Consider the following 56,489-nt stretch of genomic DNA (forward strand, 5'->3'; position numbering starts at 1 on the left):
GCCGCGACCCGAGCCCCTCGTGGCGTCTTCGGTAGAACGGGAGCCGGAGACAGGAGTCGAACCTGCGACATCCTCATTACAAGTGAGGCGCTCTACCAACTGAGCTACACCGGCGTGGGCTCGCGACACCGCGCGGACCGGCACCGATGGTACCGGCGGGCTCAGGTGGCGGCGAGCAGCGCTCCCAGTGCGCCGAGCAGCAACGACGGGCCGAGCGCGACGTGGGTGTGCCGGGTCGCCCTGCGCGTGAGCACCAGCACGAGCGAGACGAGCCCGCCGATCACGAAACCCCCTGCCAGTCCTTGGATCAGCACCGGGTAACCCCACCATCCGAGCGGCAGTCCGAGCAGGGCGGCCAGCTTCACGTCGCCTAGGCCGAGGCCGCCGGGCACGGCCAGTGCAAGAAGCAGGAACACCGTTCCGGCGAGCGCCCCGCAGAGCAGTGCGCGTGGCAGCCGGTGGACATCCCAGTCCAGCGCGAGCAGCAGGGCGATCACCGGAATGGCCGGAAGGGTGAGGCGGTCGGGCAGCCGATGCACGTCCAGATCGATCGCGGCCAACGGGAGCGCGACGGCGATCAGCACGACGTACGCCGACACCAGGCCCCAGCGGTGCAGGTCTGCCAAGTGCCACACCGCACCGGCGGCCGCGAGTGCCGCGACAGGCACGAGCCACCTGCGGGCGGGCAGCGGTGCGCTCTCTTCGGGCAACCGATAGCGCCCCGTCGCGAGCGAACGACGCAGCCACTCCCCGTACGCCGCGCCGACGGCGCCAGCGAGGAGGACGGCGGCCGCGATCATCGCGTCAGTCTGGTCGCCCGCGCGCCGGCGCGTGGGCGGTCTGTGGACAAAGGTCGATGCTCACAAGCGACCACGCGGCGCCCTTGTGCCGGGTCACCACCCTTCGCGCCGCGCGCAACGGACCGAGCGGTGCCCTTGTGACGGCCGAGCCCCACGCGTACGCCGCGTTTCGGACCGAGCGGGCCACAACGAGCGCCACACCCTTTGCCGCACTGCACCTTTCGGACCGAGCGGGCCGAAACGTCAGCAGCACAAAACAGAAAACACACCGCAGGACGACGAACCGCCCGCCCCTACAACAGGGACGGGCGGTTCGAGTGGTCGGTCAGACCAGCACGTACGCGTTCAAGAAGGTCTGCAGGCCGCGGACGGTGCGCGTGTTCATGTACGACGCGCCATCGCGGCTGATGCCGATCTTGGTCTGCAGGGCGGCGACCGTCTTGGGGCCGATGTCGCCGTCGGGGGTCGTGCCGACCTTGCGCTGCAGGGCGGTCCGGGTGGAGTAGGACATCGTGCCGGTCTGCGACACGCCGACCCACTGCTGCACCGCTCTGATGGTGAGCGGACCGAAGGAGCCGTCGACGGCGAGTTTGCGGACGCTGCCGCGGGAGGGGGGCGGCTGAGGAGTGGGATTGCCGCTCCCGGGGTTGACCACCACGGCGAGACCGTTGGCGCGGGTGAGCCCGGCGCGCACGCTGCACACCGGCCAGGCGCCGGGGCCCTGGGCGCGCAGCACCGCCTGCGCGATGTAGATCTGCTGGTCGCGGGTGGCCAGGTTGGCGGTGGCGCCGTACTTCGAGCCGCCGAAACCGGTCCAGGTGCTGGCCGAGAACTGGAGCCCGCCGTAGTACCCGTTGCCGGTGTTGATCGCCCAGTTGTTGCTGCTCTCGCAGGTCGCGACGCGGTCCCAGACGTTGTACGGGGACTCCGCGTGGGCGGCGCCGGCGGTGGCCAGGCCGGCGCCGACGGTGGCGGCGGAGGCCATCATGACTCCAGCGGTGCGTCGTCCGGTGGTGGAGGACGGTCTGGCGACAGCGTGTTTCGGTGCGTAACGCAAGAGCGTTCCTTCCTGACGAACGCCTGCGGGGTGAGCTGTCGGGTTCGGGCTGTCAGGTGCCCGGCCGGCGTGCCGGCTTCACCCCTAGGCAGACACGTACGGCGTCCGCCGTTGTTGGGTCCCCCGTCCTCGGCCGGCGTCCTCGGGAGTGAGGGGCCGGTGCGTCCGATGAGGTTCGGCGTCCGGACGCGCGGGTGTGCGGTATGCAGTTGTGACACTTCCCCGTACTTGTGACGTATGAGGTGCGTGTGACTGGTGATCACATCGTGCAGGGGCGGCAAACGTTACCGGAGGTTTGCGACACGCGGGCGGAAATGCTTGCTCTATCCGAAAGATCAGCGTATGCGGGCTCGGCGGCGCCGCAGCGCGTTGCGATCCAGCGGTGCCGCGAGCACATCGCCGAGTACGACCCCCGTACTGATGGCGAGAGCGACTCCCGCGGCGCCGAGCAGGGTCGGGAACGCCGCTGCGCTCTGGGTATTGGAGGCGGCGGAGCCGATCACCGAGCCGACGATGGCGTCATACATGCCCTCGAAGATCCGCAGACCGGGAAGCATCGGCGAGACCGCCGGCAGCACCAGCACCAGGGCGGGCGCGCCGAGCCGTAGGCCGATCACGCGGGCGAGCACCCCGACCGACACCGACGCCACCGCGATGGAGGTGGTCGCCCCGACGGCCCACACCAGGTGCGCCAGACCCGACAGGCCCAGCGCCAGGCTGCCGAGCACCGCGGTCGGCAGGATGAAGCGCGGCCTGCTGCGCATCGTGAGCGCACCGGCGGCGGCACCGACCGCGCCGTAGAGGAACTGCAGGCTGAGCGTCGCGCTCGAGGATCCGAAGTGCAGGGCGCCCGGTGAGGTGAGCTGCAGGTTGAGCGCCGAGTCGAGTTTGAGGGTGAGGGACAGGCCGCCGGCGACGCCGACGATGATGCCGGCGGCGCTGAGGAAGACCGTGAGCAACCGGCCTGCGCCGGTCACCGGATACCCGGTGATGGCGTCCTCGACCGCCGAGGCCATCGCGCGTCCGGGCAGCAGCACGACCAACCCGCCGGACACGGCGTACGCGAAGTCGGCCGTCGACATCTGCAGTCCGAGGTCGCCCTTCGCGGCCAGCAGGTAGCCCAGCCAGGCCAGCATCACGGATACGGCACTCCCGACCGCGTCGATGTAGAACGACGGGATGTTGCGCCTGCGGATCAGACGGCCGAGATAGTCGGTGACGAAGGCGGACAGCACGGCCACGACGATGGCCATGCTGCCGCCGCCGAGCAGCGCGCACACCGATCCCGCCAGCGCCGAATAGCCGACCGCGATCAACCACCGCGGGTAGATCCGGGTGCTGCGCTGGATCCGCTTGAGCCGTCCCAGCGCCTCGTCGATGTCGGTGAAGCCGCCCCGGGTCAGCTCCTGCACCATGACGTGGACGTCGGTCAGCCGGGCGAAGTCGCGCGTGCTCGACCGCACCACACGCAGCATCGTGACGGTCTCCCCCGACGGTCCGGGCGCCTGCACCAGCAGCGACTGGTTGGTGATGTCGACCTCGAGACGTCGCAGGCCCGCCGCCGCGGCGACCGCGACGACGCTGGCCTCTACGTCCCGGGTGCCCGCGCCGCAGCGCAGCAGTAACTCCCCGACCCGCACCGCGAGATCCAGCGCCTTGCGGGTGCCGGCGTCCTTCTCCGGTGCGCTCATCGTCGCGGGGTGCCGGTAGGGCGAGTTGCGCAGCGCGTCCGCGATCGGCATGGGCTCGGTGACCGGCTCGCCGCGTAGGAAACGCATCCGTCGCGCCACCGCGAACCCATGGGCCGGCGACTCGGCGATTGTGGAGTCGGTGTCCTCGGGGATCCGGTAGCTACCGGAATCCGGGTCGGGCAACGGTGCCTCGTGGCCGTACTGCGCCATGGGTCTCACGCACCTCCGGTACGTCGGTCGGGAAGGTTCGATGCTCCCGCACCCGCCACGCACGGGCCCGACGGGGACGTCGGCTCAGCGAGCGGGGCACACGGGAGACGCCCCGCGGGGCGACCCGTCATGCTCTCTCAGCCACCTGGCAGCGAGGGAAGAACGTCGCTCAGGGGGAGCTGTGCGGTGTCGGCATACGGAAAGGTGCTCACCCCCTGGTCCAGGGAGCCCAGACCGTAGAGCACCGCGAGCAATGCGATCGCGACGCACACCCCGATCACGACCCGGGTGACGGGCACGTCCCGGGCCACCGAGCGCACGATGCTGCGCGAACCGCGCCGCATCCCCGCGCTGCCCGGGCCCCACCACAGCACCGCGCAGCCGGCCAGGGTGCCGAGCACCATGGGGATCGGGCGGTCGACGGCGGCGGGCGCATGCCGCGCGAATGCCGTCGCCACGGCAGCAGCGGCGGCGACGCATGCCCCCACGAAGAACGGGATGACCATGGTGAGCAGCGCCGAGAAAGCGCCGACGACGGCGTGCAGCGGCGACGTCGCGACCGCGACCATCGGATCGGACCTGCGGGGCCCGGAGTTGTAGCGGCGCAGCACCATCGAAGTGATCGCCCGATCGTTCCAGCGAGCGGCGAACGACCACAGGAACGTCACGATGAGCGCCAGCACCGGCCAGTGCACCGCGAGCCCCACGTCCGCGGCGGCGAGCGCGGCGAGGGTCCCGGTGCGAGCGGGCCGTCCGATGCGGGGATCCAGGTGGGTGCGCCCGGAGCCGGCGTACGACGGGTCGGGCGATGGGGTGGCGCCCCAACCCGGGTCGACGGCCTGCCGCGGCGCAGGCCGGTAGTCGCGGGTCGGGTCCGGGGTCCGGGCGACCGGCGGCAGCACGGGAGCCGCAGGCCCCGTGGGCTCGGCGCGACGCGCCGCCTGGCTGCCCCACAGCCCGACGTCGCTGCGATCCGCGCGGCCTTCCCTACCCCGCTCGCGCCCCTCGGGCAGCTGGGTGGTGGCCGGGCGGGTCCGCCGCACCGCGATGCCGGTCGTGTGCCCGCCGGTGGAATAGACGTGCAGCTGCTCGAGCACCTCGGCAGCGCTCGGGCGGGCGCTCGGTTCGGGGCTGAGCGCGGCGGCGAGCAGAGGGCGCATCCGTGGGTCGACTCCGCGCAGATCCGCACGGCCCTCCGAGACCCGGTCGAGCACGGCGTGCATGGGTCCGCGACCGAACGGCGCCGTGCCGGACGCGGCGTACGCCAGGGTGGCCGCCCAGCCCCACCAGTCGGTGGCCTCGGTGACATCGCCGCCCTCGACGATCTCCGGCGAGAGGTAGCCGGGGGTGCCCATCACCAGACCGGTGCTGGTCAGCCGGGTCTCGTCGGCGACGTGCGCGATGCCGAAGTCGATGAGCACCGGCTCCTCGCCGTCCATCAGCACGTTGCCGGGCTTGAGGTCGCGATGCACGATGCCGGCGCGGTGGATGTCGCGCAGCGCCTCCGCCACGCCGCTGCCGAGCGCGGCGAGCTGCGCGGCACCCAGCGGCCCGGTCTCCTCCACGACGGCGTCCAGCGGCGGGCCGTTGACGTAGCGGGTCACCAGGTAGGGACGGTCACCGTCGACATCGGCGTCGACCACCCACCCGATCCGCGATGAGCGCACCAGGGAGAGCGTGGTGACCTCGCGGCGCAGGCGCTCGCGGGCGCCGTCGTCGTAGGCGATGTGAGCGCGCAGCACCTTCAGGGCGACGACCTGGTCACGCCGGTCGAGGGCCTTGTAGACCACGCCCATGCCGCCCTCGCCGACCTTGCCGAGCAGCCGGTAGGGACCGATGGTGTCGTACGCCGGTGCGCCCTGTGCCGCGTTCCTCCGGGCCGGCCCCGTGGGCAGCCGGATGGCGTCGGTCGAGGCACCGGTGAAGCCCTGGGAGGCGTCGGTGCGGCGATCGGGGGAGGACATGGTTCAACCGTAAGTGCTCCCACGGTGCGCCGAACGGGAGCCTTCCCGGCGCGGCGTGGCACGCACGGACGGCTCACTCGCCGGTAGGGCCTGCAGAGACCGTCGGCCGGTCGGCCTGGACGTGCGGTCGCTGAGCCTGAGCCCGCGCGATCCGCCCGGTCGCCCAGAAGGACAGCAGCATCGCGGCGACCAGCAGCACTCCGATGAGGAACGTGCGACCGTCGAGCGGCCTGACCTGGCCGCCCCCGGCCTCGCTGCGGGCCGAGCCGGCGAGGAACGGCACCACGACGAGCACCCCCAGCCCGAGCAGGGTCTCCGCCACGGCGACGCGCGGAAAGTGGTCGAACACGGCTCTGCCGACTCGCGTCTCGTCGTGCTCCCGCATCGCACGGGTCACCCGGGGCAGCAGGACCAGCTGGTTGTAGGCGCCCGCGAGCAGCATCAACCCCACCAGCGCCACCTTCGCGAGCAGGAACCGGCCGTACGGCGTGGTGACGAACTGCGCGAACGATCCGACGTGCTCCCACGCCAGCCACAGGCCCGACACGAGGATGCCGCCGGCGCAGCCCATCGCGAGCACGCTGAACCGGGACCAGATCTGCGCCCAGGCCAGCCCGCTGCCCTCGCCTCGGGACCGGATGGCGAGGTGGGCCAGTACGCCCAGGCCGCCGACCCAACACACCCCGCTCAGGATGTGCACCTGGACCAGCGTCGTGTGCAGCCAGTCGTCCACGGTGAGCCCGCCGAACGCGGTCGGGACGCTCGGGGCGAGCTCCCCGACGACGGCGACGAGCAGCGCGACGGCGGCCCACCGCACCGAGCGCAACCGGCCGGCCACGATCGCCAGCGCCGCACCGCCCGCTAAGAGGGCGACCTGGAGTGACCGCAGCATCGAACGGGCGATCCATTCGCCGCTCTCCCTCGGCGTGCTGAGGAAGTCGCCGATCGCACCCGGCTGCAGGCCCCTGCCGAAGCCGAACTCGCCGGCGCGCGCGGTCAGTGCCGCCATCTGCAGGTAGAGCGCGGCGAGCATCAGCAGGCCGATGAGCGGGAACATGCCGAGGGCGCGACGCCGGGCGCCATGGTCGGCAGATGTGGCGCCACCGTCCTCATCGCCGGCGGCCGCGGGAAGTACGACGAGCAGCACGGTCACCAGCCCCCCGATCAGGGCGCAGAGGGCTCCGAAGTACCCGACTTCGGTGAGCACGCGCCATAGCTTCGGCGCGACGTACGGGGTGGCGGCAGCGGCGATCTCAGTCATGGTTAGGAGAGGCTAACCTAAGTACGGCTGTCGGGGTGCCAGGCATGGGCGCACGCACGCCCGACGGTCGGAACGCGATAAACCTAGGGTGGGGCAGCCAGACCGGCCGACCCGACGACAGCAGGAGTGTGCCGCGTGCCCGACCCGAAAACCTTCGACTTCGTCATTGCCGCGAACCGGCTGCCGGTCGACCAGAGCACCGACGACGAGGGCAACGTGACGATCTCGCGCAGCCCCGGCGGCCTGGTGACGGCCATGGAGTCGGTGATGCGAGGGCGCGAAGGCGCCGCGTGGATCGGCTGGGCGGGAGAGACCGGGGAGGCGCCGGAGCCGTTCGAGGACAACGACATGTATCTGGTCCCCATCGGCCTCAGCGACGACGAACACGTCGACTACTACGAGGGATTCAGCAACGACAGCATCTGGCCGCTCTACCACGACGTCATCGTGCCGGCGACCTTCAAGCGACGATGGCGCACCGCGTACGAGCGGGTCAATCAGCGCTTCGCGCAGAAGATCGCCGACCTGGCGGCGCCCGGGGCCACGGTGTGGGTGCACGACTACCAGTTGCAGCTCGCGCCCGCAATGGTCCGCGAGCTGCGCCCCGACGTGCGGATCGGCTGGTTCAACCACATCCCCTTCCCGCCGGTCGAGCTCTTCATGCAGCTGCCCGGCCGCGAGGACCTCCTCTGGGGTCTGCTCGGTGCGGATTTCCTGGGGTTCCAGCGCTCGGCGGACGCCGAGAACTTCCTGCGCGCGTGCCGCCGACTGCTGCACGTGCGGGTGCGGGGCGATGTGGTGCACCACGGCGACGGTCGCACGACGCGCGCCGCGGCGGTGCCGATCTCGATCGACTCCCACGACGTCTACGCCCTCGCGCACTCCGACGCCGTGCGCGAGCGCGCGGCCCAGATCCGCAAGGATCTGGGCAACCCCAGGAAGCTGCTGCTCGGCGTGGACCGGCTGGACTACACCAAGGGCATCCGGCACCGGCTCAAGGCGTACGGCGAGCTGCTCGCGGAGGGGACCCTCGACCCGGCCGACGTCACGCTCGTGCAGGTCGCCACGCCCAGTCGTGAGCGACTGCAGGCCTATCGCACGCTGCGGGGCCAGGTCGAGCAGACGGTCGGTCAGATCAACGGCGAGCACTCCCCGATCGGTTCGCCGGCCGTCACGTACATGCACCGGTCCTTCCCGCGCGAGGAGATGATCGCCCTCTTCGTCGCGGCCGACGTCGCCCTGGTCACGCCGCTGCGCGACGGGATGAACCTGGTCGCCAAGGAGTACGTCACCTGCTGCGCCGACGACGGGGCCCTGGTGCTCAGTGAGTTCACCGGAGCCGCAACCGAGCTCGCGCGCGGTTCGTTCCTGTGCAATCCGCACGACATCCGCAGCCTGAAGAAGACGATCATGGCCGCGATCGAGGCCCCGGAGAAGGAACGCCGGTCCCAGATGAGGCGGCTGCGGAAAGTCGTGCTGGACAACGATGTCCAGAAGTGGGCGGGCCACTTCCTGGCCGCTCTCGAGGCCGCACCCGAGAAGCCGGCGTCGTGAGCGACCTCGACCCGGCCCTGCAGCAGGCACTCATGACGTACGCCGCACACGATCGGATCCTCTACGGCACGGACTTCGACGGGGTGCTGGCCCCGTTGGTGCTCGACCCGTCGATGTCGGCGCCGATCCACGGCTCGGTGCAGGCGCTGCGCGAGGTGGCGGCCTCGGACGGCGCGACGGTCGCCATCGTGTCCGGCCGCGACCTGGCGACCCTGCGGCACCTGTCCGGGATCGCCGAGGACGAGCCCATCGTGCTGATCGGCTCGCACGGAGCCCAGCCGAGCATCCCGTTGGACACCGGCGAGGTGTGGGACGACGCTGCCGCGGACCGGTTGCACACCGTCGTCGACGCGCTCGAGCAGGTGGCGGCGCAGCACCCCGGCACCCGGGTGGAGCGCAAGGCAGCGGGTGCGGCGCTGCACACCCGCGGGATGGACGACGACGTGGCGAACGAGGCGATCGCCGCGGCCGAGGACGCCGCGCGGCAACTCGTCGGCGTGCACGTCATCGCGGGGAAGAACGTGCTGGAGATCGGCGTCCTCGACACCAACAAGGGGGCCGCACTGCGGGCGCTGGCGGACCACGTCGGCTCGCAGGTCACCTGCTACCTCGGCGACGACCGCACCGACGAGCGCGCATTCGAGGTGCTCCACGCGAGCGACGGGCACGTCACCATCAAGGTCGGCGCCGGCGACACCGTCGCAGCGCACCGCATCCACGACTCCGCCGACGTGCTGACCGTCATCCGGCAGGTCGCCTCCGCACGCGATCGCTGATCCGTTCGTACCAGCAGCCTCGACCCAGCCGCGACCACCGCACGAACCGCCAGCAGGTCCTCCGACAAGCAGCATCGCGCCCGCGGCGTAGGTGCGGGCCCGCCTGTCGCGGTCGTCAGCAGTCGATCAGGCGGCTGGCTTCGTGACGGCTACGTGGTCGACGTGCGATGCGGGTATCCGACGGCCGCGCTGCATTCTCGACGACGGTCGCCGGCTCGCGACCCCCGCGCTCGAACTGACGATCACCGACTGCGCCGTCCCACCAGCGGACGCAGAGTTGGTCCTGCAGTGCGTTCGAGACGCGCCCGACCCCGGTTCGTCACGCCGCTCCCCACCGGGAGTTCAGCTGAGGCTCATGGCTCGGGGATTTGATTGGTCACGCAGAACGGGTGACCGGCGGGGTCGATCAACACTCGCCATCGATCCGGGCTCGGTTGAGCAGACGCGCGAGTTGCCCCCAGGGCGACGGCGGCCCGCTCGCCGTCATCAAGATCCGCGACGGCGAGCTCGAGGTGCAGCTGCTTGGGGACCTCCCCGGTGGGCCAGTCCGGTGGGCGATGATCGGCGACACGCTGGACGGTGATGAGCACGGCGGCGCCGCGTAACGCGACGAAGTCGTCGTTCTGCCAGATGATCTGCAACCCGAGCAGATCCCGCCAGAACTCCGCCTCTGGAAGCGGGTCGATCGCGTCGAGGGCCACCGCGGCGAGTCGAACACTTGGACGGTCTGAGGATGACATGACCGCATGACACCACACGACGCCGTCATCGCGGCCATCCATCACCGCGAGACGACCCCCTTCCCGGGACTGATCTGGTCGCGTGCCTCCGAAGCGCTGGCATCGACTTCGCAACTCGACTGGACCACACTTGGCGAGTGCGCCCGCCGAGGAGAGGGAACCTGTGACCGTCGAGCTCAGCCATCCTGCAGGCCTGCTCCGCCAGAGCGACTACGCACCGCTCGCGATCGGCACGGGATCGCGGCTGCTGTTCCTGGCCGGACAGACCGCCACGTCACCTGACGGCATCGTGGAGGCTGACGACCTGGCCGGCCAGGTGTACGGCGCGCTTCGCTACGTCGTTATCGGCGTTCGCGGAGGCGGCGGCGAGGCCAAGGACATCGCGCGACTCACCTGCTACATACCCGACTGGCGGTTGGACAAGTGGGATGCGGTGCTCGACGGCGTCGCGCGGCACAGGAGTCCGAGGGGATAGCCAAGCCCATGCCACCCATCACGATCATCGGTGTGCAGGCGCTGTTCAATCCCAAGCTTCTGATCGAGATCGAGGCCATCGCAGTCGTCGGCTGATTGCAGTGATCGGGCACGTTGACAGATCCCCGGTCAGTACGGCGAGTGTGCTGCGCAACGGCCGATGATGAAGCTACCCGATCGGGATCGCCCTGCGGGCGGTCCCGTCAGTGGGTTGAGCCTGCTTCGTTGAGCACGCGGCGGCCCATTTGTTCTACCTGATCAACTGTCCGGGTCTATGCCTCGGGTAGGTGGTCGCTTCCCGCAGCAGGCGGCGCACAAGAGCAGAGACGGGGACCTGGGCTTGAGCCGCGCGGTGCCGCAACCGGATGTCGAAGTCTTTGTCGATGCGCAGCTTCGACGGGATGTTGAGGGCCGAGTTATGTTCGGCATGACCGGGGCTGCCGCTTCCCTCGGCTGCTCAGTGGTGTTCGGTCGACTTATGTCGGGAGCGACCCTACGAAGCTGCCCAACTGCCACAAAACATTCACGGAAGCAACGCCTCGATGTGTGCGGCAATGAGTTGGGGTTGAGAGATGAAGGGGTGGTGCCCAGTGTCTATCTCTGCGGTCCTGGTGGCTCGGCTCGCGTGGGATCGCTGCAACTCGACCGAGGTGCTGCGGTCGTTGCCGCAGACGATGTAAGTGGAATCGATATTGCGCCACCCGGCGGCGCTCGTGACCGTCAGGAAGGCACCAACCGCCTGAGGGGTCACGCGGCTCCAGGCTTGTTCCTGGATGTCCTGATCAGTGTCCTGTAGAAACCTGGCACCGAAGGAATCAGCGTCATATCCGGTGACGCCGAGCATGCCGCCGCCGACGTCGCTGACCGCCACCGGGTTCGTCTCCTTGCTCATGATGTCGCTCTGTGTCTGTCCGACGTCGGGCAGGTAGGACGACACGTACACCAGGTGTGCCACCGACGGATGGTGGCCCGCCTCGGCGATGACGGTTCCTCCGTAAGAATGCCCGACGACAATCGCGGAATCCACCAGGTCCAGTTCACGTCGTAGCGCCGCCGCGTCCGCGACAAGGCCTCCGGCCGCTTCCTCGGGTGTGGTCTCGCCACACGACGGCAAAGCCAGGGCACGACTGGTCATCCCAGTGCGCTCTCGCAACACATCAGCAGTCGGCTGCCACCACCACCCACCGTCGCGCACCAATGCCCCGTGAACGAAGACCACTTCCATCGACTGCCCCTTGCGTCGTCGTTCCCGGACACCCGACGTTATCCGCAACGTCTGGTACGCGTGAAAGGCACGCCAGCGCAACGTCGTTGATCCAATCGATCATGTCAGGCGCGCCCTCCCGGACACCCGGCGATCTGGCGGTCGCGGTGGGCGGACCGAGCGTCGGGCCCAAGCGGTGGCCCAGCGCGGTGCAGCCGTGGTCGTTTGTATCGACGGCCGATCCCTGACTGGGCATCACCGCCTGCGGCTTCACCTGGGGTGGCCACGGGCGCTACGCGCGGTAAACGACCCGCCGGGCACAGGTGACCCATAGGCTGCGCTCGGGTGTGGCCGACTCGGGGAACCACGCCAACCGTGCGAAAGCAGGCCAATCCATGATTCGTCGTCTCACCGCCGTGGGCGCAGTGCCCGCCATCGCAGCTCTGGGCGTTGCCATCGCGGCGCCCGCGGGTGCCGCGACCACCACCAAAACGGTGCACCACGTTAGCCGCCAAGCCATCCTCACAGACATCGCCCGCATCCATCCGGCGACCTCCACCGCCCCCTACGGGACCTGCAAGCTGGTCGTGCCATCCACGATCCGCTTAGACCGAGCCGGTTACTTCGGATACATCGGTCTTACCGGAGGATGCGCCCTCCACCCAGGAATCTCCGCAGCCTGGTTCGCCGGCGGTGACACTTTTACGGGGTCGAGTTACACCGTGCTGTTCGACCACGACGATGCATTCCTGGGAGGGAACGACACGTTGGGTGTGTTGAGCTGGAAGGGCTGGTTCGCGTTTGACGACCAGGGCCACACGTACACCCAGGACACACCCCGAACAACGATCAAGGTCGGATCTTGGGCTGGTCTGCAGACCTCCAGGTCCGGCAGCAAGGTCACCATCAACACCCGCGCTGTGCGGTACGCCACCAGCCTGGACAAGAACATCCCCTGGGCCGGTGAGACCGGCGTCATCCAGTACCGCCCCAAGGGCGGAACCGCATGGACAAGCCTGAAGTCCTTTTCCACCAACTCCACCGGCGCGACCTCCTACAGCTACACCAGCACCGCGACCCGCGACTACCGGGCCGTCTACACCGAGCAGCCCTACATCTGGGGCGCCACCAGCCCCACCTCACAACGCTGACGCAGAGCCAGATCGACGAAGGGTCGTCCCGATTGGGACGACCCTTCGTGCTATGTGGTCAATCAACGATCGCTCTACGGGCCAATCCCGTGTGCGTCACGCCACGCTGCAGTGTCACTGAGTTCGGATGGGGCGAACTGGTCCAATCTTGGAATGCTATTTTTTCCTGCGAAATAGACCAAATTTGCTGTCGAGAAATAGCATCACCGGAACCAGTACCACAATCACAACAACCGCGACCACTGTATGCATAACCAAATCTTACGTCATCATGCATGGTTGAAGGGTCCGGACCGCTACAGCCGAAATCAGCTACAAGCGCGTGGTCACTGCACGGTGTCAGCAGCAGACGAGCCCATCACTCCTGCCGGAACTGATCGACCCGACCATGCACGGCCGCGGCGACTCGACCCGCTCAGCCATCGCGGTCCGGCGCGCGGACCGTGCCACAACCGGATGCCGTACCGCGCTGCTCCGTCATATCCCACTGTCTGTAGTGGGCTTGTCGACATCGTCAGCGCTATCAGGAGTGTCATCGCGCCAGCACAACGCGGACACCAGATACACAATGGACAGCAGCAGGAAAACTGTGCCGAATATGCCTATCCAGCCCTGCCCACCGGCAAGCACCAGTGCCCATTGCCTAGCCCCCACCAGCCCGTACAGCCCCCCGAATATCCAGGACTCCCTCCGCGTACGAGTGAAGCCCCACCGTCCCCCAGGTGTACCCATCCGCAGATCTTGACACCGTCTCAGGCCACGTAGGACAAGTATTGGCCAAGCGACCGGCGCCCCGTTTGCCGAACCGTCAACGGGACGCCCTGGCGGTGCGCGACCGTGCCAGCCGGTGAGTTGCACCAACCGCCCCGCAAGACCCGTCCGGTGACGCATTTCAATCAGGGCAGGTCAAGCGAGAGGCCCCTTAGAGTTCTTTTGCCGCTTGTCCCCCACCCGGCACAAGCCGCATGAATTGGCCGCCATCTCGTCGAATCGCTACCACGCTGCTGCGGCGGTCAAGAAGTCGCCGGCGACGAGCGGCGGGTGCCACCGACCGCGACATCCGCCGCGCCCTGAAGAATTACCTCGCCCGCCACCTGAAGCACCTCGTGGAATGCCACCAGACCCTTCAACCGCCCACGGATAGTGGCCTCTGACCCCAGTTGACCCACTGCGACCAAGAACGACCGGAAAGGGTCTTCGCTGCGGCAGTGGCCACTATGGTTCGGCCTATGAGGGGTCAGAATATTCGAGGAATCGCAGCCCTGCTGGCGATCGTTGTCCTCCTGGCGGCTGCCGTGTCAGCAATTCGCTACCGCCACGCCTACGGCACCTTCAACGTGGTGGTTCGACCCGTGCACCTCTACATCGGCGGATACCGTTTCGAACCAGTAGACCAGGTTGACCTTCCGCCCCAGGAACTCGTCAGGTTCCGCCCAGGAGCGCCCCACCTGCACTCCGTCGGTACATGGTCTCTGCTCCCGGTTGTCGGCGGGCGATCCAAAGACGTCATCACACCGGACACCGGCAAATGCATCGCCTTGGCTGCCATCGAACTTGGGCATAATCACCGAGCTTTTTACGCGATGGAAGACATCGCCAACAACCCTGCCTGCGGCGCCTAACAGCCACGTCGGAAGACTCCGCACTTGACGACGCTCTATAGGAGCGTCGTTACCCAACAGGCCTCAAACACAGTCCGTCCCGGTGCTATGCCAGTAGGTTCACCGTCATGACCGCCTCAGGCGCCGACACGATGTCGATCGGCCGAAGTGTCGAACATCGTTAGCCAACCGCGCCGTTGGCCGCGGAAGGCCACTTTCGCGGTGGTCAGCGCGGTCCTCGTGGTGTGCGCCGCGGTCGCGCTACTTCTGGTCGCTCTCGACCACCGCTACGGCCCCCTGCAGGGCGGCAGCTTCAGTGGCCCGGTGGCCAACGACCTCGCCTTCATCAACGAGGACTCCTCGTACCGCCTCACCTCCGCCCCGGGAACCACGGGACAGGTGATCGGCTCCCTCTACAACCCCGGGTCGCACGCCGTGACGATCCGTTCCGCCAGCGCCGGGGACATGGCGCCCGTAATCGGCGTCCAGTGGTCGGTGTTCCACACAGTGCCCGACGGGTCGGTCTTTGGAGTCGACACACCCTGGCACTCATTCCCGGCCACGATCCCCGCGCAAGGAACCATCCGCCTGCTCCTCACGCTGCACCGGCCCACCACCTGCCCACCGAACGCCGGCTTCCGCACTGACAGCACCTTCGACAATTCGCTGCTGCTGCGGTGGAAATCCTTACTGCGAACCCATACGACGTTCGTCGACAACGTCACCCTGCCCATCAAGATCTGCTGACCCGCCCAGCACACGGGAACACGCTGCCACCCGCGATCACCCGTTGATGGAATGAGATCCGAGTCGGACAGATGTGCTCGAAAATCCCGATCGGACCTCAGACGACCACTTCCAGGCCCGTTGGCGGTGTCGTTCAGGAGTGCCCCAGAACGATCGTTCTGCGTCAGTCGGCGGGCGTGCCTACCGGGACGGGCTTCTCCGCCGCCAGGCTGTTGCCGGCCGGAATCGTCGAGCAGGTGCTGGGTGCCGGGACGCCGGCGAACCGGGCCTGCACCCACGCCGCCGCCGTGGTGAGCCAGGTGATGCCCACATCGGTGTGACCCAGCGTGCCGAACTCGGTGTACTCCACGGCGTTCCCGGCCGCGCAGTACTTGCGAGCGATGCTGCGCACATCGCCGGTGACCATCACGCCGTCCCCGGTGCCGTACTTCGCAGACGGCTGAGTGCCCTCGCTGACGCCGTACGCGCCCTGCAGGATCTGGAACGGGATGGTCGGCGACGGGGCGAGCCCGGCGTTGACCTTGTTCAGGACGGCGGCCAGTCCCGGGATCGAGTCGGGGTTGGCGTACTGCGGCTTGACCAGCTGCTGGAACGTCAGTCCGGGGTACTTGCCCTCCGCGTCGCCGATGCCCGCGTTCTTCGTCGCGCCGAGCACGGCCTTGCCGTACGTCGACAGGTAGGGCGACAGGTCCATGGCGAACCCGCGCTCCAGCCCGTTAATGGCGAGCAGGGCGACCCCGCTCCACTTGGTCGAGCCGTTGACGTACTTCAGGTTGTGCGCCGGGTCGACGTAGACGCCGCCCTCGGTCGCCCCGACCAGATGGCGGTTGATGTCGGGCGCGTACGACGGCGCCAGTTGCGCGGCCCATTCAGTCGCGATCGACCCGCCGGAGTAGCCCATCATCGCGAAGTCGGTGTTCGGCCCCAGACCGAGCGCGCTCGACTTGCCCACGGCCCGCATCGAATCCAGCGTCATGTAGCCGTTCTCCGGACCGACCGTGTAGTGCGGCACCTGACCCTCGAAGTCCGGGACGTTCACGTCGTGGCCGGCGCTCAACAGGGAGGTGAACGCGAGCTGCTCCTCCGCGAAGGTCTGCGCGCCGGGCGAGGTCGACCCCGCGATGCTGCGCGACGGGCTGTCCGCGACGTTGAGGGAGTCGTAGAAAGAGTTGTAGGTGACGACCTTGTGAGTGACGTCGGGGACGGGCGAGTGGATCACGCTCGTCACGTTGGCGACGGCCTGACCCGTCTGGGTGCGGGTGCGATAGAGGAGCTGGGTGACCTGCACGGGCGTCGCGATCCCCTGCACGTGGTAGGTGATCGTGCGGCTCTTCAGCACGGTGCCCGGCGCGAACGACGCGAGCGTGCGAGCCCCGGTATAGGAGTAGAACGGCCCGGTGCGCTCCCATCCGCCCTTCGACTGCGGCGTCGCCGCGTGTGCCGGGAGGGAGCCCGTCGCGATGGCACCTGCGGTCACGAGCAGCGCGGCAGTGGCGACGCCGTAGCGTCGTAGAGGGGTGGTTCGCATGAGGATCCTCCGCGGAGAAGTCAGCGCCGATCGACGATGTGTCGTGGGTCACTGTCGTGCCATCGAGGCTACCTTCGGGTAACCAGCCCGACGAGGCCATCGTCGGCGAGGCCATGCCCGGCACGCCTGGAAGTGACACGATGCAGGTGTGGGCCTGGACATCACCGCCGCCCGGCCGTGGCCGGCACTGCTGGATCTCCCCTGGGAGACCCCGCTCGAAGACTGGCCCGAGGACCTGCTGGCCGCGCTGCCGCGCGGGATCTCCCGTCACGTCGTACGATTCGTGCGCATCGAGGGCCGGATCATCGCGGTCAAGGAGATCAAGGCCGATATTGCCCGCCGCGAGTACTCGCTGCTGCGCAATCTGCGCCGCCTCGACCAGCCGGCGGTGGAGGCCGTCGGCATCATCGCCGGGCGCGTCGACGTGCACGGCGAACCCCTCGACGCCTGCCTGCTGACCCGACACCTGCAGTTCTCCCTGCCGTACCGCGCGATGCTCAGCCAGGCGCTGCGGTCCAGCACGGTGCAGCGTCTGATCGACGCGCTGGCAGTGCTGCTCGTGCGCCTGCACCTGAACGGCTTCTGGTGGGGCGACGTGTCGCTGTCGAACACCCTCTTCAAGCGCAACGCCGGCGAGTTCGCGGCCTACCTGGTGGACGCCGAGACCGGAGAGTTGCACAACCGACTGAGCGACGGCCAGCGCGCCCACGATCTCGACATCGCCCGGGTCAACATCGCCGGCGAGCTCATGGATCTGCAGGCAGGCGGGCTGCTGTCGGACGAGATCGACGCCATCAGCGTGTCCGAGCGAATCATGACCCGATACGCCGAGCTGTGGGCCGAGCTGACCCGCGTCGAGACCATCGACCGCGGCGAACGCTGGCTGGTGGACGAGCGCATCCGGCGCCTCAACACCCTCGGCTTCGACGTGGGCGAGCTCGACATCGAGACCGATGTCGACGGCACCCGGATCCGCATCCAGCCGAAGGTGGTCGACGCCGGGCACCACTCGCGGCGGTTGCTGCGGTTGACCGGACTGGACGTCGAGGACAACCAGGCCCGGCGGCTCCTGAACGACCTGGACTCCTTCCGTGCTGCGCACGACCGCCAGAACGATGACGAGGAGATGGTGGCGCACGACTGGCTCACCACGATCTACGAGCCGATCACCCGCGCCGCGCCGCGGGATCTGCGCGCCAAGCTGGAGCCGGCCGAGCTCTTCCACGAGGTGCTGGAGCACCGGTGGTACATGTCGGAGAAGCTCGAGCGCGACGTCTCGATCGACGAAGCGGTGCGCGACTACGTGGACTGGGTGCTGCCCGACAAACCGGACGAACGATCCGTGGTCGGCGTCGATACCCAGTCCATCCCCGTACGCGCCAGGGACTGAGATGCTGGTGAGCTCGAAAGGGACTCGTGCGGCACGCGGTCCCGCTACTCTGCTCCGCACTGACCACAACGTCGACGGGGATCACGCATGAGCAACAACGACAATCCGTGGGAACAACCTCCGAGCGGTGAGGGCGAGCCTTCGGGCTACCCCCAGTACGGCGGGCAGCCGAACCAGGGCGGATACGGCCAGCCCCCCGCTCAGGGTGGCGAGTACGGCCAGCAGGGCGGGTACGGCCAGCAGGGCGGGTACGGCCAGCAGGGCGGGTACGGCCAGGCCCCCGCCCAGGGCAGCGAGTACGGCCAGGCCCCCGCGCAGAGCGGCTACGGATCCGCGCCGCAGTACTCCGGTGCGCCCGCGCCGACGCAGGGCAACCTGTCCAGCTGGGGCAAGCGCGCCGGCGGCTATGTCATAGACATTCTCGGTCCGGTGATCGTCATCAACGTGGTCAGCGCGATCGTCGGCGCCGCCAGCAGTGGGCTCGGCACTGCGCTCCGGATCATCCTCGGCTTGGCACTGCTCGGTTTCACCATTTGGAATCGGTGGCTCCAAGGCGGTAGGACCGGTCAGTCGATCGGCCGCAAGCAGGTCGGGACCAAGCTGATCGGCGTGGAGACGGGGCAGCCGATCGGCCCGTTGATGGCCTTCGTACGCGACATCGCGCACCTCGTGGACAGCGTGATCTGCTACATCGGGTGGCTCTTCCCGCTGTGGGACAGCAAGCGGCAGACCCTCGCGGACAAGATCGTCAAGACGGTGGTCATCGACGTCCGCTGAGCGCGCGACGACTCACACAGGCAGCGACGAGCCCGCATCCGCTCCGGAGGGTGCGGGCTAGTCGCTGGGAGGTTCAGTGCTCGTGGGCGGGTGCCAGCGCACCCGACAGGTGGTCGTAGGCCGCGTGGGCGTGCAGCCGCACCCGGGTGGCCAGGGTGTCGTCGTCGGCGTAGAAGCGCGGGTTGTGGTCGGAAGGCACGCCGCACCCGCCGGGGATCGGGGTCAGGTGAACCGGGTGTCCTGCACGCCGAGCATGACGTAGAGGCCCCCGTACGCGTTCACGAACTCCACGACGCCGTGCCCGGCGATGTCGGTGTGGACCTCGTCCAGGTCGAGGGACCGTAGGTGGTCGGCGATCAACCCGGCGGTCTTCACCTCACGGTTGGACAGCTCCGGATGCTGCACGTGGTGGCGCCAGCGCACCACGTCATCGGCGACCTGGTCGACTCCGCGACCCAGCTCGGCGTACACCTCGCCATCGGTCACGGCAGCCTCCACGGGCATCGGATGTGGTCAGGACCTCGTCGCGCGCTTGCGGGCGATCTCGTAGAGCGCGACGGACGCCGCGATGCCCGCGTTGAGCGACTCGGTGCTCGCGCTCATCGGGACCGACACGATCTGGTCGCAGTTCTCTCTGACGAGCCGGGACAACCCCTTGCCCTCCGAGCCCACGACGATGACCAGCGGCTCGGTCGCCAGCTGTACGTCGGGCAGCTCGACCTCGCCGTCCATGTCGAGTCCGAGGACGAAGAACCCCGCCTTGCGGAAGTCTTCGAGGGTGCGGTTGAGGTTGCCGGCAAGAGCGACCGGCACCCGCGCCGCGGCTCCCGCCGACGTCTTCCACGCCGACGCGGTCATGCCGACCGACCGTCGCTCGGGCACGATCACGCCGTGTCCGCCGAAGGCACCGACCGAGCGGAGGATCGCGCCGAGGTTGCGGGGGTCGGTGATCCCGTCCAGCGCCACGACGAGCGGGATCCCGGGTGCCTCGGGATCGAAGAAGTCGTTGGGGTGCGCGTAGTCGTAGGGTGGCACCTGCAGCGCCAGGCCCTGGTGGACGGCGCCGTCGGTGATCCGGTCGAGCTCACCGCGCGGGGTCTCCAGGATCGGGATGGTCCGGTCGGCGGCCAGCTTCAACGCGCTGCGGACCCGGTCGTCGGACTCGATGCGCCCGGCGACGTACATCGCGGTCGCGGGGATCTCGGCCCGGAGCGCGTCCAGCACCGAGTTGCGACCGGCGACAATCTCCGAGCTGGGCTTCTTCGAGCCCGAGCGACCACGCGACGGTCCGCGCGACGAGGAGCCGCCGCCGCTCGACGCGGACTTGCTGTACGCCTTGTGATTGGGCCGCTCGGCCGCCTTCGGAGTCGGGCCCTTGCCTTCCAGTCCGCGTCGTCGCTGACCGCCGCTGCCGACGCTGGCGCCCTTGCGGCTCGCACCCTTGCGGATGGCGCCGCGGCGCTGGGAGTTGCCGGCCATGATGTGCTCTTTTCCTTGAAGTTCGTGGGCGCGATGGGTGTCGCGCGCGGGTCAGGTCTGTTCGGTGGTGGCCTCTGCCAGGGACCAGCGGGCGCCGTCGGCGGTGTCCTCGACGACCACACCGGCGGCCGCGAGCTGATCGCGCACCCGGTCGGCGGCGGCGAAGTCCTTGGCGGCTCGGGCCGCGGCACGTTGCTCGATCAGCGCGTCGACGAGGCTGCCGAGGGCGTGACCGCTGCGATCACCGCCGTCGGAGGCCCATTCGGGCGCATAGGGATTGACCCCGAGTACGTCGGTCATCGCGACGACCTGCAGGGCCAGCTCGCGTGCCTTCGCCGACTCGTGCTCGTCCAGGGCGATGTTGCCCTCGCGCACGGTGTCGAACACGACGGCGAGCGCACCGGAGACGTTCAGGTCGTCGTCCATCGCAGCCGAGAACGCCTGCGGCAGCCCAGCGTCGAACGCGGTCGGCGCACCACCCAGCGCCCGGTCGAGGAACCCCTCGATCCTTGAGACCGCGGCGGCGGCCTCATCGAGAGACCCCTCGTGGTATTCGATCGTCGAGCGGTAGTGCACCGCGCCGAGGTAGTAGCGCAGCACCAGCGGCCGCACCGTCTTGGTGATCTCGGTGACAGCCAGGGTGTTGCCGAGCGACTTGCTCATCTTCTCGCCGCCGAGCGTCACCCAGCCGTTGTGCATCCAGTAGCGCGCGAAATCCATTCCGGCCGCGCGTGACTGGGCCAACTCGTTCTCGTGGTGCGGGAAGCGCAGGTCGATGCCGCCGCCGTGGATGTCGAACGTCTCGCCGAGCCAGCGCCGCGCCATCGCCGAGCACTCCAGGTGCCAGCCGGGCCGCCCGCGACCGAACGGCGTCAGCCAGCTGGCCGACTCCGGCTCGTCACTCTTGCGACCCTTCCAGAGCGCGAAGTCGCGGGGGTCGCGTTTGCCACGCGGGTCGGCGTCGGCGGCGTCCTCCATGTCGTCGATGTTCTGGTGGGTCAGCTCGCCGTACGCGGGCCAGGACCGCACGTCGAAGTAGACGTCGCCGCTGTCGTCGGGCGCGGCATACGCGTGACCCTTCTCGATCAGTGTCTCCATCAGCTCGACCATGTCGGTGACGTGGCCGGTGGCCCGCGGCTCGTACGTCGGTCGGCCCACCCCGAGCAGGTCCAGGGCGTCGCTCGTCTGCCGCTCGTGCTCGTAGGACCACGCGAACCACTGCGCGTCGTTGGCCCGCGCCTTGTCGAGGATCTTGTCGTCGATGTCGGTGACGTTGCGGACCAGGGTCACGTCGTACGCGTGCCCGATGGTCAGCCAGCGGCGCAGGATGTCGAACGCGACGGCGAAGCGGACGTGGCCGATGTGCGGGCTGCCCTGGGTGGTGAGGCCACAGATGTAGAGCCCGACCCGGCCTTCCTGCAACGGCTGGAACTCACGCAGCTGCCGCGTGGCGGTGTCGTAGATGTGCAGGCTCACCCGCCGAGTTTATCGGGACCGCGCGGGCCCGACCGACCATCGCCGGCGCCCGAGTGGGTTGTGGGCGCAACGGTCACTTTCCTGCGACGGCGTACGGCGGGAGCGCGGGTTCGTGGCGCTACGGTCACTTTCCTGCACGCAGCGCCCGCGCCCAGACGCCCGGTCAGGAGCCGGCGTCGATCCACTCCTGCAGGTGCGGCGCCTCGTCCCCGATGGTGGTGGCGTCGCCGTGCCCGGTCAGCACCCGGGTCTGCGGCGGGAGGGTGAGCAACCGGTCCCGGATCGAATCGATGATGACCGGGAAGCTGCTGAACGAGCGTCCCGTGGCTCCCGGACCTCCCTGGAAGAGGGTGTCGCCGGTGAGGACGATCCCCAGGTCCGGGAGGTGGAAGCAGCAGGCGCCCGGCGAGTGACCGGGGGTGTGCAGCACCTCGATCCGCGCACCTGCCACGGTCTGGACGTCGCCGTCGGCGAGGTCGTCGTCGAAACGCTGCTCCGGGTAGGTGAGCTCCCACAGCGGCCAGTCGTCGGGGTGCAGCGCGATGCGCACGTCGGGTTGCACCTGCTTGATCCCCGCTGCGGCATCGATGTGGTCGTTGTGCGCGTGGGTGCACCAGATCCCGGCGATCCGGCGTCCGGCGACGGCTGCCAGGATCGGACCGGACTCGTGACCGGGATCGACGACCAGCACGCTGTCGTCGTCACCGATCAGCCAGACGTTGTTCTCCACGTCCCACGAGCCGCCGTCGAGCTCGAAGGCCCCCGACGTGGTGACCTTCTCCACCCGGACGCCGTCACGCTGTGCCACGACCTCGCTCACAGCACGACCACCGACCGCAGGACGACGTCCTCGCCGCCGCCGTGCATCTTGTCGAACGCCGCCTCGACCTCATCAAGGCCGACCTGCTCGGTGACGAAGGTGTCCAGGTCGAAGCGACCCTGGCGGTAGAGGTCGATCAGCATGGGGAAATCGCGCTCGGGCAGGCAGTCGCCGTACCAGCTGGACTTCAAGGCCCCGCCGCGGCCGAAGAGGTCGATCAGCGGCAGCTCCACCTTCAGGTCGGGCGTCGGTACGCCGACCAGTACGACCGTGCCGGCCAGATCCCTTGCGTAGAAGGCCTGTTCGTAGGTCTCCGGTCTGGCGACGGCGTCGATGACCACGTCGGCGCCGTTGCCTCCGGTCAGCTCGCGCACCCGCCCGACGACGTCCTCGGAGCGGGGGTCGATCGTGTGGGTGGCACCGAAGTGCTTGGCCAGCTCCAGCTTGCGCGGGTCGACGTCGATCGCGATGACGGTCGTCGCACCGGCGATGGACGCGCCCGCGACGGCGGCATCACCCACCCCGCCGCAGCCGATGACGGCAACACTGTCACCGCGTGTGACACCACCAGTGTTGACGGCCGCGCCGAAGCCCGCCATCACACCGCACCCGAGCAGGCCGGCCGCGACGGCGGGCGCTTCCGGGTCGACCTTGGTGCACTGGCCGGCGGCCACCAGGGTCTTCTCCGCGAACGCGCCGATGCCGAGGGCCGGGGTCAATTCGGTGCCGTCCGTGAGCGTCATCTTCTGGGTCGCGTTGTGGGTGGCGAAGCAGTACCAGGGCTTGCCCTTCTTGCAGGCCCGGCACTGCCCGCACACCGCGCGCCAGTTGAGGACCACGAAGTCGCCGGGCGCGACGTCGGTGACGCCTTCGCCGACCGCCTCGACGACACCGGCGGCCTCGTGGCCGAGCAGGAAGGGGAAGTCGTCGTTGATGCCGCCCTCGCGGTAGTGCAGGTCGGTGTGGCACACCCCGCAGGCCTGTACTGCCACGAGCGCCTCGCCCGGCCCCGGATCGGGCACCACGATGTCGACCACTTCCACGGGCTGGTTCTTCGCGCGGGCGATGACGCCCCGGACGGTCTGCGGCATACCGATACTCCCTCGATCGACGTTTCCCCCAACCTAGGCCGTCGCCGTCGGAGAAGCAGGGTCAGGCGGTGCGCCGCCTGCGCAGGAACGGGTCGGTGAGCGCGTCGGTGGTGTACGCGTTGCCGTCGTCGGAGATGTCGGTGCCGGGCGCCACGATCTCGTCAATCCGGTCCAGCACCTCGGCGCTCAGGTGCACGTCAGGAGAGCTCAGCTGACTGTCGAGCTGCTCCATCGTGCGCGGCCCGATGATGGCCGACGTGACGCCCGGGTGCTGCATCACGAACGCCAGGGCCAGTTCGATCAGCGTGATCCCGGTCTGCTCGGCGAGCACCGCAAGATCCTCGACCGCGTCCAGACGGCGCTGGTTCGCCGGGGTCGACAGGTCGAAGCGCTTGGGCATCATCTTGGTCCGGTTCGTCGTGGGCATCTCCTGGCCCTTGCGGAACCGCCCGGACAGCCAACCACCGGACAGCGGACTCCACGCGAGCACACCCATCCGGTACTTCTCGGTCACCGGCAACACCTCGCGCTCGATGCCGCGCGCCAGGATCGAGTACGGCGGCTGCTCGGTCACGAACCGCGAGAGCGCACGGTCGCGTGCGATGACCTGGCCCTCCACGATCCGGTACGCCGGGAACGTCGAGGAGCCGAACGCGCGGATCTTGCCCGCCCGCTGCAGGTCGGTCAGGGCCGCGATGGTCTCGTCGTCGTCGGTGCCGGTGTCCGGACGGTGCACCTGGTAGAGGTCGATCCAGTCGGTCTGCAGCCGGCGCAGGCTGTTCTCGACCTCCCGCACCATCCAACGCCGGGAGTTGCCGCGCTGGTTCGGGTCGCCTCCGGGCGCACCCATCGCGACGTCCATCGGGCTGTGGAACTTGGTCGCAAGAACGACATCCTGACGTCGTCCTCGAAGGGCCTTGCCGACGATGGTCTCGGACTCCCCCTGGGAGTAGACGTCGGCGGTGTCGATGAAGTTGATGCCGGAGTCCAGCGCGTGGTGGATGATCCGCGCCGACTCCTCGTGGTCCTTCTCGCCCCAGGCGCCGAACATCATGGCGCCGAGGCAGAGCGGGGTGACGTGCATGCCGGTGTGGCCGAGGTTGCGAGTGTCCATGTCTCGCAGCGTAGGCCTGCCCCCGAGTGGCATACATATGCGTCGAGTGGCGCACCTCCACGGGGTGCACTCGGCACACAGGTATGCCACTCGGCAGGGTCCGGCGGCGGGTCCGGCCGCGGGGTCAGGCGGTGGGCACGACGAGCGCGGTCGCGATCGCCGCCACGCCCTCGCCTCGCCCGGTGAGGCCGAGGCCGTCGGTCGTGGTCGCCGCCACCGAGACGGCCGCGCCGCCCAGCGCGTCCGAGAGCGCCTGCTGCGCCTCGAGCCGCCGCGGGCCGATCTTGGGCCGGTTGCCGATGACCTGCACTGTCACGTTGCCGATCTGGAAACCGTTGTCCTGCAGCAGCTCCCGCACCACCCCGAGCAGCACCGCGCCCCGCGCACCCGCGAGCTCCGGGCGGGAGGTGCCGAAGTGTTGACCGAGGTCTCCGAGGCCGGCGGCGCCGAGCAGCGCGTCGCACATCGCGTGCGCGACGACGTCGCCGTCGGAGTGTCCTTCGATCCCGCGCTCCCCCGGCCACTCCAGGCCGGCCAGGTAGAGGGGGCGGTCGTCGTCGGCGTACGGGTGGACGTCGACACCGATGCCGGTACGCGGCAATGGACTCATCGGGTGATCCTCTCCCCCGAGCTGGGAACGGCCAGCGCCGCCAGGATCGTGTCGGCGATCCGACCCGGCGAGAGCGCGGCGGTGTCGATCCGCAGGTCGGGCTGCCACGGGTGGTACTCCCGTTCCTGGATCTGCTCCCAGCTGGGCTGCGGCATGCCCTCGATGTCGCCCACCCGGGTGGACGCACGCCGGCGGTGCTCGTCCTGGTCGCTGCAGAACAACTCGACCTCCAGCAGGCGGACGCCACGACCGGCCGCCAGGTCGCGCCACGCGTCGCGGGCATACGGCACGCCGTTGACCATGTCGGCGACCACGGTCATCCCCAGGTCCAGATGATGGGCCGCCAGCTCGTAGGACACCCGGTAGCCCACCTCGCCGACCGGGTGCTGCTCCAGACCGCTGTCGACGACGGCCTGCTCGATGACATCGACTCGCAGATGGGTCAACGCCTTTCGCGCCGCCAGTGCCCGCGCCGTGGTGGTCTTGCCGACCCCGGGAAGTCCGCCGAGCACGATCAGCGTCGCTCCGTCCGGCGGTCGCAGGCGGCTCGCGGCGTTCTGCAGATCTGCCGCGGTGGTGATCTTCTCGGCCAGAGGATCGCCCTCGATGACCAGCACCCGCCCGCCGGAGCGCTCGACCATGGCGGCGTCGTCGGTGGCGGCGGCGGCGGACCCACCGTTGTGGGCGCGCTGCAGCGCGTCCCGGGTGAAACCCTGCGGGGTCTGTACGGCGCGCAGCGCGTCCCGGTCGGGGGTGGCAGTGACCAGACCCGCGTCGTCGACCTGCTTGACGGTGTCGTGCACGGCCAGACCGGGCACGACCGCGTCGTACCCCTCGCGGACCGCGCTCGCGACCCGGTCGAACAGGGCGGTCGGCGCGAGCGCACGCGCCGCGTCGTGCACCAGGACGACGTCGATGCCCGGCCCGAGGGCGCCCAGACCGGCCGCCACCGAGTCGGTGCGTTCGGCGCCGCCGGCCACCACCACGGCATCCGGGACGAGCGCCCGGAACTGCTCCAGATCAGGGGCGGGAGCGACCACGACCAGTTGCCGCAGACCTCGTACGCCGCGGGCTGCACGGGCGGCGTGCACGACGAGGGGTTCACCGGCGAGCGGCACCAACGCCTTCGGCATACCGGCGCCGAGGCGGGTGCCGAGCCCGGCGGCCACGACGACGACGCCCACCTCAGCGGAACTGGGGTGGGCGTCGGTCACGTGCGGTTCGGACGTCAGGAGGCGAGCACCTCATCGAGCGTGGCCTCGGCCTTGTCCTCGTTGGTGTGCTCGGCCAGCGCCAGCTCCGAGACGAGGATCTGGCGCGCCTTGGCCAGCATCCGCTTCTCGCCGGCGGACAGGCCACGGTCCTGGTTGCGGCGCCACAGGTCACGCACGACCTCGGACACCTTGATGACGTCGCCCGAGGCGAGCTTCTCCAGGTTGGCCTTGTAACGACGCGACCAGTTGGTCGGCTCCTCGGTGTGCTCGGCGCGCAGCACCTCGAACACCTTGTCCAGACCTTCCTTGCCGACGACGTCACGGACGCCGACCAGGTCGCAGTTCTCTGCGGGTACCTCGATGGTCAGATCGCCTTGGGCGACCTTCAGCTTGAGGTAGAGCTTCTCCTCACCTTTGATCGTTCGCTTGTTGATCTCTTCGATGAGAGCCGCACCGTGATGCGGATACACGACCGTCTCGCCGACCTTGAAAGCCATCTGTTGTTAGCCCCTTTCGCGACCCCCAGAATACCACGGCCGAACGGGCCCTCAGAAACGTTTCCGCAGGTCAGAGGGCATGCCGACGATCCACAGGCCATAAATCGACCCTTGACAGATCGACGTCTGTCGTGCACGCGCGCGATCATCCTGCGTCCGTCGCGCCACCGGCTGGCGCCCCTGTCCGGCCGAGCCGGTAGTCTCAGCGCCGTGACGCGACGACTTCGAGCCGGCAGGTCCGTACTGGGCGCCCTCGGGCTGGCGACCTCGGTGTCGCTGCTCAGTGGCTGCATGTACCTGTCACCCACGCAGACCGACGTCAGCTACAACGGGAGCAACGGCACGAACGCGACCGTGGGCGACCTGACGCTCTCCGGTGTGCTCATCTCGGCCTCGAGCAAGGGCGCCCCCGGCACCATGCAGGGGATGGTGACCAACAACAGCGACAGCACGATCGCGGTCACCGTCGCCGTGGGCGGCTCCCAGGCGAAGCTGTCCGTGCCCGCCGACACCGCGGTGCGGCTGGATGGTCAGCCCTCCGGCAACTCCACCAGCACCGTCAGCGCCGTCAAGGTCGCCTCGACTCCGGCGGCCCCGGGCGCGAAGACCACCGTCATCTTCGCCACGGCCAGCAGCGGCCAGTCGCCCGTGGTCGTGCCGGTGCTGCTGCCCGGCCAGGCCTACAACTAACCCATCGGCCACGGCCGCCTGGTGCGGCCGCTCAGTCCGTCGTCTCGAACTTGTAGCCCAGTCCTCGCACCGTGAGGATGAAACGCGGGTTCGCCGGGTCCGGCTCCAGCTTCGCCCGCAGACGCTTGATGTGCACGTCCAGCGTCTTGGTGTCGCCGACATAGTCGCTGCCCCACACCCGGTCGATGAGCTGGCCGCGGGTGAGCACCCGGCCGGTATTGCGCAGCAGCATCTCCAGCAACTCGAACTCCTTGAGCGGCAACGCGATCGCCGCGCCGTCGACGCTGACCGTGTGCCGGTCGACATCCATCCGCACCGGGCCGGCCGACAGCGTGGGGGCCATCAGCTCCTCCGGCTCCTGGCGTCGCCGGATGACCGCCTTCACCCGTGCGAGCAGCTCCCGTGAGGAGTAGGGCTTGGTGACGTAGTCGTCGGCGCCGATCTCCAGCCCGACCACTTTGTCGACCTCGCTGTCCTTGGCGGTGAGCATGATCACCGGCACGTTGGAGCGCTGCCGCAGGGCGCGGCATACGTCGATCCCGGACAGCCCCGGCAGCATCAGATCCAAGAGCACGAGGTCGGCCCCGTTGCGGTCGAACTCGGTCAGCGCATCCGGACCCGTCTCGGCCAGCCCGACGTCGTACCCCTCCTTGCGCAGCAGGTAGGACAGCGGATCGGAGATGGACTCCTCGTCCTCGACGACCAGGATGCGAGTCATGAAGTGGCCTTTCCAGGGACGGTGGGTGAGGCGTGTGACGGCAGGCGGTCGATCGACCGACCTCCGGGGTCCGGCGCGTCCTCGAGAGCGGGCGGGACGGGCAGGTGGAGCGTGAACGTCGAGCCCTGGCCCTCCTCGGACCAGACCGACACCTCGCCGCCGTGTCCGGCGACGACGTGCTTGACGATGGCCAGCCCGAGTCCGGTGCCGCCGGTACGCCGCGAGCGCGCGGGGTCCACCCGGTAGAACCGCTCGAAGATGCGCTCCTGGTCCACGGGCGAGATCCCGGCGCCCTGATCGGTGACCGCCACCGAGGCCAGAGCACCTTGGCGACGCACGGTGAGCGCGACGCGGGTGCCCGGGTCGGAGTAGTGGATGGCGTTCTCGAGCAGGTTGCGGATCGCGGTCGTGAGCAGTGCCGGGTCGCCGAAGATGCGCACGTCGGTGCCGGTCGGGCTCGCCTGGATCAGCTCGATCCGCTTGTCCTCGGCGAGCAGCCGCACATGATCGACCGCCTCGTGCGCGCACGCCACGACGTCGACCGGCACGGGCTCGTCGAACGTGTCGGACACCTGCAGCCGGGACAGCTCCACGATCTCCTGCACGAGCCGGGTGAGACGGGCGGTCTCGGCATGCATCCTGCCGGCGAAGCGGCGTACGGCGTCCGGGTCGTCGGATGCGCCCTCGACGGCCTCGGCCAGCAGGGACAGCCCGCCGACCGGCGTCTTCAGCTCGTGGCTGACGTTGACGACGAAGTCGCGCCGGGTCTCCTCGACGCGCCGGGAGTAGGTCAGGTCCTCCACCAGGGCGATGACGTGCTCGGCGCCGAGTCGCGCCACCTGGATGCGCAGGGCCAGGGTGCCGGGACCGACGGGTCCGCGTGCGACGTCGAGCTCGACCTCCCGGGTGTCGCCGTCGCGGCGCACGGCCCGGACCAGGTCGAGGATCTCCGGGTGCGCGAGCTCGCTGCGGCGCACCAGTCCGAGCGCGTCAGCACGCGGCGACGCACGCTCGACCCGATCGGAGGCGTCGACCACGATCGACATGCCCGGCAGCGCCTGGATGACCTCGATGACCTGGGGCGACAGGCTCGTGGGCCTCGTGCTCGTGGCGGTCTGCGTGGTCGCGGCACGCCGTCGCCATCCCGCGGCGGCGACACCGACGAGGAGGCCGACGACCAGAGCGGCAGCCAGACCGAGCACGACGTACACGCGGGTTAGCGTACGCAGCGAACGGAGCGCGGATGACGCGTCGGCTCGCGTCTGCCTGGTGTTCACCTGCGAGCCTGATCCCGTTCACCGACCGATGTCAGCCTCTGGGCGACCCACCCGGCAAGCCGAGGACAATGAGCGCATGCGCGACGCCTTTCACGAAGACCTGGACAAGATCTCCGACGACCTGGTCGAGATGACCCGACTCGTCGGCATCGCGATGACCAGGGCTACCGACGCACTGCTCCAGGCGGATCTGTCGCTGGCCGAGAGTGTCATCGCGGCCGACGACGACATCGATCAGCTGCGCCGGCAGGTCGACGACCACGCCATCGATCTGCTCGCCCGCCAGCAGCCGGTCGCCACGGACCTGCGGATGGTCGTGACGGCCATGCACATGGCCTCCGACATCGAGCGGATGGGCGACCTGGCCCGGCACATCGCCAAGGTGGCGCGGATGCGCTACCCCGAGCACGGCGTGCCCGACGAGCTGCGTGAGGTCATCACCGACATGGAGAGGACCGCCGCGCACCTGGCTGCGAAGACCGGTGAGGCGATCGCCCACAAGGACGCGCTGGCCGCCGTCGAGATCGAGAAGGACGACGACGCGCTGGATCAGCTGCACCGCAAGGTGTTCGCCACGCTGGTCGACCACAGCTGGGCGCACGGCACCGAAGCGGCCGTCGACGCGACGCTGATCAGCCGTTACTACGAGCGGTTCGGCGACCACGCTGTCGCCGTGGCGGCCCGCATCGTCTACCTGGTGACCGGCCGGTACGCCGACCAGCAGAGCTGACACTCACCGCCGCCTGCCCGGCGGCGCACGTTGACGGTGTTCCCGGCGGGTGACGGCGTTCGAACGCCGTCAATGGATGCGAACGCCGCCAGGGTCAGCCCCGGCCCGGCGGTCAGCGACCCTGGTTGGCCACCGCTTCGGCCGCCGCCTTCGCGGTCTCCGGGTCGAGGTACTCCCCGCCGGCCACGGTCGGCTTGAAGTCGTCGTCGAGGTGGTAGACCAACGGCATCCCGGTGGGGATGTTGAGGCCCACGATGTCGTCGTCGCTGACGCCGTCCAGGTGCTTGACCATCGCGCGCAGGCTGTTGCCGTGGGCGGCGACCAGCACGGTCTTGCCCTCCTGCAGGTCCGGCTTCAGGTCCGACTCCCAGTAGGGCAGGAAGCGCGCGATGACGTCCTTGAGGCACTCGGTGCGGGGTGCGTCGGCGCCGAGATCGGCGTACCGGGGGTCGCCGTCCTGGCTGAACTCCGAACCCGGTTCGATCGCCGGCGGCGGCACGTCGTACGAGCGACGCCAGGTCATGAACTGCTCCTCGCCGAACTCCTCCAGCGTGGCCTTCTTGTCCTTGCCCTGCAGCGCTCCGTAGTGCCGCTCATTGAGCCGCCACGAGCGCTTCACCGGGATCCACTGGCGGTCGGCGATGTCGAGCGCCAGGCCGGCGGTCGTGATCGCCCGGCGCAGCAGCGAGGTGTGGACGACGTCCGGCAGCAGGCCGGCGTCCTTGATCAACTCCCCGCCGTGCACAGCTTCGTCGCGACCCTTGTCCGTCAGCGGGACGTCGACCCACCCGGTGAAGAGGTTCTTCGCGTTCCAGTCCGATTCGCCGTGCCGCAGCAACACCAGGGTGTGAGTCATGCCGGTCAGTCTAGGAGGGGGGTCAGTCCTGCAGCAGATGTGCGAAAGCCTCGAGGTTGCGAGTGGACTCACCGCGCTTGATCCGCCAGGCCCACTCGCGCTTCATCGACGACAGGAAGCCGATGACCAGCAGCTCGTTGAAGGGTGCGTCGGCCGCGTCCAGGACCGCGCCGAGCACGTCGTCCAGGTAGTCCGGTCCGACCGCCGCGAGCGGCACCCGGCCGCCGACGTAGACATCGCCGGTGCCGTCGATCGAGTAGGCCACCGCCCCCATCCGCAGGTTGCGCCGCAGCAGGAAGGTGTAGAACCCCTCGGCGTTCTCGTCCGGGTGACGGATGACGAACGCCGTTGTCGTCAGTGCTTTCTCGCCGACCAGCAGCGACGTGACCGTCTTGAGCTTGCGATCGCCCGGGAGGGTGACGACGTACTCGCCGTCGCGGGCGCCGGTCTCCCACTCCAGGTCGGCGTCGGCGAGGAACGAGCGGATGGTCTCGTGGACACCCGCGTGCGCGGGGCTCACGGGATCACGGCCTCGGCGAGCGGAAGCTCCAGCAGCCGGGCCGAGCCCGCGTCGTCGGCGACGTCGGTGCGCGCGTCGCGGCAGGCCCGCTCGTAGACCGCCATCAACTCATCGGTCGTGCGTTCCCAGCCGTAGCGCTGCGCATGCTCGACGGCCTTGTGCGCCAGAGCTTTCCGCTCGTCCGGGGTGCTGTCGAGCACCGCCAGCAACCGCTCGGCCCACACCGCCGGGTCATGTCCTTGCACGAGGACGCCGGCGCTTCCGACCGCGCGCGGCAGGCCGCCGACGTCGGCGGCCACGACCGTCGCGCCGCAGGCCTGCGCCTCCAGGGCCACCAGGCCGAACGATTCGGAGCGGGAGGGGACGGCGACCGCGTCGCTCGCGCGGAACCATCGTGCCAGCTCCTGACGCGGCACGGGCGGCACGAATTGCACGATGTCGGCGATCCCGAGCTCACGGGCCAACGCCTGCAGGGCGCGCGGCTTCTCCAGACCCGATCCGCTCGGCCCACCGATGACCGCCACGATCAGACGCCGCCGCCGTTCGGGATCGCGCCGCACCATCTCGGCGGCAGCCCGCAACAGCACATCCGGTCCCTTGAGCGCCTGGATCCGGCCGACGAAGAGCACCAGCTCCGCGTCCTGCGGCAGCTCGAGGGCCTCGCGGGCGGCCTGCTGATCGCCCGGGGCGAAGGTGACCAGATCGACCCCCGGCGGTACGACGCGCACCCTGGCCGGGTCGGCGTCGTACAGCTCGACGAGCTCGCGCGCCTCGATCTCGGTGTTGGCGACCAGCAGGCTGGCGGCTCGCACGACCTGCTCCTCGCCGATCTCCCGACCGGCCGGCTCGGGCCGATCGCCTTGCGCCAGCGAGCGGTTCTTCACCTTGGCCATCGTGTGCATGGTGTGCACGAGCGGCACATTCCACCGGTCGGCGGCCAGCCAGCCGACCTGACCGGACAGCCAGTAGTGGGAGTGCACCAGGTCGTAGTGACCTTCGGGGCTGATCGCCACGAGCCGCATCACCCCGGCCGCGAACGCGCACAGCTGACCCGGAAGATCGTCCTTGGACAGTCCCTCGTAGGGGCCGGCGTCGATATGACGCACCAGCACGCCGGGTGCGACGGGTACGACCTCGGCCGAGGCGGCGCTCGTCCGCCGGGTGAAGATCTCGACCTCCACACTGCGCTCGCCGAGGCGACGTGCGGTCTCCAGGACGTAGACGTTCATCCCACCGGCGTCCCCGGTGCCGGGCTGCTCCAGCGGCGAGGTGTGCACGCTGATCATCGCCACTCGCCGTACGGCGGAGGGGATCTCGGGCAGAGGTGGCATCGCCGTCCAGTCTGGCACGGCCCGGACAGCGCGTCCCGGTACCCTCGCCCGGTGCGAGAGGTGAAACCGGTGGGTCTGGTGACCCGAGGCACCACCGCACCCAACAGGCTGCGGCGCTGCGACCGGTGGCTCACCGGTCCGCAGGCGTGGCGGCTTCGCACCGTCGATCGGCCCCTCGTGGTCGACCTCGGATACGGCCGCCACCCCGTGACCGCAGTCGAGCTGCACCACCGGCTGCGCGCCGTACGCCGGGACACCGAGGTGGTCGGCGTCGAGATCGAACCCGCCAGGGTCGCCGACGCCCTGCCCCTGCAGCGACCCGGACTGTCCTTCGTACGAGGCGGATTCGAGATACCGGTGAGCGGGCGGGTGCAGGTCGTCCGCGCGTTCAACGTGCTGCGCCAGTACGACGAGGCGCACGTCGCGCAGGCCTGGCCCCGGATGCAGGCGAGGCTCGCCCCGGACGGTCTGGTGGTCGACGGCACCTGCGACGAGATCGGTCGGGTCGCGAGCTGGGTGGCGCTGGACGCGGGCGGCCCGCTCTCGCTGACCGTCTCGCTGCGACTGGCAGATCTGACGACGCCGTCGGTCGTGGCCGAGCGCCTGCCCAAGGCCCTCATCCATCGCAACGTCCCCGGCGAGCGGGTGCACGCGTTCCTCGACGCGCTCGACGAGGCGTGGGAGCGGGCCAGCCCGCTGTCGGCGTACGGCTCGCGCCAGCGTTTCATCTCCGCCGCTCGCGCACTGCACGATGCCGGCTGGCCGTTGCACGACGGACCCGCCCGGTGGCGGATGGGCGAGATCACCGTCGACTGGGACGCGGTCCGCCCCGGCTCCTGACCGGGGCGGAGGCGTTCAGGCGGGTCGACCGGTGGCCGCGACGTACGCCGTGCCGGTGCCCGTGAACGACAGCGCTCCCTCGGCCGCCTCGACGAACACCGCCTGACCCGGGCACAGGGTCAGAGCCTCCCCGTCGCACGTCACCCGCACCGACCCGCCGAGTGCCAGCACGATGCGCGGACCGGTCTCGGCGACCTGGGCCGGCTCTTCTCCCTGATCAACCAGGGACAGCGAGAACTCTTGCGCCGACTGCGGATAGCGCACCACCCGTCCGACCCGCTCGCCGACCTCGGCGACCATCTGGCGGTGCACCTGCACGATCCGCAGCAGTTCGGCCACGTCGATCTTCTTGGGCGTGAGCCCCGCGCGCACGACGTTGTCGGAGTTGGCGAGGATCTCGATGGCGGCACCCCGCACGTAGGCGTGCAGCACCCCCGCGGGAACGAAGACGTAGGTGCCCGGAGCCTCGACCCGATGGTGCATCGTGAGCAGCACGACGAGACCGACATCGCCCGGGTAGTCCACGGCCACGGACCGGACGGCGTCCGCGACATCGGCCGGGATGGCGTGCGCCCCGTCGAGCGCCGTGAGCGTCCGCTCGACCAGGTCCGGGCGGGCGTCGACCGGGGTCGCCAGGATGCCCGCCAGGATGTCATGCGCGGTGAGGGATTCTCTTGCGATCGCCCGCAGTTCCGGCACCCCCAGACTGCCGAACCGGGCCACGATCTCGTCGTACGGCACCATCCCGGCGAACATCTCGAACGGCGTCAGCGGGACGACCGCCTCCGGCTTCGGGGAGCGGTCGGTGTAGGTCCCCGCTGCCGCGTCCAGCGCCTGCCGGGCATCCGGATGACACTGGATCGACAGAGCCCGCTCAGGGGCGAGCACCTTGAGCAGGAACGGAAGCCGATCACCGGTGCGCGCCGCGAGGTCCGCGCCCAGCGTGCGCGCCGGGTCGGCGGCGATGATCTGGTCCAGCGTGGTGTCGTCGAGCAGCGCCGGCGCCGCCTCGTGCGCGCCGAGCCACAACTCCGCCTCCGGCTCGTGCGTCGGTGCGGATCGCCCGGTGAGTTCGGCCAGGACGGTGTGCGAGCCCCAGGCGTACGACCGCACCCGGCCGGTCAATCTCCGCATCAGTGCTGGAGATTCACCACGGTCCGTAGGGGCCCTGGTTACTGGACTCCCTGGCCTTGCCGAGCACCTGTCGCAGCGCGGGGCGCACGTCGACGAGGTAGACGGCCGAGCCCACGATCGCGATGATCCCGAGGAAGCCGATCGGGCTCTGCACCGTCAGGATCCCGAGCAGCAGCGCGATCCCGGTGATGAGCAGCCACTTGTTCTTGGTCAGCTTGCCCGCGGCGCGGAACGCGTCCTCGCGGTGGCGCAGGCAGTCCACGAACGCCACGACCTCACACGCCAGCATGGCCAAACCGAGGACCAGCGCGATCCAGTACTGGACGAAGGAGAGGCCGGTCAGCAGGTTCATGGCAAGAGTCTACGTTCGCCACCTGTGCCGATTCCCCGGTATCCGACGCGACGATTCGCGCCGTTGGCGGGCTCTCGGGCCTGCCGCGGGTCGCCTCAGGTCTCGATCAGGACCGTGAAAGGGCCGTCACCGGTGAGGGTGACGCTCATCTGCGCTCCGAAGCGACCCGTCTCGACGTGTACCCCTCGCTCCCGCAACGCCGCCACGACATGCTCGACCAGCGGCTCGGCGTACGCCGCGGGCGCCGCCGCCCCCCAGGACGGTCGCCGCCCGCGTCGGGTGTCGCCGTACAGCGTGAACTGGGAGACCACGAGCACCGGCGCTCCCAGATCGAGCACCGACCGCTCATCGGACAGGATGCGCAGCTCGGCGATCTTGCGGGCCACGAGCTCGGCCTCGGCGGTCGAGTCCTCGTGCGTGATACCGACGAGCGCCACCAGACCAGGGGTGTCGATCCGCCCGACGCACTCCTCGCTGACGTCGACGCGCGCCTTCGTGACGCGTTGCACTACCGCCCGCACGCGGGTCTCAGATGGCTACGGGGAGCACTGCGCCCACGGGCTGCCCGTGACCGAGGACCGGGACGTCAGCGATCTCGTCGAGCCCGGCGCTGTCGACACCCGCGGAGCGCAGCAGCGCGGCCATCACGACCTGACGTGCCCGCTGGCTGCCGTCGGCGATCTTCACCGCGAACCCGCGACCGTCGGGCAGACCAACGGCGTAGACGGCCTCCGCGCCGTCCTTCGCGACGGCGCCCGGCACTGCGCGGATCAGCGCCGTGACGTCCCGGCGGGTCCCGCCGAGATACTCCGGGTGCGCGCGGATGGCATGCGCGACGCGGCCCTCGTAAGTTGCCTCGTCCGCAGCAGCGATACGTCCGAACGCTCGCGCGAGACCGGCCAGCGAGATCGCCATCACCGGGGCGCCGCAGCCGTCGACAGCGGTCGCGCTCACCTGCTCGCCCGCGATCTCGGAGATGGTCTGCTCCATCGACTGCTGCAAGGGGTGCGCCGGGTCGAGGTAGGTGCTCGGGTCCCATCCGGCGGCCCGGCACGCGCCGAGCATCCCGGCGTGCTTGCCGGAGCAGTTCTGCGCGAGGGAGGTGGGGCCGTGGCCGGCCGCGAGCCAGTCGTTGCGGGCCTGCACGTCGTACGGCAGGTCGGGGGTGTTCTGCAGGTCCTCCGGCGAGAAATCGTGCTCGGCCAGGATGTGGCGCACCCCGTCGAGGTGGAAGGCCTCCCCCGAGTGACTGGCCGAGGCCAGGGCGAGCAGCGGGGCGTTGAGCTGCAACCCCGCCTTCAACATCGCCACGGCCTGCAGGGGCTTGTTGGAGGACCGGGGGAAGCAGGGAGCGCCGGCGTCCCCGATCTGCCGGACCACCGCGCCGTCCGGGGCCGTCAGGACCGCGCAGCCGTGGTGCACCGACTCCACGAATCCGTTTCGTACGACGTGCGCCACCACGGGCGCACCGGACAGGGCTTCGACCGAACTCACCCGAGCACGATAGGTGCCCGCCCCTAAAACACCGAAACCCCCCGTCCTACCGACGAATCGGTACGACGGGGAGTCGCGTGGTGCTGCCCGGTGCGCCGCCGTCGGGCAGCGCACCGGACAGTGCTCAGGAGCTGGAGCTCGTGGTGCTGGGGGTCGAGCTCGAGGTGGTGGTGTTCGCGGTGGTGCCGGTCGACGCGGGCGTGGTGGACGTGGTCGTCTTCTTCGCTGCGGTCTTGCGGGCCGGCGTGGCCTTCGCGGTGGTGGTCTTGCGGGCCGGGGTCGCCTTCGCGGTGGTGGTCTTGGCCGCGCTCTTCTTGGCGGTCGACTTCTTCGCGGTGGTCTTCTTGGCGGCAGCCTTCTTCGGGCCGGGCTTGCGGGCGCTCGGCTTGGCGTTGCCCTCCTTGGCGGCGGCGCTGCGGCCGTCGCGCTCGGCGACGCGGCTCAGGCGCGAGGTGTCACTGGACACCCGGGCGGCCACACCGGCGACGTTGCGGGCGACCTCCTTGCGACCGGCGAAGACGGTGCTCTTGGCGGTTGACGTGGTCCCCGCCGCAGTCTTGCGGGCCTGCTTGCGCACGTCGTCGGCCTGCTTGCGGGCCCGACCGGTGATGCTGTCGGTCTGCGCCTGCAGCTTCTTGGCGACCGGCTGGTTGCGCAGGTCGTCGATGACCTTCTGGCCGCGGGCGACCAGGTCGTTGTAGGACTTCTCCAGGTCGCTCTGCACCTGGGTCACGGTGGAGGTCGCGGTCTGCGGGAGCGCCTCGATCTGGGCGACGAGGTCGTTCACGGCCTCGGTGACGCGGCCCTGGGTCTCGGCGAGCCGGGCCTGGACGGCCTTCGGCTGGGCCTCGGTGCGCAGCGCCTCCGCACGCTCACCGGCCTGGTCGAGCAGCTCGAGCACGTTGTTGACCGCCGCGTCGGCGGCTCCGACGAGCGCGTAGAGGGGGGTGTTGTTCTCGGTCTTCTTCGATGACTTGGCAGCCATGATCGATACCTTTCCGTTGGACGTGATGGATGTTCGGTTCAGCTGGAGTGCTTCGGTTCGTCGTCGACGAACGATGCGTAGAGATCGAGCAGGACACCGCGCTGACGATCGGTGAGCAGCGGGTCGGCGCGGATCGCCGTACGCACGTCGAGTGCGCTGCGCTCACCGCCCGACGGATCGGCATCGAGCAGACCGGCGTGCACGTAGAGCTGCTCGGCGGAGATGCGCAGCCCCTTGGCCAGTGCCTGCAGGATCTCGCCGCTGGGCTTCTTCAGCCCCCGCTCGATCTGGGACAGATAGGGATTGCTGATCCCGGAGCGCTCGGCCAGCTGCCGCAAGGAGAGCTGTGCCTGCTGGCGCTGCTCCTTCAGGAAGCCGCCCAGATCGCTCACGGGACTCGGTGTCATGTGACCAGTATGCTTGCTGCAGTTAGCAGAGCGCAAGCTGAAGCAAGCGTGATGCTACTCACAAGTAGTGAGCGGCTTCCCCTAGGCCGGGCGGGCGAGCAGCAGGTAGCAGCGGCGGCTGGGGTACTCCGCGTCCGGGATGGGCGCGCGCACGCAGCGGGCCACCTCGACGAGCCCCGCCGCGGCGGCGATCCGCGCGACCTCGTCGGGGTACAGGAACCACCCGTCGAACGTGACGGGGTGACCCAGGAAGTTCTCGGAGCGGTGCGCCGTGCCCATCGGGATCCCCGGCGCGTCGATGTGGAACGCGACCAGCAGGTGGCCGCCCGGTCGCAGCACCCTGGCCATCTCCCGGAACGCCACGGGACGCTCGTCCGGGTGCAGATGGATGATCGAGTAGAACGCCGTCGCCCCCGCGAGCACGCCGTCCGCAAGCGGAAGGGCGCGCAGATCGCCCGCCGCGAAACCGAGGTCACCGTGCCGCGCGCGACCGGTGGTCACCATCGACGGAGACAGGTCGACGCCCACCACCTGGCGGGCGCCGCACCGGCGCAGATGCGCGGCGACCTGACCGGGCCCGCAACCGAGGTCTGCCACCGGGCCGTCCCCGATGCTGTCGACCAGTCCTGCGAGCAGCGCCCGGTCCAGGGGCTTGGTGTCGAGTTCACTCAAGAGCGCCTCGTCGTACGCGGTCGCGACAGTGTCGTAGAGGACGCGGACCGGGTCGCTCACGGCGTGACGATCACCGTTTGCGCTGCGGCGCAGTCGTCGGCGACCAGGTCGACGTCGGTCGGGGTGCTGCGCTTGACGACCGCGAGCGCGATCGGGCCGTCCTCGTGGTGGCGTGCGACCGTGGTGATGACACCGACCGGACGCTCGACGCCCGGGACGCGCAACTGCGCGCCCGGCTCGGGGAGCAGGTGACCTGAACCGTCGAGGTGCAGGAATACCACCCGGCGCGGCGGACGGCCGAGGTTGTGCACCCGCGCGACCGTCTCCTGCCCGCGGTAGCACCCCTTGTGCAGGTGCACAGCGGTGCGCAGCCAGTCCAACTCGTGCGGGATCGAGCGGTGGTCGGTGTCGGCGCCCAGCCGGGGTCGCCAGTCGGCCACCCGCAGCGCCTCCGCGGCCAGCGTGCCCGACAGCGGCCGGTCGCCCACGAAGTCCGCGGCGCGGTCGCGGGGCACGATGACCTCGCGCCAGCGCCGTCCGGTCGCGGGATGCGGGCCGTCGCCGGAGTACGACGCGCTGTCCGGTCCCATGGTCGGCCACGGGTCCACCCAGACCAGGGTGCCGTCCGCGGCGTACTGCTCGGCGCTGCCCGCCTCGTCGCAGACCTGGCCGAACTGGGCGAAGTCGGCGCTGACGTCGGTGACCTGCACCCGCAGCATGAACTGCATCGAGGTCAACCACTGCACCAGTGCGTCGGCGGTGCCGGGCTCCACCCCGAGCCAGGCGGACTCGCCGTCGTCCACGACGTGGATCGCGTGCTCGACGTGCCCGTGCGGGCTGAGAACCAGCGTCTCCACGCCGTGGTGCGGCGCGAGGTCGTCCAGCTTCTGGGTCGTCATCGAGTGCAGCCAGGTGAGACGGTCGGGCCCGGTGACGCGCACGAGCCCCCGGTGGGTCAGGTCGACCAGCGCAGCTGCGCCCGCGAGGCGGCGCTGCTCCCCCATGGGGTCGCCGTAGTGCGCGGGAACTCCCGCGTCGATCCCATGCCCGTCGACCGCTCCGGGGCGGGTGAGCGAGGAACTCGGCGTTGTCGTGGTCACCATGACAACGGTACGCCGGGCGACCACGCACGCCGACCCGGCAGTGCCCGGTCACGCAGCTGTGAACTGCCCGATGACCAGCGTCGGGACGCGTTCTCGGGACCGGCGCCCACCTACACTGACCGCCATGACGCAGGACCCCGCGCATCAGGGCGCCGCCTCCGGACCCGACGACGCGCGAGACCCCGAGACCTCGCCACACCCCGGCGGCACCGAACCGGCCGGCCGGGAGTCGCCTCCCACCGAGGACGCCGGCCAGGCCGCGGAGCAGGCACCGCCGGAGGAGAAGAAGCGCGCCGGCTGCTTCAAGGTCGGGTGCCTGACCCTGCTGTCGATGATCGTCGTCATCGCTCTCGCCGTCGGCGGCCTGGCGCTCTACGTCAACCACCAGCTGGACCAGATCCAGCACTCCAACTCACTGCTGCCCTCGGACGGGCCGACCCGCGACGCGACGGCCGGCAAGGCGCAGAACATCCTGCTGCTCGGCTCGGACTCCCGCGGGAAGAACCTGCGCGACAACGGACGCTCGGACGTCATCCAGCTCATGCACGTGAGCAGCGACCGGCGCAGCATCCAGGTCGTGCACTTCCCGCGCGACCTCTACGTCGCGATCCCCGGACACGGGATGAACAAGATCAACGCGGCGTACTCCTTCGGCGGGTCCAAGCTGCTCGTGTCGACCATGCAGAACCTGCTGGGACTGCACATCGACCACGTCGCGCAGATCGGCTTCGACGGCTTCACCAAGCTGACGAACGCGATGGGCGGGGTCGACGTCTACGTGCGCTACCCCTACAGCGAGGGCGGCTTCGGCTCCTGGACGCAGGGCTACCACCACATGAACGGCGAGCAGGCGCTCGGCTTCTCCCGCGAGCGCCACCAGCTGCCGCACGGTGACATCGACCGTGGGGTGGACCAGCAGGAGTGGATCAACGCCATGGTCACCAAGGCGCTGTCCCGCGGCACGCTGGAGAACCCCAAGCGGGCACTCGACATGATCTCGGCCATCGCGCCGTACACCCTGACCGACACCTCGACGTCGTACCTCATCACGCTCGCCGTCAGCCTGCGCAACATCAGCCGGAACGACCTGACGTTCTACACCGCACCGTTCTCCGGTTTCGCCAAGAACTCCGTCGGAGACGTCGACGTGGTCGACATGCCGAAGATGAAGCAACTGGGCGCCAGTCTGCGCACGGACTCGATGAGCAGCACCTCGGTGACGCCCAACACCGTGAGCTGAGCGCGCCCGCCCACCCCCGCCGTACGATTCCGGGCATGCCTTTCGAACTGGACACGGACATGCCGCGTGAGCTGGCACCCCTGGCGTGGCTCATCGGCCGGTGGGAGGGCGCCGGTGTGATGGGCTATCCGGGCATCGAGTCGGTGAACTTCGGCCAGGAGGTCGTCTGCGGCCACGACGGCCGGCCCTTCCTGGAGTGGCGCAGCACGACGTGGCTGCTCGACGAGGCCGGCAACCAGGTCGAGCCGCTCACCAGCGAGCTCGGCTACTGGCGGCCGCTGCCGGACGGCGAGGTCGAGTTCGTGCTGGCCCATCCGACCGGTGTCGTGGAGATGTACTACGGCAACACCACCCCCGCGAAGATCGAGCTGCGGACCGACGGGGTGCTGCGCAGCCCGAGCGCCATGGAGTACTCCGCCGCGACGCGCCTCTACGGCTACGTCAACTCCAACCTGATGTGGGCCATGGACATGGCGGCCACCGGGCACCCGCTGCAGAGCTACGCCTCCGCGGAGCTGAAGCGGGTCAGCTGATCTGCGCGAAGAACCAGGTCGCCGCGGTCGGCAGCACACCGACGAAGAGCACGGTCGCCGATCCCAGGGCCAGCTGAGCCGCGGGTCCGCCCAACCGCGCCGGTGCGCGCAGGATCGAGCGGAACGCGTGCGACACCCCGGCGCCGAGCAGGCCGGCGACGAGGGGGGCGTTCCACGGGACGCCGGCGACGGCCGCCGCGATGAGTCCGGCGCCGATCCCGAGGAGCAGCGACACCGGCAGCGTGGCCTCGGACAGCCGCTCCCGACCTCGGAGGGCGACGTCCAGCGCCGTACCGAGCGAAGCACCGGCCAGCGCGGCGACGACGGCCTCCCGCCCGTGGTCACGTAGTGCCGCGTCGGCGATGAAGGCGCCGCTGGCGAGCGCCCCGAGACCGAGGCTCATCACCGCGAGGGAGATGACCACGCGTTCGCGCTCCCCCCGGCTGACCAGGGACTGCAGGAAGACCAGTGCCAGGGAGATGGCCAGTGCCGCGGTGACCCACCGGATCCCGTCGGCGGTGTCGGCCCATCCGACGATCACGGTCATCGAGACCGCAGCGATCCCGAGGACCAGGGAGCTGGACCGCTCCCGCGGCAGACCGAGGAGCATCGGCCAGCCGACCGCCACCACGAGCGCACTCAACAGGTAGGCGGCCGCGAGCGCGACCGACCCGGCGTACGCGCAGAACCCCAGGAGAACGGCGAACACGATCGCGCCGACACCCGCCAGGAACGGGGAGGCGGAGGCGCTCCTCACCCGCGTCGCGGGTGCGTCGACCGGCTGGGCGGTGGTCTCGCTTCCCTCGGGCACGACCCGAATCCTGCCACCACCTCGCCGGTGAGGGTGCCGCGTGGCCGCACGGGGCGGGCAGGCACGCCCCCGCGGACGTCTCCTGCTGGCAGCCTCAGCCGCCTGCGAAGGGCGGCAGCACCTCCAGGGTGGCGCCGTCGACCAGTGGGTCCTCGGCGTCGACCCGGCTGCCGTTCATCAGGAGCGCTGCAAGCACGAAGACCGGCCGCAGCTCCGGGTGTTGCTGGGTGGCCGCGGCGACCACGTCGCCGACGGTGAGGCCGTTCAACTGTTCGGTCGGGGTGCCGGCAGCAGCCTGTGCTCCGGCCCAGTACCGCACGACGATCTGTGCCATGGCCCCTCCTGATCTCCGGCAGGATCCCGGAAACCGGCCCCCGCCGCATGATGTGGCACGCGTCACGCCCGGCCGTACTGGCCGGTCGTCCTACCTGCAACATCGTATTCTTGAGCAGCATGGCACGCCTGTTGCTCCTCACCGACGCTCGCGGTGCGAGTGTCGAGGTGCTTCCGGCCCTCGGTCTTCTCGGTCATCGGGTGCGCGTGCTGCCCACCGAACCGCAGGCCCTGGTCGATCCTCCCGAGTGCGATGTCGTGCTGCTGGACGCCCGACGCGACCTGGCCAATGCGCGCGGGCTGACCCGGGTGCTGCGTACGACCGGGCTGTCCACCCCGCTGATCGCGATCTTCACCGAGGGCGGTCTCACCGCGCTCACCAGCGAGTGGCAGTTGGACGACGTGCTGCTGGAATCGGCCGGCCCTGCCGAGGTCGAGGCCCGGATCCGGCTGGCGATGACCAGGACGACGCCGCAGGCCGAGGACGAGCCCACCCGCATCCTGGCCGGCGAGCTCACCATCGACGAGGACGCGTACTCCGCCCGCATCCGCAGCCGCGCGCTCGATCTGACATACAAGGAGTTCGAGCTGCTCAAGCACCTGGCGCAGCACCCGGGTCGGGTCTTCACCCGCGCCCAGCTGCTGCAGGAGGTGTGGGGCTACGACTACTTCGGCGGCACTCGCACGGTCGACGTGCACGTACGACGCCTGCGCGCGAAACTCGGCCCGGACAACGAGTCGCTGATCGGTACGGTGCGCAACGTCGGCTACCGCTTCGTGGGCGCGCACGAATTGCGCGCGCCGGAAGAGCAGATCGCCCCGGCCTGAGAGCCCGTAGCCGTCTTGTTCTGATCGAGCTCATCCGACGCCACCGACGACACGGAGGAACGCGCTTCTTTCGAGCGACCCGCACCGCAGAACGGCTCATCGAGACGGCGAGTCGACTAGAATTCCTCGACATCGATCTGCCGCCCCGGACCCGGCGGCCGTAACTGGATTCGTCCGGTTCGCTGCTGCTGAGAGGTCGGTCATGACCATTTCGAATCGACGTGCCATACAGACAGATTGCGACGTGTCGCCGCGGGTCGGGTCCCATACCGAAGACCTGGCCACGCTCACCGTGCGCGAGCTGATGTCGGAGTTGGCGCAGGTGGAGTCGGCGATACGTCAGATGCCGGGGGCGGACATCACCGACGAGGCGGGCGCGTTGAATCCGCGATTCCAGGCGCTGGTGCTTCGTGAAGCCGCCCTGGTGGCTGCACTGCGGGGTCCGCGGCCCGACCACCATCGCTGACGGCTTCCCGGTCGCGATGTGAGGAAGCGGTTTCCGGGCGGCGATCGACGTCACGACGACCGTCTGGTGGAATCGCCGGTATGACCCTCACCGCGGAGCAGGTCCGCGCCCAACTGCCCGATCTCGCGCGCGCGGCCCAGGAGGTCGACGGCGTGGCCCCGCTCTCGGAGCAGACATTGCTGAATGCCCGGCACGGCGCACCCGACGGCGAGTCCCCTGACGGAGAGGGGCCTGCCATGGTGTGGCACGACGTGGACGGTGAGCTGATCGCGATCGCGGTCTCCGACGCGAGCCGCGCGTCGTACGAGCTGGTCGTGCGACCCGATCACCGGCGCAACGGATACGGCGCCAGCCTGCTGGACCTCGTCGTCAACCAGGTGAGCGAGGAGGGTGCCGCGCGGGTCTGGGCACACGGCGACCTGCCGACCGCCCGTTCACTGGCCGCCAGCCACGGGCTGCACGTGGTGCGCGAGCTGTGGAAGATGGCACGACCCGTGGACGGTGAGCCGGGGATCGAAGAGCCATCTCTGCCAACTGGATTCGCTTCGCGCCACTTCGAGCCGGGTGCGGACGACGAGGCATGGCTCGGGGTCAACGCACGCGCGTTCGCCCACCACCCCGAACAGGGCCGGATGACCCTGGCGGACCTGCGGGAGCGGATGGACCAGGACTGGTTCGATCCCACCGGGCTACTGCTCATCGAGGACGTCACCGGGGAGCGGCCCGTCCTCGCCGCCTCGCACTGGACCAAGATCGAGCCGCCCGGCGCCGCGGAGGGCGAGGTCTACGTCGTCGCCGTCGACCCGGCGTACCAGGGTCGCGGGCTCGGCCGGGCCGTCACCGCACTGGGCCTGGCGCACCTGGCAGCGGCCGGAGTGCGCACCATCGACCTCTACGTCGAGGGCGACAACGCGCCGGCGATCGCCACCTATCGCGGGTGGGGTTTCGACAAGGCCAGCGCGGACGTGATGTACGCGCTGTAGCCCCGAATCGACCGGTGACCAGGCGTGACCGCCCGTGGGAGGATCGCGCCATGGAATCCCAGCCCGGAGCCACGTCCCACCGCGTCGACGACAGTCCGGTGCAGGACGACGACCAGAACATCGACCACTCGACATCCAGCGACGCCAACCTGGTGCGCCTCGCTCGGCGTTCGGCCGGCGCGCATGCCCGTGCCCGCGGCGCGAACGGCCGTTTCGTCCGCGTCGCGCCAGAATTGAAGTTCGATCCCCAGGACGAGGAGCTGCCCGACGACCGGTTCCTTGACCGGGAGATCTCCTGGATGCAGTTCAACGAACGCGTCCTACAGCTGGCGGCCGACCCGGCCGTCCCGTTGCTCGAGCGAATTCGCTATCTGGCGATCTTCGCCAGCAACCTGGACGAGTTCTTCATGGTGCGGGTGGCCGGCCTCAAACGCCGGATCGCCACGGGCCTCGCCGTGCGCTCCGCCTCCGGCCTGGAGCCCCGTGAGGTGCTCGATGAGATCTCGCACGCCGCTCACAAGCTGATGCAGGTACACGCGCAGCTCTTCCAGAAGCAGCTGCGGCCGGCCGTGCAGGACGAGGGCATCCGCATCCTGCGGCCCGCGGAGCTCACCGATTCAGACCGCGCCCACCTCGGCGACCTGTTCCAGTCCCGGATTTACCCGGTGCTGACCCCGCTGGCGGTCGACCCGGCGCACCCCTTCCCGTACATCTCCGGGCTGTCGCTCAACCTCGCGGTGATCCTGATCAATCCCAAGACGGAGCGCGAGCACTTCGCCCGCGTGAAGGTGCCGCCGTTGCTGCCGCGGTTGATCGAGCTGGAGCCGGACGAAGGGGAGGATCCCCTCTTCAACACCCGGTTCGTGGCCATCGAGGACGTCATCGCCGAGCACCTGGGCGCGCTCTTTCCCGGTATGGAGGTACGCGAGCACTTCACCTTCCGGGTGACGCGCAACGAGGACCTCGAGGTCGAGGAGGACGACGCGGAGAGCCTGCTCACCGCGCTGGAGCGGGAACTGACCCGGCGCCGGTTCGGGCCACCCATCCGCCTCGAGGTCGCCGACGACATGGACGACCACGTGATGGACCTGCTGGTCCGCGAGCTGGGCGTGCACGAGCGGGAGGTCTACCGCCTCCCCGAGCCGCTGGATCTGCGTGGCCTGAACGCGGTGGCCGACCTGGACCGGTCCGAGCTGCGCTGGCCGCCGTTCGTGGCCATGGTGCACCCGGACCTGGCGCCGATCGAGCGGTCGGCCCAGTCCGACGTCCTGGAGGCGATGCGCGGCGGCGACATCCTGCTGCACCACCCCTACGACTCGTTCTCGACCTCGGTGCAGGCGTTCATCGAGCAGGCCGCGGCCGACCCCAACGTACTCGCGATCAAGCAGACCCTCTACCGGACGTCCGGCGACTCCCCCATCATCGATGCCCTGATCGAGGCCGCGGAGACCGGCAAGCAGGTGCTCGCGGTGGTGGAGCTCAAGGCCCGCTTCGACGAGGAGAACAACATCACCTGGGCGCGCAAGCTGGAGCGCGCGGGCGTGCACGTGGTCTACGGGATGGTGGGGCTGAAGACGCACGCCAAGCTGTGCCTCGTCGTACGCCAGGAGGGTGAGTCGATGCGGCGCTACTGCCACATCGGCACCGGCAACTACAACCCGAAGACGGCCCGGCTCTACGAGGATCTGGGCATCCTCACCTGCGACCCCGAGGTCGGCGAGGACCTGTCCCGGCTGTTCAACCAGCTGTCCGGGATGGCGCCGCGGGCCAAGTTCCGCCGGCTCCTCGTCGCGCCGCGCTCGGTGCGCACCGGCCTGGTCGAACGAATGAGCAAGGTCGCCGACGCCGCCCGTGACGGCAAGGACGCCCGCATCCAGATCAAGGTCAACTCCCTGGTCGACGAGCAGATCATCGACGCCTGCTATCGCGCGTCCCAGGCCGGCGCCAGGGTCGACGTCTGGGTCCGCGGCATCTGCTCGCTGCGCCCGGGCATCGAGGGTCTGTCGGACAACATCAAGGTGCGCTCGGTGCTCGGCCGCTTCCTGGAGCACTCCCGCGTCTTCCGTTTCCAGATCGAGGGCGAGGACGACGTCATCTTCATCGGCAGTGCCGACATGATGCATCGCAACCTGGACCGGCGGGTCGAGGCGATGGTACGCATCACGACGCCGCGCCACGTAGCGACGCTCGGACACCTGCTCGACCTCGGCGTCGCCGACGAGACCTCGTCGTGGGCATTGCACGGTGACGGGCGGTGGGAGCGGCACAACCTCGACGAGAACGGCGCACCGCTGCGGGACCTGCAGCAACATCTGATCGACACCTACGCGAAGCGCCGCAAGAAGGCGCGACGTCGGTGACCGCACAGGGCGGTGGGCAGCCGGCTGCCGGCGCGCTCGTCTGGCGCCGTGAGAGCGGGGTCCTGCAGGTCGCCCTGGTGCACAGGCCCCGGTACGACGACTGGTCCTGGCCCAAGGGCAAGCTCGACCCCGGCGAGTGCTGGGCCGGTGCCGCCGCGCGGGAGGTCCTGGAGGAGACGGGGCTGCGCCCGCGCCTCGGCATCCCCCTGCCGCGCGCTGTCTACGGGCTGCGCGACGGCAGCCTCAAAGAGGTGCGCTACTGGGCGGCGCAGGCCGTCGGCGGAACGGGCACCCTGGAGAACGAGATCGACAGGGTCGAGTGGCTGACCCCGCCGGCGGCGCGTGAACGGTTGACCTACGCACGGGACTCGCTGCAACTCCAGGCCCTACTCGACGCCGATCGGCGGGGCGCGCTGCGCACCTGGGTGCTCGTGGTGGTCCGACACGGCGACGCGGTGTCACGCTCGTCGTGGGACCGCTCCGACACGGACCGGCCGCTCACTCAGCAGGGCAAGAAACGTGCTGCCGCGCTCACTGCGGCGCTCGGCGCGTACGGCGTGCACCGCCTAATCTCCTCTCCGTCGGCGCGGTGCACCGCAACCGTCGCCCCCTTCGCGCACGCTCACCATCTGCAGATCAAGGAGAAGCGCGGGCTGTCCGAGGAGGTCTTCGCGAACGAACCGGGGCGTGCCGTGCGCCACCTGGAGCGGGCTTTGGATCGCGGTGAGTTCACGGCGCTGTGCACCCACCGCCCCGTCCTGCCCGCACTTCTGCATCGCCTCGCGGGGCAGGCGACTCCCGGCGCGGCCTGCACGACATTGTTGGAACGGGCGCGCGACGGACTGGAGAAGGGCGAGGCCCTCATCTGCCAGATGGTGGATGTGGGAGAGGCGGCGCGCGTGGTGTCGGTGGAGCGCAACCGGCCCTGAACGGCTGCGCGAGCCCGCGCAGGGTCAGAAGATACGCATGGCCACCTCGGCCGGAGCGTCCAGCAGCTCGGTGATCTCGTCGTCCAGCTGCACCAGGGTGATCGATGCACCCGCCATGTCCAACGAGGTGCAGTACTCGCCGACGTAGCTGCGCGCGACCTCGATGCCCTGCTCCGCCAGCCGCCGGTGGGCGTGGCGGTAGACGATGTAGAGCTCGCTGATCGGCGTACCACCGAGACCGTTGACCATCAGGGCCACCTTGTTCCCCGACTCGAACGGCAGATCGGTCACGATCGCGTCGAGCAGTTCGTCGGTGATCTCGTCCGCGCTGCGCATCGGCTGCCGCTCGCGACCCGGCTCGCCGTGGATACCGACGCCCATCTCGATCTTGTCGTCCTCCAGCTCGAACAGCGGCGACCCCTTGGCCGGTGGCGTGCAGGCGGTGAGGGCCACGCCCATCGTGCGGGTGACGCTGTTGACCTTCTCCCCGATGCGGACGCACTCGGCCAGGTCGGCGCCGTTCTCGGCCGCGGCCCCCACCGCCTTGATGACGAAGAAGTTGCCGGCCACCCCGCGGCGCCCCGTGGTGTACGTGGAGTCCTTGACCGCCACGTCGTCGTCGATGAAGAGGATCTCCGTGGCCACGCCCTCGGCGTCGGCCATCTCCTTGGCCATCTCGAAGGCCATCCGGTCACCGGTGTAGTTGTTGACCAGGAGCAGCACGCCCTTGTCGGACGCCACCTTCTTGGCGGTCTCCAGCACGTAGTCCATCGGCGGGGCCGCGAAGACGTCGCCGGGGCACGCCGCATCCAGCATGCCCTTGCCGACGATCATCACGTGGGCCGGCTCGTGACCCGATCCGGAACCCTGCACGATCGAGACCTTGCCCGACCGGGGCGCATCCGCACGCCTGATCAGGTTGTACGCCGGGTCGTAGACGAGCGTGTCCGGGTTGGCCAGCGCCAGGCCCTCGAGCATCTCCGGCACGAACTGCTGGGGGTCGTTGACGAACTTCTTCACAGCGTCACTCCTTGGTCGTTCTCATTGGTGGTGGTGGCTCCGGGTTCGTCCCGGCCGACCCAAGCCCTGCTGAGCTGTTCGGCGATCACGGCGAGCGCCATGGCTCCCGCATCGACCGAGCCCCGGCTGCGTTCGCCGGTGTACGACGCACGGCCACGGCGCGCGACCATGTCGCTGGTCGCCTCGGCGGACGACTTCGCCGTCTGCGCTACGGCGGCCACCACGGCCGCACTGTCCGCGCCGGACCCGACCTCCTGCTCGATGCGATCGGTCACCGGCACGAGGGTGTCGAGGAGGGTCTTGTCGCCGACGTCGGACCGGCCCCGCGCCTTGATGCCCTCGACCGCCGCCCGAAGCATGGCCACGACGGTCGCGCCGTCGATCTCCCCATCCCCCGCGGCGGCACCGGCACGAAGGAACGCAGTGCCCCAGATGGGACCCGAGGTGCCGCCCATCCGAGAGGTGATGGTGACGCCGACCTTCTTGAGGAACGCGCCGGAATCGGACCGGTCGAAGTCGTCCCATCCTTCGAGGACCTTCTCGAAGCCGCGCGCGAGGGAGTAGCCGAAGTCGCCGTCGCCCACCACCGCGTCCAGATCGCCGAAGTACTTCTCGTTCTCGACGACTGTCCGGGCGATGGACCTGACCACCAGGGCCACCTGGTCTTGTGAGGTGCCGGTCATGCACTGTCTCCCTTGGTCGGTCCTGTCGATGCGGTGTTCACGCCGCTGATGCACGCCCGGAGGTCCTCGAGTGAGACGAAATCCCCGATGGGGACGCCGGCTCGATCGGCCAGTACGTCGAGCGGCGGACCGCCCGGGTCCCCCAGCGAGGAGATCACCAGGCATGCCTCGGAGAAGTCCTCCTCGCGGGTGTAGGAGCTCGTCGTGATCAGGCAACGCAGGCCGGCCCCGACGGCTGCCCGCAGTCCATTGCGCGAGTCCTCGATGACGAGGACCTGGTCCCGCTCCAGGCCGAGCTCCGAGACGGCCAACAGGTAGATCTGCGGATCGGGCTTCTTCGCGGACACGACATCACCGGCGAAGATGGGGATCGCGTCAGCGAGGTCGTGCCCGACGGCCGCCTCCAGGACGGCGTACACCGACGGGCGCGCCGAGGTCGAGGCGACGGCGACCGTCCAACCGGCCTGCACCGCCGCGGTGATGATGCGGGTGATGCCCGGTCGTGGTCGCACCGCTCCGTCGGAGACCAGACGCCGGAAATGCACACCCTTGGCCTGGTGCCATGTGGACAGCAGCTCGGCCTGCGCGTCCTTGCTCGGCGGCACTGCGAACCGGCGGGCGAACTGCGGGTCCTCGAAGAGGCTGGCCATCCGCTCCTTACCGCCACCGATCCGCAGCTTCTCGCCGTACTCCTGCTCGTCCCAGTGGGCAGGGACACCCAGCTCGTCGAACATGGCGTTGAACGCCGGCCGGTGCCCGTCGCGCTCGGTGTCGGCCAGCACTCCGTCGCAGTCGAAGATCAGGGCGGGACTCACCATGCCTGACCCGAGCTGCGGAAATCTCGCATGTGCTGCACCGCCATGTCGACCACGGCCTGCTTCTGGGCGGCGAAGAGGGAGGGCGGGTCCCACGTGCCGCGCTTCTCGGTCTCGGTCAGGAAGCTCAGCCCCGACTTCATGAAGGTCTCCTTCAGCGCCGTGGAGATGTTGACCTTCGCGCATCCGCGCGCGATCAGGTCCTGGAACTGGGCGGTCGACAGGCCCGTTCCGCCGTGCAGCGCCATGGGGACGCCGGTCGCCTCGACCAGGTCCGACACTCGCTGGTGGTCCAGGACGGGCGCCGAGGTGTACTGGCCGTGCGCGTTGCCGATCGCGGGCGCGAAACACTGCACACCCGTCCGCTGGATGAAGTCGGTCGCGACCTCCAACGACATCGACTCCGGCTTGTCGTCGGAACCGACGCCGTCCTCGACCCCCTGGATGCCCTCGATCTCACCCTCGACGTGCGCGCCGGTCGCCCGGGCCTCGGCCACCACCTCGGTGGTCTGGCGCACGTTCTCCTCCACGTCCAGCTCGTGTGCGTCGAACAGCACGGAGTTCCACCCGCGTCGCAGGCAGTCGGAGATGACGTCCCGGTACGGGCAATGGTCCAGGTGCAGGGTGACCGGCACGTCGACGCCGCGCACCAGCGTCCGGAAGATGTCGTAGAGCTGCTCGCTGCCGTACTGGCGCACCGTCTTGACCGAGGTCTGCAGGATGACCGGCGACCGCTCCTGCACGGCCGCCGCCAACACCGCCTCGATGGTCAGGTCGTTCAGGATGTTGAACGCCGGCACGCCGTACCTGGCACTCAGCGAATGGGCGAGCGTGTCCTGCAACGAAACGACTGCCACGCGGGTATGCCTCCCTATCGGGTCGGCGGCTCAGCGAGGAGCCGCGCGTGCGACCAGTCAAGCCGCCCGGGGCCGCGTCCACATGGGGGAAATCCCCCATTCACCCCATGAGGTTCATGGCGCCGCGACCCAGCCTTGCGCCAGACAACGGACCACGGCGGACGTGCGGCTGGAGGTGCCCACCTTGCGCAGCACGGCGGCGACATGTTTCTCCACCGTCCGGGGGGAGATCGACAGCGTCGTCGCGATGTCGCGGTCGCGGTAGCCGTGCGACAGGAGGACGGCGACCTCCTCTTCGCGTGCGGTGAACGGTGACGGCGACGCCCCGGGTCGGTGAGCGTCCGAGCGAGCCTCGGCGGTCTCGACCGTCGGCTGGACGCGATCCTCCGGGGCGTTCACCGACGGATAGCTCGTACCCTGCACGAGTCCGGCCGCAGCCAGTTGACTCAACATCTCCAGAGCGTCGACCTCGGCGACGCTGAATGCTCGACGTACGCCCGCGAAGCCCACGTTCACCGCGATCACCTCACCGCGCCACCAGATCGGTACGGCAAGCACCGATCCCCCGTGCGCGGGGTGGTCGGTCGCCAGATGACCCGATGCCACGTCCGCATAGCGGTTCAGCAGGACGGGGCCCCGGCGGGCGACCACCCGCCCCGTCACGCCCTCGTCGAGCGAGAAGGCCTGGCCCAGCCGGCACAGCGCTCCCCGCTCGGCGACCTTGTGATAGCGCTGATGGTCCTGGTCGACCAGCGAGATGCTGCCCGCACTGGTCCTCAACAGGGAGCCGCTGCGCGCGAGCAGGCGGCGCAGGAACGGGGTCGAACGCACGTCGGCGTACAGCTGCGCGGCCTCTACGTCCAACCCGAGACGGCTCCGGACCGCAGAGAATCCCCCGTCATCGCAGACGCGGGATCGTGGCTCTCCGCTGAGCACCAGCCGATTCTAGAGGAGCGGTCTGCGGGCGACCCGGGCTTTCCCGATTCCTGGGTCGCGCCGCCCCGACCGGGCCGGACCGCTCGGGTGGCGTCGGTGCGTCGCGCCCGTCCCCGACCGGCGTTCCGACTCCTGCCGGACGCTTTCGCTTGACCACCTATATACCTCGCCGTCTCCCGGTGTCGGTGTCGACGCCGCCCGATCGATAGGTGTCGTTCACCCGGCGTTCACCCGGTAGGGGCCAACGGGTCACCCGGTCTCCTTAGCGTGCGATCTCGTCGGGCCGATCGGGTCCGCCATTCGTTCGTGTCTATGTCGCCCGACCCGAGAGGTCCCTCGAAGTGAAGATCACGTCCATCGGCCGCGCCAGCGGTGTCGCCGTTGCCGCCGCGCTCGCCCTGACCGCCTGCGGCAGCGCCTCCAACAACGGCTCGACCGGCTCCGGCTCGTCCTCCAGCTCGAGTGTCGCGGCCGGCACCAAGACCGCTGACAGCAGCTGCTTCAGCGGCAGCCTGAGCGGCCAGGGCTCGACGGCCCAGGGCAACGCCATGCAGTTGGCGACCACCGACTTCGCGAGCAAGTGTTCCGGCGCCAAGGTGAACTACGCACCGACCTCCTCAGGCCAGGGCATCACCGCGTTCCTCGCCAAGCAGGTCGGCTGGGCCGGTTCGGACTCCGCCCTCAACTCCGAGAAGGGCGAGCCCGCCAAGGCCGCCGCTGCGTGCGGCTCCACCGCCTGGGACCTGCCGATGGTCGTCGGCCCGATCGCGGTCGCCTACAACCTCAAGGGCGTCGGCAAGCTGACCCTCACGCCGACGCTGATCGCGAAGATCTTCAGCGGCAAGATCACCAAGTGGAACGACGCGGCCATCGCTGCCGCCAACAAGGGCGTCACGCTGCCGAACACCCCGATCTCGGTGTTCTTCCGCTCCGACTCCTCGGGCACCACCGACAACTTCACCAACTACATGAACACCACCGACCCCACCGACTGGACCGCCAAGCACGCCAAGGCGTGGGCCGGCAAGGTCGGCCAGGGCAAGCCCAAGAGCGCGGGCGTCGGCTCGGCCGTCAAGGCGACCGACGGCGGCATCACGTACGTCGAGTGGTCCTACGCGATCACCAACAACCTGCCGATGGCCCAGGTCGACAATGGGGGCGGAGCGGTCGCACTGACCGCGGCCACTGCCAGCAAGGCGGCCGAGGCAGCAACGATCGCCGGCACCGGCAATGACCTAAAGCTGAAGATCGACTACGCCACCAAGGCCGCCGGGACCTACCCGATCGTCCTGGTGACCTACGAGATCGTCTGCAGCAAGTACGCGGACGCGACCACCGGCAAGGCCGTCAAGTCGTTCCTGTCCTACCTGGTCTCACCGGAGTTCCAGGGCAAGCTCTCCACCGTCGGATCGGCGCCGCTCCCCTCGGCCATCCAGGGCAAGGTCGTCACGGCGATCAACGCCATCGGTTGATCGGACCCGGGCTCCGCGAGACTCTGGGGGGATCTCGCGGAGCCCGACCGGCCCCTCCCACATATCCCACGCCCCAAGGAACTCATGTCATCTATCACCGGAGTCTCTGTCGGCGACGAACTGTCCGACCCGTCCGACGGACCGAACTCCGGCGCCGGGGCCTCGACCGGCACCAAGGGTGACCGGGTCTTCGGTGGTCTGGCGATGGGCGCCGGGCTGCTCGTGGTCGTAGTGGTTGCCCTCGTGGGCCTCTTTCTGCTGGCTCAGGCCATCCCGGCCATCGGCAAGGACCACGTCAATTTCCTCGCCTCGCGCGAGTTCGACGCCGCCAACCAGCGTTTCGGTATCGCCCAGCTGCTGTGGACGACGGTCGTCTCCTCGGTCGTCGCACTCCTGATCGCTGTGCCGTTCTCCATCGGCATCGCGCTTTTCCTCACGCACTACGCACCGTCATGGCTGGCGCGGATCGGGGCGGTTCTGATCGACCTGCTGGCCGCCGTGCCATCGATCGTCTACGGCATCTGGGGTATCTACGTCGTCGCCCCCAAGTTCGTGAACGTGCAGAACTTCCTGCAGGACTGGCTCGGCTGGATCCCACTCTTCAAGAAGGTCCCAGGGGTCACCGGTGGAGCCACGATCTTGATGGTGAGCGTCGTACTGGCCGTCATGATCCTGCCCATCATCACCGCGTTGTCCCGCGAGGTCTTCGCCCAGACGCCGGTGACCCACAAAGAGGGCGCCCTCGCCCTCGGCGCCACCCGCTGGGAGATGATCCGCACCGCAGTCCTGCCGTTCGGCCGTCCCGGAGTGATCAGCGCCTCCATGCTGGGCCTGGGACGGGCGCTCGGCGAGACCGTCGCGGTGCTCTTCATTTTGACGGCGCTGCCCGGTGGTCAGCGGTTCACTGCATCGCTCATGAACGGTGGGGCGACGTTTGCCTCGCAGATCGCAAGTGACGCGCCCGAGAACCAGAACAACGCCGACGCCATGGGAGCGCTGATCGCCGCCGGGCTGGTGCTCTTCATCCTGACGTTCATCGTCAACGCGATCGCTCGAGTGATCGTCGAGCGACGCAAGGAGTTCTCCGAATGAGCACCATGAACCAGGGCAGCAGCCCCGCCACGAGCTCCCGGGAGACGCTCCCTGGCCTCGACACGGGCCGCTCCAGTAGCCGCGCGGTGCGCAACGTCGCGGCGACCGCGCTCGTGTGGGCCGCCTTTCTCATCGCGCTCATCCCGCTGGTCTGGATCCTGTGGATCGTCGTTTCCAAGGGGTGGCACTCCATCGCGTCCGCCACGTGGTGGCAGAAGGACCAGTCTGGCGCCCTGCCCCTCAACGACACGAACATCCGTGGCGCGCGGCACGCGATCGTCGGCACGATCGAGATCGGTCTGCTGACTTCGGTCATCGCAATCCCAATCGCGGTTCTCACCGCGATCTACCTGGTCGAGTACGGCCGCACGGGCAGCGCTCTCAACAGGCGCATCGCCCGGGTCGTCAGCTTCATGGTCGACATCCTCAGCGGCATCCCGTCGATCGTGGCCGCGCTCTTCGTCTTCGCTGTGTGGGTGACCACGCTGCAGCAGAAGCTCGTGCCGATCTGTGTCGCGCTTGCCCTCACGATGTTGATGATCCCGGTGGTGACCCGGTCCACCGAGGAGATGCTCAAGCTGGTCCCGACCGAGTTGCGCGAGGCGTCTTACGCGCTCGGCGTGCCCAAGTGGAAAACCGTCGTGCGGGTGGTCCTGCCCACCGCCGTCTCCGGCATCATCACCGGCGCGTTGCTCGGCCTGGCACGTGTTCTGGGCGAGACCGCTCCGTGGTTGTTCCTCACGACGTACTTCCAGTATCTGACCTACAACCCAGCGGCTTCGTCCGGCATCGCCTC

Annotated in this window: 59 protein-coding genes, 1 tRNA gene and 1 riboswitch (1 of these 61 running past the window's edge); of the genes, 21 read left to right on the plus strand and 39 right to left on the minus strand. The window is 69.4% G+C overall.

Features of this window, described 5'->3' with window-relative positions:
- Positions 1–41 precede the first annotated feature (41 nt).
- From JOB34_RS09180 to JOB34_RS09205, 6 genes are all read right to left on the minus strand, one after another.
- A tRNA-Thr gene (locus tag JOB34_RS09180) sits at positions 42–114 on the minus strand.
- Between the two features lie 47 nt (positions 115–161).
- Entirely contained in the window at positions 162–800 is a 639-nt protein-coding gene (locus JOB34_RS09185) for an A24 family peptidase (RefSeq protein ID WP_208052446.1), read from the minus strand.
- 325 nt (positions 801–1,125) lie between these two features.
- Entirely contained in the window at positions 1,126–1,785 is a 660-nt protein-coding gene (locus JOB34_RS17865) for a transglycosylase family protein (RefSeq protein WP_279538904.1), read from the minus strand.
- A 77-nt stretch (positions 1,786–1,862) separates the two neighbouring features.
- Positions 1,863–2,006, minus strand: a riboswitch (cyclic di-AMP (ydaO/yuaA leader).
- Between the two features lie 186 nt (positions 2,007–2,192).
- Positions 2,193–3,758 carry a threonine/serine exporter family protein gene (locus JOB34_RS09195; RefSeq protein ID WP_208052448.1) on the minus strand — a complete coding sequence of 522 codons (1,566 nt, stop codon included), beginning with the start codon at positions 3,756–3,758 and terminating at the stop codon, positions 2,193–2,195.
- 137 nt (positions 3,759–3,895) lie between these two features.
- Positions 3,896–5,722, minus strand: a complete 1,827-nt coding sequence (locus JOB34_RS09200; protein ID WP_208052449.1) for a serine/threonine-protein kinase — start codon at positions 5,720–5,722, stop codon at positions 3,896–3,898.
- Positions 5,723–5,795: 73 nt separating this feature from the next.
- Positions 5,796–6,983: a CopD family protein gene (locus tag JOB34_RS09205; RefSeq protein WP_208052450.1), complete on the minus strand. Its 1,188-nt coding sequence runs from the start codon at positions 6,981–6,983 to the stop codon at positions 5,796–5,798.
- 135 nt (positions 6,984–7,118) lie between these two features.
- Between JOB34_RS09205 and JOB34_RS09210 the strand changes: the two genes are divergently transcribed.
- Complete coding sequence (locus JOB34_RS09210) at positions 7,119–8,537, plus strand: trehalose-6-phosphate synthase (protein WP_208052451.1); 1,419 nt, start codon at positions 7,119–7,121, stop codon at positions 8,535–8,537.
- Positions 8,534–9,313, plus strand: coding sequence for a trehalose-phosphatase (gene otsB / locus JOB34_RS09215; protein WP_208052452.1), 780 nt, complete (start codon positions 8,534–8,536; stop codon positions 9,311–9,313). The genes JOB34_RS09210 and otsB overlap by 4 nt, the downstream gene beginning before the upstream one ends.
- A gap of 353 nt (positions 9,314–9,666) precedes the next feature.
- Here the strand turns inward: otsB and JOB34_RS09220 are convergent, their stop codons facing one another.
- Positions 9,667–10,014 carry a VOC family protein gene (locus JOB34_RS09220; protein ID WP_347813807.1) on the minus strand — a complete coding sequence of 116 codons (348 nt, stop codon included), beginning with the start codon at positions 10,012–10,014 and terminating at the stop codon, positions 9,667–9,669.
- Positions 10,015–10,216: 202 nt separating this feature from the next.
- Between JOB34_RS09220 and JOB34_RS09225 the strand changes: the two genes are divergently transcribed.
- A complete protein-coding gene (locus JOB34_RS09225; RefSeq protein ID WP_208052454.1) occupies positions 10,217–10,528 on the plus strand; it encodes a RidA family protein in 312 nt (103 codons plus the stop codon).
- 522 nt (positions 10,529–11,050) lie between these two features.
- On the opposite strand, the gene JOB34_RS09230 is transcribed toward JOB34_RS09225, so the two are convergent.
- A complete protein-coding gene (locus tag JOB34_RS09230; RefSeq protein WP_179482859.1) occupies positions 11,051–11,752 on the minus strand; it encodes an alpha/beta hydrolase in 702 nt (233 codons plus the stop codon).
- Between the two features lie 326 nt (positions 11,753–12,078).
- Between JOB34_RS09230 and JOB34_RS09235 the strand changes: the two genes are divergently transcribed.
- From JOB34_RS09235 to JOB34_RS09245, 3 genes are all read left to right on the plus strand, one after another.
- A complete protein-coding gene (locus JOB34_RS09235; RefSeq protein WP_208052455.1) occupies positions 12,079–12,882 on the plus strand; it encodes a hypothetical protein in 804 nt (267 codons plus the stop codon).
- Between the two features lie 1,229 nt (positions 12,883–14,111).
- A complete protein-coding gene (locus tag JOB34_RS09240) occupies positions 14,112–14,504 on the plus strand; it encodes a hypothetical protein (protein ID WP_208052456.1) in 393 nt (130 codons plus the stop codon).
- A 201-nt stretch (positions 14,505–14,705) separates the two neighbouring features.
- Complete coding sequence (locus JOB34_RS09245) at positions 14,706–15,230, plus strand: hypothetical protein (RefSeq protein ID WP_208052457.1); 525 nt, start codon at positions 14,706–14,708, stop codon at positions 15,228–15,230.
- A 163-nt stretch (positions 15,231–15,393) separates the two neighbouring features.
- Here the strand turns inward: JOB34_RS09245 and JOB34_RS09250 are convergent, their stop codons facing one another.
- Entirely contained in the window at positions 15,394–16,758 is a 1,365-nt protein-coding gene (locus tag JOB34_RS09250) for a lipase family protein (RefSeq protein WP_208052458.1), read from the minus strand.
- Positions 16,759–16,906: 148 nt separating this feature from the next.
- On the opposite strand from JOB34_RS09250, the gene JOB34_RS09255 reads away from it, so the two are divergent.
- Both JOB34_RS09255 and JOB34_RS09260 read left to right on the plus strand, forming a co-directional pair.
- On the plus strand, positions 16,907–18,148 hold the full coding sequence (locus JOB34_RS09255) for a DUF4032 domain-containing protein (RefSeq protein WP_208052459.1): 1,242 nt from the start codon (positions 16,907–16,909) through the stop codon (positions 18,146–18,148).
- A gap of 87 nt (positions 18,149–18,235) precedes the next feature.
- Positions 18,236–18,925, plus strand: coding sequence for an RDD family protein (locus JOB34_RS09260; RefSeq protein ID WP_208052460.1), 690 nt, complete (start codon positions 18,236–18,238; stop codon positions 18,923–18,925).
- A gap of 73 nt (positions 18,926–18,998) precedes the next feature.
- Here the strand turns inward: JOB34_RS09260 and JOB34_RS17870 are convergent, their stop codons facing one another.
- From JOB34_RS17870 to JOB34_RS09305, 10 genes are all read right to left on the minus strand, one after another.
- A complete protein-coding gene (locus tag JOB34_RS17870; RefSeq protein ID WP_279538905.1) occupies positions 18,999–19,124 on the minus strand; it encodes a hypothetical protein in 126 nt (41 codons plus the stop codon).
- A gap of 23 nt (positions 19,125–19,147) precedes the next feature.
- A complete protein-coding gene (locus JOB34_RS09265) occupies positions 19,148–19,411 on the minus strand; it encodes a hypothetical protein (protein WP_208052461.1) in 264 nt (87 codons plus the stop codon).
- Positions 19,412–19,438: 27 nt separating this feature from the next.
- A complete protein-coding gene (rlmB, locus tag JOB34_RS09270) occupies positions 19,439–20,404 on the minus strand; it encodes a 23S rRNA (guanosine(2251)-2'-O)-methyltransferase RlmB (RefSeq protein WP_208052462.1) in 966 nt (321 codons plus the stop codon).
- 51 nt (positions 20,405–20,455) lie between these two features.
- Positions 20,456–21,880 carry a cysteine--tRNA ligase gene (gene cysS / locus JOB34_RS09275; protein ID WP_208052463.1) on the minus strand — a complete coding sequence of 475 codons (1,425 nt, stop codon included), beginning with the start codon at positions 21,878–21,880 and terminating at the stop codon, positions 20,456–20,458.
- Between the two features lie 163 nt (positions 21,881–22,043).
- A complete protein-coding gene (locus JOB34_RS09280) occupies positions 22,044–22,700 on the minus strand; it encodes an MBL fold metallo-hydrolase (protein WP_208052464.1) in 657 nt (218 codons plus the stop codon).
- Positions 22,697–23,791, minus strand: a complete 1,095-nt coding sequence (locus tag JOB34_RS09285; protein WP_208052465.1) for an S-(hydroxymethyl)mycothiol dehydrogenase — start codon at positions 23,789–23,791, stop codon at positions 22,697–22,699. Before JOB34_RS09285 ends, JOB34_RS09280 begins: the two co-directional genes overlap by 4 nt.
- A gap of 61 nt (positions 23,792–23,852) precedes the next feature.
- The gene (locus tag JOB34_RS09290; protein WP_208052466.1) at positions 23,853–24,905 is read right to left on the minus strand and encodes an aldo/keto reductase; all 1,053 of its coding nucleotides are present in this window, start codon (positions 24,903–24,905) and stop codon (positions 23,853–23,855) included.
- Positions 24,906–25,029: 124 nt separating this feature from the next.
- Complete coding sequence (gene ispF, locus JOB34_RS09295; RefSeq protein WP_208052467.1) at positions 25,030–25,515, minus strand: 2-C-methyl-D-erythritol 2,4-cyclodiphosphate synthase; 486 nt, start codon at positions 25,513–25,515, stop codon at positions 25,030–25,032.
- Positions 25,512–26,729: a 2-C-methyl-D-erythritol 4-phosphate cytidylyltransferase gene (gene ispD / locus JOB34_RS18105; RefSeq protein WP_208052468.1), complete on the minus strand. Its 1,218-nt coding sequence runs from the start codon at positions 26,727–26,729 to the stop codon at positions 25,512–25,514. Before ispD ends, ispF begins: the two co-directional genes overlap by 4 nt.
- Before the next feature lie 14 nt (positions 26,730–26,743).
- On the minus strand, positions 26,744–27,226 hold the full coding sequence (locus tag JOB34_RS09305) for a CarD family transcriptional regulator (RefSeq protein ID WP_179482905.1): 483 nt from the start codon (positions 27,224–27,226) through the stop codon (positions 26,744–26,746).
- A gap of 210 nt (positions 27,227–27,436) precedes the next feature.
- Between JOB34_RS09305 and JOB34_RS09310 the strand changes: the two genes are divergently transcribed.
- Positions 27,437–27,916 (plus strand): hypothetical protein, encoded by a 480-nt coding sequence (locus JOB34_RS09310; RefSeq protein ID WP_208052469.1) that lies wholly within the window; start codon positions 27,437–27,439, stop codon positions 27,914–27,916.
- A 31-nt stretch (positions 27,917–27,947) separates the two neighbouring features.
- On the opposite strand, the gene JOB34_RS09315 is transcribed toward JOB34_RS09310, so the two are convergent.
- Together JOB34_RS09315 and JOB34_RS09320 are read right to left on the minus strand one after the other, a co-directional pair.
- A complete protein-coding gene (locus tag JOB34_RS09315) occupies positions 27,948–28,634 on the minus strand; it encodes a response regulator transcription factor (protein WP_179482909.1) in 687 nt (228 codons plus the stop codon).
- On the minus strand, positions 28,631–29,845 hold the full coding sequence (locus JOB34_RS09320) for an ATP-binding protein (protein WP_347813808.1): 1,215 nt from the start codon (positions 29,843–29,845) through the stop codon (positions 28,631–28,633). The genes JOB34_RS09315 and JOB34_RS09320 overlap by 4 nt, the downstream gene beginning before the upstream one ends.
- Before the next feature lie 142 nt (positions 29,846–29,987).
- On the opposite strand from JOB34_RS09320, the gene phoU reads away from it, so the two are divergent.
- Positions 29,988–30,641 (plus strand): phosphate signaling complex protein PhoU, encoded by a 654-nt coding sequence (phoU, locus tag JOB34_RS09325; RefSeq protein WP_208052470.1) that lies wholly within the window; start codon positions 29,988–29,990, stop codon positions 30,639–30,641.
- Between the two features lie 112 nt (positions 30,642–30,753).
- Here the strand turns inward: phoU and JOB34_RS09330 are convergent, their stop codons facing one another.
- The 3 genes from JOB34_RS09330 to mshA are packed head-to-tail and all read right to left on the minus strand — an operon-like array spanning position 30,754 to position 33,348.
- A complete protein-coding gene (locus tag JOB34_RS09330) occupies positions 30,754–31,497 on the minus strand; it encodes a phosphoglyceromutase (RefSeq protein WP_208052471.1) in 744 nt (247 codons plus the stop codon).
- 22 nt (positions 31,498–31,519) lie between these two features.
- Entirely contained in the window at positions 31,520–32,017 is a 498-nt protein-coding gene (locus JOB34_RS09335; RefSeq protein WP_208052472.1) for a YbjN domain-containing protein, read from the minus strand.
- The gene (mshA, locus tag JOB34_RS09340) at positions 32,014–33,348 is read right to left on the minus strand and encodes a D-inositol-3-phosphate glycosyltransferase (protein ID WP_208052473.1); all 1,335 of its coding nucleotides are present in this window, start codon (positions 33,346–33,348) and stop codon (positions 32,014–32,016) included. The genes JOB34_RS09335 and mshA overlap by 4 nt, the downstream gene beginning before the upstream one ends.
- A 51-nt stretch (positions 33,349–33,399) precedes the next feature.
- Here mshA and JOB34_RS09345 point away from each other — a divergent pair, with 51 nt between their 5' ends.
- A complete protein-coding gene (locus tag JOB34_RS09345) occupies positions 33,400–34,188 on the plus strand; it encodes a class I SAM-dependent methyltransferase (RefSeq protein WP_208052474.1) in 789 nt (262 codons plus the stop codon).
- Between the two features lie 15 nt (positions 34,189–34,203).
- Here JOB34_RS09345 and manA read toward each other — a convergent pair whose 3' ends face one another.
- The 8 genes from manA to JOB34_RS09385 all read right to left on the minus strand — a co-directional run bounded on the left by manA (position 34,204) and on the right by JOB34_RS09385 (position 40,332).
- Positions 34,204–35,322: a mannose-6-phosphate isomerase, class I gene (gene manA, locus JOB34_RS09350; RefSeq protein ID WP_208052475.1), complete on the minus strand. Its 1,119-nt coding sequence runs from the start codon at positions 35,320–35,322 to the stop codon at positions 34,204–34,206.
- A gap of 13 nt (positions 35,323–35,335) precedes the next feature.
- Entirely contained in the window at positions 35,336–35,674 is a 339-nt protein-coding gene (locus JOB34_RS09355; protein WP_179482930.1) for a DUF2516 family protein, read from the minus strand.
- A 95-nt stretch (positions 35,675–35,769) separates the two neighbouring features.
- Positions 35,770–36,195, minus strand: a complete 426-nt coding sequence (gene dtd / locus JOB34_RS09360) for a D-aminoacyl-tRNA deacylase (protein ID WP_208052476.1) — start codon at positions 36,193–36,195, stop codon at positions 35,770–35,772.
- Between the two features lie 7 nt (positions 36,196–36,202).
- Complete coding sequence (locus tag JOB34_RS09365) at positions 36,203–37,168, minus strand: asparaginase (RefSeq protein ID WP_208052477.1); 966 nt, start codon at positions 37,166–37,168, stop codon at positions 36,203–36,205.
- Between the two features lie 124 nt (positions 37,169–37,292).
- Positions 37,293–38,153 (minus strand): hypothetical protein, encoded by an 861-nt coding sequence (locus JOB34_RS09370; protein WP_208052478.1) that lies wholly within the window; start codon positions 38,151–38,153, stop codon positions 37,293–37,295.
- A 38-nt stretch (positions 38,154–38,191) separates the two neighbouring features.
- The gene (locus JOB34_RS09375) at positions 38,192–38,560 is read right to left on the minus strand and encodes a helix-turn-helix transcriptional regulator (protein ID WP_208052479.1); all 369 of its coding nucleotides are present in this window, start codon (positions 38,558–38,560) and stop codon (positions 38,192–38,194) included.
- Positions 38,561–38,641: 81 nt separating this feature from the next.
- Positions 38,642–39,292 (minus strand): class I SAM-dependent methyltransferase, encoded by a 651-nt coding sequence (locus JOB34_RS09380; protein ID WP_208052480.1) that lies wholly within the window; start codon positions 39,290–39,292, stop codon positions 38,642–38,644.
- Positions 39,289–40,332 carry a folate-binding protein gene (locus JOB34_RS09385; protein ID WP_347813809.1) on the minus strand — a complete coding sequence of 348 codons (1,044 nt, stop codon included), beginning with the start codon at positions 40,330–40,332 and terminating at the stop codon, positions 39,289–39,291. Before JOB34_RS09385 ends, JOB34_RS09380 begins: the two co-directional genes overlap by 4 nt.
- A 127-nt stretch (positions 40,333–40,459) precedes the next feature.
- Between JOB34_RS09385 and JOB34_RS09390 the strand changes: the two genes are divergently transcribed.
- A complete protein-coding gene (locus JOB34_RS09390; protein WP_208052482.1) occupies positions 40,460–41,575 on the plus strand; it encodes an LCP family protein in 1,116 nt (371 codons plus the stop codon).
- 35 nt (positions 41,576–41,610) lie between these two features.
- The gene (locus JOB34_RS09395) at positions 41,611–42,108 is read left to right on the plus strand and encodes an FABP family protein (protein WP_179482948.1); all 498 of its coding nucleotides are present in this window, start codon (positions 41,611–41,613) and stop codon (positions 42,106–42,108) included.
- Here the strand turns inward: JOB34_RS09395 and JOB34_RS09400 are convergent.
- Both JOB34_RS09400 and JOB34_RS09405 read right to left on the minus strand, forming a co-directional pair.
- Positions 42,101–42,919 carry a hypothetical protein gene (locus tag JOB34_RS09400; RefSeq protein ID WP_208052483.1) on the minus strand — a complete coding sequence of 273 codons (819 nt, stop codon included), beginning with the start codon at positions 42,917–42,919 and terminating at the stop codon, positions 42,101–42,103. The genes JOB34_RS09395 and JOB34_RS09400 overlap by 8 nt on opposite strands.
- Positions 42,920–43,013: 94 nt before the next feature.
- Positions 43,014–43,253 carry a MoaD/ThiS family protein gene (locus JOB34_RS09405; protein ID WP_208052484.1) on the minus strand — a complete coding sequence of 80 codons (240 nt, stop codon included), beginning with the start codon at positions 43,251–43,253 and terminating at the stop codon, positions 43,014–43,016.
- 119 nt (positions 43,254–43,372) lie between these two features.
- Between JOB34_RS09405 and JOB34_RS09410 the strand changes: the two genes are divergently transcribed.
- From JOB34_RS09410 to JOB34_RS09430, 5 genes are all read left to right on the plus strand, one after another.
- Positions 43,373–44,080: a response regulator transcription factor gene (locus JOB34_RS09410; RefSeq protein ID WP_208052485.1), complete on the plus strand. Its 708-nt coding sequence runs from the start codon at positions 43,373–43,375 to the stop codon at positions 44,078–44,080.
- Between the two features lie 244 nt (positions 44,081–44,324).
- Positions 44,325–44,546 carry a hypothetical protein gene (locus JOB34_RS09415; RefSeq protein ID WP_208052486.1) on the plus strand — a complete coding sequence of 74 codons (222 nt, stop codon included), beginning with the start codon at positions 44,325–44,327 and terminating at the stop codon, positions 44,544–44,546.
- 80 nt (positions 44,547–44,626) lie between these two features.
- On the plus strand, positions 44,627–45,529 hold the full coding sequence (mshD, locus tag JOB34_RS09420; protein WP_208052487.1) for a mycothiol synthase: 903 nt from the start codon (positions 44,627–44,629) through the stop codon (positions 45,527–45,529).
- A gap of 50 nt (positions 45,530–45,579) precedes the next feature.
- On the plus strand, positions 45,580–47,889 hold the full coding sequence (locus JOB34_RS09425; RefSeq protein ID WP_208052488.1) for an RNA degradosome polyphosphate kinase: 2,310 nt from the start codon (positions 45,580–45,582) through the stop codon (positions 47,887–47,889).
- Positions 47,886–48,818: an NUDIX domain-containing protein gene (locus tag JOB34_RS09430; protein WP_208052489.1), complete on the plus strand. Its 933-nt coding sequence runs from the start codon at positions 47,886–47,888 to the stop codon at positions 48,816–48,818. Before JOB34_RS09425 ends, JOB34_RS09430 begins: the two co-directional genes overlap by 4 nt.
- Positions 48,819–48,842: 24 nt before the next feature.
- Here JOB34_RS09430 and dhaK read toward each other — a convergent pair whose 3' ends face one another.
- From dhaK to JOB34_RS09455, 5 genes are all read right to left on the minus strand, one after another.
- Positions 48,843–49,838 carry a dihydroxyacetone kinase subunit DhaK gene (gene dhaK, locus JOB34_RS09435; RefSeq protein ID WP_208052490.1) on the minus strand — a complete coding sequence of 332 codons (996 nt, stop codon included), beginning with the start codon at positions 49,836–49,838 and terminating at the stop codon, positions 48,843–48,845.
- Positions 49,835–50,521 (minus strand): dihydroxyacetone kinase subunit DhaL, encoded by a 687-nt coding sequence (gene dhaL, locus JOB34_RS09440; protein WP_208052491.1) that lies wholly within the window; start codon positions 50,519–50,521, stop codon positions 49,835–49,837. The genes dhaK and dhaL overlap by 4 nt, the downstream gene beginning before the upstream one ends.
- Positions 50,518–51,339, minus strand: coding sequence for an HAD-IA family hydrolase (locus tag JOB34_RS09445; RefSeq protein ID WP_208052492.1), 822 nt, complete (start codon positions 51,337–51,339; stop codon positions 50,518–50,520). The genes dhaL and JOB34_RS09445 overlap by 4 nt, the downstream gene beginning before the upstream one ends.
- Positions 51,333–52,193, minus strand: coding sequence for a class II fructose-bisphosphate aldolase (locus tag JOB34_RS09450; protein ID WP_208052493.1), 861 nt, complete (start codon positions 52,191–52,193; stop codon positions 51,333–51,335). The genes JOB34_RS09445 and JOB34_RS09450 overlap by 7 nt, the downstream gene beginning before the upstream one ends.
- 114 nt (positions 52,194–52,307) lie before the next feature.
- Entirely contained in the window at positions 52,308–53,057 is a 750-nt protein-coding gene (locus JOB34_RS09455; RefSeq protein ID WP_208052494.1) for a LuxR C-terminal-related transcriptional regulator, read from the minus strand.
- 413 nt (positions 53,058–53,470) lie between these two features.
- On the opposite strand from JOB34_RS09455, the gene pstS reads away from it, so the two are divergent.
- The 3 genes from pstS to pstA form a co-directional block, all read left to right on the plus strand.
- Positions 53,471–54,601 carry a phosphate ABC transporter substrate-binding protein PstS gene (gene pstS / locus JOB34_RS09460; protein ID WP_208052495.1) on the plus strand — a complete coding sequence of 377 codons (1,131 nt, stop codon included), beginning with the start codon at positions 53,471–53,473 and terminating at the stop codon, positions 54,599–54,601.
- Between the two features lie 84 nt (positions 54,602–54,685).
- Positions 54,686–55,693, plus strand: a complete 1,008-nt coding sequence (pstC, locus tag JOB34_RS09465) for a phosphate ABC transporter permease subunit PstC (RefSeq protein WP_208052496.1) — start codon at positions 54,686–54,688, stop codon at positions 55,691–55,693.
- Positions 55,690–56,489, plus strand: partial view of a phosphate ABC transporter permease PstA gene (gene pstA / locus JOB34_RS09470; RefSeq protein WP_208052497.1) — the 5' portion only. 154 nt of this gene lie beyond the right edge of the window; 800 of the gene's 954 nt are visible here — the first part of the coding sequence; it begins with the start codon at positions 55,690–55,692; its stop codon lies off the right edge, out of view. The genes pstC and pstA overlap by 4 nt, the downstream gene beginning before the upstream one ends.

This window comes from Allobranchiibius sp. GilTou38 (assembly GCF_017565325.1).
GTDB classification, from domain to species: Bacteria; Actinomycetota; Actinomycetes; order Actinomycetales; family Dermatophilaceae; genus Allobranchiibius; species Allobranchiibius huperziae.

Excerpts from the sequence above, each read along its gene's own strand:
- JOB34_RS09370 (WP_208052478.1), bottom strand. The coding sequence starts at position 38,153 with ATGGCTGCCAAGTCATCGAAGAAGACCGAGAACAACACCCCCCTCTAC.
- JOB34_RS09305 (WP_179482905.1), bottom strand. The coding sequence starts at position 27,226 with ATGGCTTTCAAGGTCGGCGAGACGGTCGTGTATCCGCATCACGGTGCG.
- JOB34_RS09410 (WP_208052485.1), top strand. The coding sequence starts at position 43,373 with ATGGCACGCCTGTTGCTCCTCACCGACGCTCGCGGTGCGAGTGTCGAG.
- JOB34_RS09250 (WP_208052458.1), bottom strand. The coding sequence starts at position 16,758 with ATGCGAACCACCCCTCTACGACGCTACGGCGTCGCCACTGCCGCGCTG.
- JOB34_RS09230 (WP_179482859.1), bottom strand. The coding sequence starts at position 11,752 with ATGGAAGTGGTCTTCGTTCACGGGGCATTGGTGCGCGACGGTGGGTGG.
- JOB34_RS09315 (WP_179482909.1), bottom strand. The coding sequence starts at position 28,634 with ATGACTCGCATCCTGGTCGTCGAGGACGAGGAGTCCATCTCCGATCCG.
- JOB34_RS09375 (WP_208052479.1), bottom strand. The coding sequence starts at position 38,560 with ATGACACCGAGTCCCGTGAGCGATCTGGGCGGCTTCCTGAAGGAGCAG.
- ispF (WP_208052467.1), bottom strand. The coding sequence starts at position 25,515 with ATGAGTCCATTGCCGCGTACCGGCATCGGTGTCGACGTCCACCCGTAC.
- pstC (WP_208052496.1), top strand. The coding sequence starts at position 54,686 with ATGTCATCTATCACCGGAGTCTCTGTCGGCGACGAACTGTCCGACCCG.
- JOB34_RS09330 (WP_208052471.1), bottom strand. The coding sequence starts at position 31,497 with ATGACTCACACCCTGGTGTTGCTGCGGCACGGCGAATCGGACTGGAAC.
- JOB34_RS09390 (WP_208052482.1), top strand. The coding sequence starts at position 40,460 with ATGACGCAGGACCCCGCGCATCAGGGCGCCGCCTCCGGACCCGACGAC.
- mshD (WP_208052487.1), top strand. The coding sequence starts at position 44,627 with ATGACCCTCACCGCGGAGCAGGTCCGCGCCCAACTGCCCGATCTCGCG.
- JOB34_RS17865 (WP_279538904.1), bottom strand. The coding sequence starts at position 1,785 with ATGGCCTCCGCCGCCACCGTCGGCGCCGGCCTGGCCACCGCCGGCGCC.
- JOB34_RS09200 (WP_208052449.1), bottom strand. The coding sequence starts at position 5,722 with ATGTCCTCCCCCGATCGCCGCACCGACGCCTCCCAGGGCTTCACCGGT.
- JOB34_RS09240 (WP_208052456.1), top strand. The coding sequence starts at position 14,112 with ATGAGGGGTCAGAATATTCGAGGAATCGCAGCCCTGCTGGCGATCGTT.
- JOB34_RS09445 (WP_208052492.1), bottom strand. The coding sequence starts at position 51,339 with ATGGTGAGTCCCGCCCTGATCTTCGACTGCGACGGAGTGCTGGCCGAC.
- JOB34_RS09260 (WP_208052460.1), top strand. The coding sequence starts at position 18,236 with ATGAGCAACAACGACAATCCGTGGGAACAACCTCCGAGCGGTGAGGGC.
- JOB34_RS09285 (WP_208052465.1), bottom strand. The coding sequence starts at position 23,791 with ATGCCGCAGACCGTCCGGGGCGTCATCGCCCGCGCGAAGAACCAGCCC.
- JOB34_RS09395 (WP_179482948.1), top strand. The coding sequence starts at position 41,611 with ATGCCTTTCGAACTGGACACGGACATGCCGCGTGAGCTGGCACCCCTG.
- manA (WP_208052475.1), bottom strand. The coding sequence starts at position 35,322 with ATGCGGAGATTGACCGGCCGGGTGCGGTCGTACGCCTGGGGCTCGCAC.
- rlmB (WP_208052462.1), bottom strand. The coding sequence starts at position 20,404 with ATGGCCGGCAACTCCCAGCGCCGCGGCGCCATCCGCAAGGGTGCGAGC.
- mshA (WP_208052473.1), bottom strand. The coding sequence starts at position 33,348 with ATGCCACCTCTGCCCGAGATCCCCTCCGCCGTACGGCGAGTGGCGATG.
- phoU (WP_208052470.1), top strand. The coding sequence starts at position 29,988 with ATGCGCGACGCCTTTCACGAAGACCTGGACAAGATCTCCGACGACCTG.
- JOB34_RS09185 (WP_208052446.1), bottom strand. The coding sequence starts at position 800 with ATGATCGCGGCCGCCGTCCTCCTCGCTGGCGCCGTCGGCGCGGCGTAC.
- JOB34_RS09290 (WP_208052466.1), bottom strand. The coding sequence starts at position 24,905 with ATGGACACTCGCAACCTCGGCCACACCGGCATGCACGTCACCCCGCTC.
- dhaL (WP_208052491.1), bottom strand. The coding sequence starts at position 50,521 with ATGACCGGCACCTCACAAGACCAGGTGGCCCTGGTGGTCAGGTCCATC.
- JOB34_RS09425 (WP_208052488.1), top strand. The coding sequence starts at position 45,580 with ATGGAATCCCAGCCCGGAGCCACGTCCCACCGCGTCGACGACAGTCCG.
- JOB34_RS09205 (WP_208052450.1), bottom strand. The coding sequence starts at position 6,983 with ATGACTGAGATCGCCGCTGCCGCCACCCCGTACGTCGCGCCGAAGCTA.
- JOB34_RS09355 (WP_179482930.1), bottom strand. The coding sequence starts at position 35,674 with ATGAACCTGCTGACCGGCCTCTCCTTCGTCCAGTACTGGATCGCGCTG.
- JOB34_RS09195 (WP_208052448.1), bottom strand. The coding sequence starts at position 3,758 with ATGGCGCAGTACGGCCACGAGGCACCGTTGCCCGACCCGGATTCCGGT.
- JOB34_RS09405 (WP_208052484.1), bottom strand. The coding sequence starts at position 43,253 with ATGGCACAGATCGTCGTGCGGTACTGGGCCGGAGCACAGGCTGCTGCC.